Here is a 51,665-nt window from a genome sequence, read left to right on the forward strand (position 1 = left end):
GCCAGAATCAGGTAAATAGTATAAATACAATAAGTTGCCTGGAATTGATGCGGTTGGAGCTAAGTGGAATTAGGCAAGATCTTGCCCGGGGCGGGCAAGAAGTTGCCCAGCGGGCAAGATCTTGCCTAATTATTCTTAAGTTGGTGGTGATTGCAGCAGTGGTGCGAGTGTCTGTTGAGAGCGTGCGAAAGAGTACCTAACGGGCGTTGGGGTCGGGCGTCTCCTCGTCCAGCCAGGTGCCGCACTTGAGGCAGTAGCGCGCTCGCTTCTCGTGGCGGTCGTGGCCACAGCCGGGGCAGGCCTGGTCGGAGTAGCGGTCGGCGCGGATCGAGCGGATCACTTCGGCGGAGAACACCCCGGTGGGTACGGCGATGATCGAGTAGCCGATCAGCATCACCAGAGTCGAGATCGCCTGGCCCATCGGCGTTATCGGCACGATGTCGCCATAGCCCACCGTGGTCAGGGTGACGATGGCCCAGTAGACGGCAATGGGAATGCTGGTGAAGCCGGCCTCGTCGGGCTCGATCATGTAGACCAGGGCGGCGAACAGGGTCACCAGCAGGAAGACGGTGAACAGGAACAGGAAGATCTGGTGCCAGCTGCGCACCAGCGCATCCACCAGCAGGCGGCCTTCGCCGACGAACTGCATCAGGCGCAGTACGCGGAAGATACGCAGCACGCGTAGCAGGCGTACGATGACCAGGGTCTGGGCGCCGGGAATCAGCAGCATCAGCCAGGTGGGTAGGATCGCCACCAGGTCGATCATGCCGTAGAAGCTGCGCAGGTAGCGCATCGGCTTGTCGAGGATGTAGATGCGCACCAGTAGCTCGATGGTGAAGATGAGGGTGAAGCCCCACTCCAGCCAGTAGAACCACTCGCCGTAAGCGGCGCCCAGGTGATTGACCGAGTCGAGCATCACCACCAGCACGCTGGCCAGGATCATCGCGATCAGGACGATATCGAAGCCCTTGGCCAGGGGCGTGTCGGACTCGAAGATGACCTGGAACAGCCGCGTGCGCACCCCTTCGGCGGCAGGCCCGAATGGCTCGCTCATGCTGCACCTCCTTGCTGTGCTTTACTCATGGCACACGCCACCCTGGCTCGGGCTGCACTATGCCGTCAGCCGCTGCGCCAGGCGCAGCGCCGTGCGGCCGAAGCCGACATCGAGCCAGTCCGGATAGGCCAGCCTGGCGGCGAGATGGCTGGCATCGCTGTCGCCTGCTGTGGCCATCGCCTGCAGGGCCTGTTGGGCCTGCCTGTGGAATTCAGCATCGCCGGTATCCTGGTAGGCATCCAGTGCCAGCAGCGCGCGGTGCAGCTGCTCGCTGGCCGCGGTGGCCTCGGGCAGCGTCCAGCGGCCGCTGAGCAGGGCGCTGCCGCGCACGGCCTTGCTGGCATCGGCAGGGCGCAGGGGTACCGTCTCGGCGAAAGTCCGAGCCAGCTGCCACAGCACCCGCGGGTCGCCGTCCTTGAGTTCGAGTTCCAGCTCGCGGATCGGTACGTGTCGGCCAGCGGCACGGATCTCACCCTGGTCCAGCGCGATCTCGATAGTGGCCTCGGCCAGTTCCAGCCGCCACAGGCGGCGTTCGAAGTCGGTGGAGAAGCGCGGCTCGAGGCGCTCCAGAACCTCGCCGCCCAGTTCGGCGAAGGGGGGCAGTCCGGCCAAGCCGACCCGGTCGAGCGCGTCGCCCGCCACCGGCCACTCCCATTCGCCGCGGTGGCTGAGGCCGCCGCTGCCCTCGCCGCTGGTCTTGAGGGTCTGCACCCAGCTGCCGTCGCGGCGGCGCAGGCGCAGTGCCATCCGTGCTGTTTCGAGGTCGCCTTCGGGGGTGTCGTAGTAGGTATTGGCCAGATGATGGGCGCCATCGACGCCATTGCGCAGCAAGGGGTGAAGCAGCAGCCGTTCCACTCCCGACTCCCCCAGGGCCAGCTTCATCTCGATCTCGTGGCTCATCTTCTCCCTGCTCCCCTTGTGGTTCTCGCCAACCGCCCGTGCAAACGGATGAGTAAATATTTCAATGACGTGACAGGTCACCGTTCATTATACTGGCGCCGCCATTTCACAAGCGCATCCATGCCATGGTCAAACCCAATCCGTTTTCGGCGATGTTCGGACGCTCGCCATTCCAGCCCCTGCTGGCGCATATCGCCAAGGCCAACGAGTGTGCCGATCAGCTGTTGCCCTTCTTCGAGGCCTCGCTCACGGGCGACTGGGAGGAAGCTGCCAAGGTTCGCGAAACCATCACTCGGCTGGAACACGAGGCCGACAACCTCAAGACCGAGCTTCGCCTCAACCTGCCGAACACGCTGTTCCTGCCCGTCTCGCGCACCGACCTGCTCGACCTGATCACCGTTCAGGACAAGATCGCCAACAAGGTGCGCGACATCACCGGCATCATGCTGGGCCGTCGCATGCAGGTGCCCGCCGAGCTGGCCCAGCCCATGCGCGACTACATGCGTACCGCCGTGGCCTGCGTGGCCCAGGCGCGCCAAGCCCTCGAGGAGCTCCAGGACCTGCTCGAATCGGGCTTCGGCCGCCATGCCTCCGATGTGATGCTCAACATGATCCGCGAGCTGCACATCCTCGAGCAGCAGGCCGACCAGCAGCAGATCGCCATCCGGCGCGAACTCTTCGGTCTCGAGGATCGCCTCAAGCCGGTGGACGTGGTCTTCCTCTACAAGATCATCGACTGGGTCGGCGAGCTTTCCGATCGAGCCGAGCGCGTCGGAAGTCGACTGCAGATCCTCACTGCCCGGTAGGACACTGCCACCGGCGATCCCGGGGCGGTATGCCCATCACCCGACAGCTACATAGGAACCACCCCCTATGTCGATCATTGCGCAGTATGGCTTCGTCTTCATCGTCCTGGCCTGTCTCTTCGGCTTCTTCATGGCCTGGGGCGTCGGCGCCAACGATGTCGCCAATGCCATGGGGACCTCGGTAGGCTCCAAGGCCATTACCATCAAGCAGGCGATCATCATCGCCGTCATCTTCGAATTCCTTGGCGCCTGGCTGGCCGGCGGCGAGGTCACCGCGACCATTCGCGGGGGGATCGTCGACCCCGACCTGTTGCAGGCCAACCCCGAACTGCTTGTCTACGGCATGCTCTCGGCGCTGCTGGCGGCGGCACTCTGGCTGCTGATCGCCTCGGCCAAGGGCTGGCCGGTTTCCACCACCCACTCCATCGTCGGTGCCATCGTCGGCTTCGGCGCGGTGGGGCTGGGCATGGAGGCCGTGGCCTGGAATCGAGTCGGCATCATCGCATCCAGCTGGGTCATCTCACCGCTGCTGGCGGGCGCCATCTCGTTCCTGCTGTTCAAGTCGGTACAGCACCTGATCTTCGAGGCCAAGGATCCCTTCGCCGCGGCCAAGCGTACCGTGCCTTTCTATATCTTCCTGGTCGGTTTCATCATCTCCATGGTGACCCTGACCAAGGGGCTGACCCATGTCGGGCTCGACTTCACCTTTGGCCAGAGCTTCCTGCTCTCGGTGCTGCTGGGCATCGGCGTCATGGGCATCGGCATCGTGCTGGAGAACCGCGTCAAGGGCGAGCGACGCCTCGGCGACCAGTTCGGCTACGGCAGCGTCGAGCGGGTGTTCGGCGTGCTGATGATCTTCACTGCCTGTGCCATGGCCTTTGCTCATGGCTCCAACGACGTGGCCAATGCCGTCGGCCCCCTGGCGGCGGTGATCAGCGTGGTGCGCAGTGAAGGCACGATAGATGCCGCGGCGCTGGTGCCCTGGTGGGTGCTGGTACTCGGCGGCGGCGGCATCGTGGTGGGCCTGGTCACCTACGGCCACAAGGTGATCGCCACCGTGGGCACCGGCATCACCGAGCTGACCCCCAGCCGCGGCTTTGCCGCCACCCTGGCGGCGGCCTCTACCGTGGTGCTGGCCTCGGGCACCGGCCTGCCGATCTCCACGACCCACACCCTGGTGGGGGCGGTGCTCGGGGTCGGCCTGGCCCGCGGCATGGCAGCGCTGAACCTGCGCGTGATCGGCACCATCGTGATGTCGTGGCTGATCACCCTGCCGGCCGGCGCGGGACTGGCGATCGTGTTCTTCTTCATGTTCAAGGCCATCTTTGGCTGACCCCTGAGGGCAGGACCCGGAGACGGCGGCACCGCAGTGGTGCCGCCGTTTTCGTCGCTCTGGTATAGTCGAGCTATACCCCTCCTTTTTCACCTGCTGCCGGAGAGCGGCCTTGGATACTCGTTTCCCCTTTGTCGACTGGTTCCGTAATTCCTCCCCCTACATCAATGCGCATCGGGGCCGAACCTTCGTGATCCTGATCGAGGGCGAGGCCATGGCGCGAGGACGAGGCGAGCAGTTGATCCAGGACCTGGCGTTGCTGCACACCCTCGGCGTGCGGCTGGTGGTGGTGTTCGGCATTCGCCCCCAGGTGGAGCAGGCGCTGGACGTGGCCGGCATCGTGCCGCGCAGGCACGAAGGGCGCTGGGTCGCCGACGAGGCGATCATGGCCTGCGTCGAGCGGGTCGCCGCCGAACAGCGCCTGTGGCTCGAGGCGCGGCTGTCGCTGGGGCTGCCCAATACCCCGCTGCACGGGGTCGAGCTGACGGCCGTCTCGGGCAACCTGGTGATGGCCAAGCCGCTGGGCGTGCGCCAGGGCATCGACTATGACCACAGCGGCGAGGTGCGCCGGGTACGGGTCTCGGCAGTGCAGGGGCTGCTCGATCGTGGCTCGCTGGTGCTGCTGCCGCCGCTGGGCTTCTCCAGTACCGGCGAAGTGTTCGACCTTGACGCCGCCGAGGTGGCCCAGCATGCGGCCATGGCGCTGGCTGCCGACAAGCTGATTCTGATGGGCGAGGCGCCTGGGCTCTACGACGAGAACGGCGCCCTGCAGCGCCAGTTGAGCCCCGACGAAGCCGAGCCGCTGTTGAGCCACGCCGAGCCGGGCAGCGAGCAGGCGCGTCATATCGCTGCGGCATCCGCTGCCGCTCGCAACGGCGTGGCCCGTACGCACCTGCTCTCCTGGCACGATCACGATGCGCTGCTGGGCGAGCTGTTCACCCGCGATGGCGTGGGCACCATGATCACCCGGCATCGCTACGAGCAGCTACGCCCGGCCGGGCTCGAGGACATTGGCGGCCTGCTCGAACTGCTCGAGCCGCTGGAGCGGCGCGGCATGCTGGTACCGCGTTCCCGCGAGCGACTCGAGCACGAGATCGACGACTACCTGGTGATAGAGCGTGACGGCATGATCATCGGCTGTGCCGCGCTGCATCGCTTCGCCGATGCCGACATGGGCGAGCTGGCATGTCTGGCGATCCATACCGATTACCGGGGCGGAGCACGCGGCTCGCTGCTGCTCACCGGCATCGAACGCCGGGCGCGGCGACTGGGGCTGAATGCGTTGTTCGTGCTGACCACGCACACGGCCCACTGGTTCGTGGAACATGGCTTTCGTGCCTCGGACATCGAGGCTTTGCCGATGCTGAAGCGAGATACCTACAACCACGCCCGGAAGTCGAAGATCCTCACCAAGTCTCTCTCCTGACCCCTCCCGGGGCTCATCCGAAACCCTGACAGGAAGGGCCTCGGAGAGGCCTGCCGCCGCTCGGGAACAACCCTTGGAGCGGCGGCTGTCGCTCTGGGGCAACATGGGTCGAAAGCTTGTCTCCAAAAGGCAACATTGTAAGTTCCTGTTTTCATTTTTCTTTCTTTGGCCGGTATAGATCGGTGTCGCCAAAGGGTGACGAATCAGGGCTCGATAAGCCCCCCATTTCCTCGAAATTTTCTGCGGCGCGCCCCATGCCAACTTTTTTCTTTACTTAAGCTTTTGAAAAATATGATGAGTTGAAATTTTTGGCACGTAACTGGCACTACTCAAGGTGAGCAACGAAGAGGTGATTCAAACGGCTCGAATCACCTCGGATCGTCGAGAGGCTCGGGGAACACCACCCCCCCATGCCCTGTGCGACCCGAGCATCGAGACGATTGGCGTTCGCTCCGCGATGTGTAACTTAGGTTGCGATGAGACGGGTACCGCCGACAGGCATGGAATGGTACCAAGTGGGCAAGGATGCCCTTGGCTAGGATGCCTCATCCCCCTTCGGGGGATCGAATTTCGGGCCAGCGCTGACGAAGCTTCGTCGCGGTGGCGCCAAGGAACGAAGCAGAGCGGCTTGCCGCTCGCCCGAACCGACTGCTCCTGGTGGCAAACAAGGTCGGAGAGGGGCTTCGGGGCCTTAGGGCCCACGGAAAGTATGGGACATGGCTCGGCCAGGCGATCAATGCCTATATTTTCTACCCCTTCAGTTCCCTGCGTACTTGGGCCGGCACCAGCCGGCCCTCTTTTTTTCACGAGGGGTTACGCCCAAGGGGCGGTAGTCGAGCGCGGAACTCTGTTATCCTTCAGGAATGTGCCATGGTGGTTCCTTACCTTCTCCTGAATAGAACAATGGTCATGACCAAAAGGGTCTCGCGCCGCTGGCGTCCGCGCTCATTGCTGCAGCTCGTGCTTCTCGCTTTCCTGGTCGTCATGTTGCCCTTGGGTGTCCTCATGTACCAGGCGGGCCAGGCCTTGTCCGAATTGTCTCGGCTGGCTGATGTCAGCGCCCGCCAGGCGGTGGAAGAGAGCCGTCGGGCCAGGGTCATGAGCAATCTTGCCGTCGAGATGGAGCGTAGTGCCCGCCAGTATGCGGTGCTCGAGCAGGACAGTCTGCTCGACCTCTATGCCGAGCGGCACGCCGAATTCCAGGAGCTGCTGTCTCAACAGCGCCGCTTCCTGCCGGGCGATTCGGATGTCATCGCTCTCGAGGAGCAGCTGATGCTGCTTTCCCATCTGCCCAATCTCGAGCCCGAGGCGCTCGAGGTGTGGCTGGCGCTGTTCGTTCCGTTCGCCGAACACACCGAAGCGATGCGGCAGGCCACCAGCCGCCAGATCGACGCCAGTATCGAGATGATCAGCGCCAGGGCGGATGCGGTGCAGTCGCGGCTATGGCTGCAGACCACCGCGCTGGTCTCAGCAAGCCTGCTGCTGATGCTGCTGTTCAGCTGGCTGATCATTCGCCCCGTACGCCAGCTCGAGCGACGTATCCTGAGCCTGGGCAGCGGTATCGAGACCAACGACCGCGACACCATCCAGGGGCCTGCCGAACTGGTTCAGCTCGGTGACAGGCTCGACTGGCTCTCGACCCGCCTCAGCGATCTCGAGGCGCAGAAACAGCAGTTCCTGCGCCACATGTCGCATGAGCTCAAGACCCCGCTGGCCAGCGTGCGGGAAGGCTCGGCCCTGTTGGCCGATGGCGTGGCCGGGGAGATGACGCCCCGCCAGCGCGAGATTCTCACCTTGATCGACGCCAGCGGCAGCGAGCTGCAGCGCCTGATCGAGCAGCTGCTCGACTATAACCTGCTGCAACACAACCAGCGCATCATCCTCGAGCAGGTGGACCTGGCAACGCTGGTCAAGACCACCCTGGCCAAGCACCGGCTGGCACTGGAACACAAGGGCATGCGGGTCACGGCGTTTGACGGCCCGCTGGAGTGGGTGGTGGATCGCAACGCCGTCGGGCGCATCCTCGACAACCTGGTTTCCAACGCCATCGCCTATGGAGAGGATGGCGGCGACTTGACGATTCGCGCCCATGCCGGGCGCGAGCACCTGATCCTCGATGTGGCGAATACCGGTGAGCCCATCGCCGAGTACGACCGCCCGATGCTGTTCGAACCCTTCTATCAGGGCCGTTCACGGCGCAAGGGGCCGCTCAAGGGGTCGGGAATCGGCCTCTCGGTGGCTGCCGACTGTGCCCGCATCCAGCGCGGCGGCCTGGCTCTGGTCGAAGACAAGGATTTCGATGTGTGCTTCCGGCTGACGTTGCCGCGTCAGTCGGTTCCTTTGACAAAAGAAAAAACGGAGCCCGCTGGAACGGGCATATGCGCAAGGAGCGGAGAATGAAGAAGGCAAGAGTGTGCCTCTACGCAAGTGGCTTGGCGGTGGTGCTGGGCGGCTGCCAGTACCTGCCCGAACAGATGGGCATGACCGAACCGGAAGAACCGGAGCCGCCTGCGCAAGCCTGCCATGAAGTGGAGCCAAGCTTTGAGGACAACGCCTGTCTGCTGCCCAGTTGGGTGGCATTCGGCCTGGAATCCCAGCGCGGTGACAGCCAATGGCGCCGCGATACCCTGGATGAGCTCAGCAACGATTACAGCCGGAGCGAGGCCGAGCGCGAGTTGGCGCGTGCCGTGGCCTTGGCCTGGGGCAGCGAACGCCAATGGCGCGAGGCCTCCGAGCTCTACCAGACCCATGCGCCAGCAGCGCCGGCCGACCTTCAGCTACTGCTTCGCTATTGGCGCAATGAAGTCGAAGGGCGGCGTTCGCTGGCCCGCCAGAGCGCCGATGCAAGCGCTCGGGTGGCAGCCCTGCAGCAGGAAAACAGCGAACTCTCCGAAAAGCTCGAGGCGCTGTCCGCCATTGAGCAGAACATGAACTTGAGACAACAATCGCCCTGAGCGAATGGGGAGAAAAAGACGTGATGGAAGCGGCACGCCTGACCGAAACACGCAAGAACGAGGCTCGCAGGTCAGCGGGACGCACCTCGGGCGCGAAGGCAACCAATGCCCACGTTTTGCTGGTCGATGACGATGTCAGCCTGTTGCGTCTGCTGGGCATGCGCCTGGAGAGCCGAGGCTACCGGGTCACCACGGCCGAGAGTGGCTCGGAGGCGTTGCGCAAGCTGGAGGCGGAGCAGCCCGATATCGTGCTCTCCGACCTGCGCATGGACGAGATGGACGGCATGGCGCTGTTCCAGGCGATACAGCGCGAAGTGCCGGGCCTGCCGGTCATCATCCTGACTGCTCACGGCTCCATTCCGGATGCGGTCAGCGCTACCCAGCAAGGGGTGTTCAGCTTCCTCACCAAGCCCGTGGACCGCGACGAACTGTTCCGTGCCATCGACGAGGCGCTCGCCCACATGCCAACCGGCAGCAGCGGCGAGGTCGATGCCTGGCGAGCCAGCATCATCACTCGCAGCCCGGAGATGGAGCGGGTGCTGGAGCAGGCACGCATGGTGGCATCGTCCGACGTCAGCGTGCTGATCACCGGCCCTTCCGGCTCGGGCAAGGAGCTGCTGGCGCGCGCCATTCACGATGCCAGCCCGCGAGCCAGCAAGCCGTTCGTGGCGATCAACTGCGGCGCGTTGCCCGAGCAACTGCTGGAAAGCGAGCTGTTCGGTCACGCCAAGGGTGCCTTCACCGGCGCGGTCAGCGACCACAAGGGGCTGTTCCAGGCTGCCGAGGGCGGCACCCTGTTCCTCGACGAGATCGGCGACATGCCGCTGCCGCTGCAGGTCAAGCTGCTGCGCGCGCTGCAGGAGCGCCAGATCCGCCCGCTGGGCTCGACTCAGTCGATTCCGGTCAACGTGCGCATTCTTTCCGCCACCCACCGCGACCTCAGCCAGGCGATGCACCAGGGCGAGTTCCGCGAGGACTTCTTCTACCGCCTCAACGTGGTCAACCTCAAGCTGCCGGCGCTGAAGGACCGCGCCGAGGACGTGCCGCTGCTGGCGCGCCACCTGGTGGCCCAGGCGGCGGAGCGGCACAAGCCGTTCGTCAAGGGGTTCTCGCCGGAGGCGCTCAACCTGTTGGCCACCAGCGCCTGGCCGGGCAACGTGCGGCAGCTGGTCAACGTGGTGGAGCAGTGCGTGGCGCTGACCCGCTCACCGATGATCCCCGAGGCGCTGGTCGCTCAGGCGCTGGCCGCCGAGGACAGTGCGCTGCCCACCTTCAACGATGCCCGCGCCGGCTTCGAGCGCAGCTATCTGGTCAAGGTGCTCAAGATCACCGAAGGCAACGTGACCCAGGCCGCGCGCATCGCCGGGCGCAACCGCACCGATTTCTACAAGCTGCTGTCGCGCCACGAGCTTGAGCCGAGTACCTTCAAGCCCGACTGAAGCCGGCTTCGATGCCTGACTTCGATACTTGAAAGAGAGCGCCCGATGCCTGCCGCATCGGGCGCTTTCGTCAGCCTTTTTCGTCAGCTTTTTTCTTCACTTCAGGCGGCGCTTCACCTCCACCTTCAGCCGGCCTTCACCGAGCCGCGCGGTCAACGTCTGGCCGGGCTGAGTATCGCTTGCCCGGCGTATCACAGCGCCCTCGTCATTCTGCAGGATGGCATAGCCGCGCCCCAGCACGGCCAGCGGGCTCACCGCCTGCAGCTGGCGCGCCAAGCCGCCCAGGCGCTCGCGCTGCCGGGCAAGCTCACGCTGCGTCGCCTGCTCGAGCCGGGCCCGGAGACTGGCCAGGCGCTGCTCGGCGCGCTCGACCTCGCGCCGCGGGTGGCAGGCGCTGGTGCGTCGCTGCAGGTGGGTCAGCTGCTGGCGCTCGACCGCGAGCCGTGCACGCATGGCACGCTGCAGGCGGGCATCCAGCTCGCCCAGGGTACGACGGTGCTGCGCCAGCACCTCGCCGGGATGACGCAGCCGGGCGCGCAGGTGGTCGAGCCGCTGTGCCTCGCGCTCGAGGCGGGCCTGGGCGCAACGCTGGAGCTGGCTCTCGAGTCCCGTCAGGCGGCGCGCCAGGTCGCGCCTGTCCGGCACCAGCATCTCGGCGGCAGCCGAAGGCGTGGGCGCGCGCACGTCGGCGGCCAGGTCCGACAGGGTCACGTCTACCTCGTGGCCAACCGCCGACATCACCGGCAGACGCGAGTGAAAGATCGCCCGGGCCAGGTGCTCGTCGTTGAATGCCCACAGATCCTCCAGGCTACCTCCGCCACGCGTCATCAAGACCACATCCTGCTCAGGGTCCAGCGCCTGCTGGCGATTGAGCAGGCCAAGGGCGGCGATCAGCGCTGGCGCGGCCTCGCGACCCTGCACCGGCACGGCGATCAGCGTGACCCTGGCCAGCGGCCAACGCGCCTTGAGCACCGCCAATACGTCGCGGATCGCCGCGCCGCTGGGCGATGTGAGCACCAGCAGGTGGCGAGGCGGGCAGGGCAGGGGGCGCGAGTTGGCGAACACGCCTTCGGCAGAGAGGCGCTGCTTGAGCCGTTCGAGCGCCGCCAGCAGCTCGCCTTCACCGGCCAGCTGTACCGCCTCGGCAATCAGCTGGTAATCGCCTCGCGGCTCGAACAGCGACACCCGGCCGCGCACCCGCACGCGGTCGCCGTCGCGCATGGGGGCCGCCACGAAGCGGGCGCGGTTGCGAAACAGCGCACAGCGCAGCTGAGCCGAGGCGTCCTTGAGAGTGAAGTAGAGGTGCCCCGAGGCCGGACGCGACACGCCCGAGAGCTCGCCCTCGACCCATACCTCACCGATGCCCTGCTCCAGCAGCAGCCGGGCGCGGCGATTCACTTCGCTGACGGAAAGGGCGTTATCGGTGGGCGGCGGCATGGGTGGACTTCCAGGACCTGACAAGAGCCCCACAGGCTAGCACGATGGTTTCGCCCTGGCATGCCCGAGCAACCACGAAAAAGCGCCGGGGCGAGCCCGGCGCAAGGTTGCGTCATGGGAGGGTTGCTTCGTTCGAACGGCTATCAATCGAAGTCGTCGGCGATGTCCTCATCGGTGTACTCGGCATCGTCGTCGGCATCGTCACGATCAGTGCGATCCTCATCGACGCCATCGGTAGCACCCACGGTGTCGCCATCGGCCTCACCGTCGCGGAAGGCAGTGTCGCCATCGTCGCCCACGGCACCGGTGCCCGCGGTGCCGGTGGTCTGCCACACGCCATCCTCCTGGTCGCCGCGCTCCTGGTTGCGGCGGTCCTGCTCGTCGCCGAACCACTGCTCGTCATACTCGGGGAAGTTCTCGAGCTCATCCTCGGTGGCATCGACCAGAATGCGATGGGTCACCTGGTCCTGACCGAAGATGCCGTCATCGTCGCGGTCGGTTTCCATGGTGAAGTGCTCGATGCCCACGACAACGTCGTCGCCGCCCATGCCCCAGAAGCCACCGGCGCTGACGACCAGAGCGGCAACCTGACCGTCGTCATCCAGCAGGATGTTCTCGACGTTGCCGACTTCTTCATCGGTATCATCCACGTGGTAGACGTCGGCACCGATGATGTCATCGGCGGAGTAGAGGCCCTGTGCCGCTTGCGGGTCGTCCTGTGCAACGGCTTGGGTTCCGAAGGCGAGGCCACCGGCAATGGCCGCTACCGCGATAGTCAGTGCACGCTTCTGCATGATTACTCTCCTTGACCTGTCCTTAGACCTTGGATTGCTTTGGCTGCGCAAGCGTAATAGCTTGTTTCTTCAGAGCTTGTTTGCCCAGTCGTCGACCTGGCGTTCTGCTTCCTCGCGCTCCAGGCCATAGCGCTTCTGGATCTTCCCGATCAGCTCATCCTTCTTGCCGCCGACTTGATCCAGCTCATCATCGGTAAGCTCACCCCAACTGGTGCGGGCCTTACCTTTTACTTCCTTCCATTTGCCTTCGATCTGATCCCAATTCATCTTGCGTCACTCCTTTCCTTGAGTGGACCCGTCGTGCACTTCTCAACCTAGATCACGTTCTTGCCGCTGTAAGTTAAAGTCGGTGTCGGACTGTGTCGAAGAGTAATTAGGAAATGGCGATAGGGCGGAGCGATGGAGGCAGTGACAGGGATGGGCGGCAGCTCTGTCGAAGCCCGGACTCGCATTGCCCGCGCCTTGGCCCGAGCGCTATAATGGTCGATTAACTTTTCCCCTCCCCCACCAGCACTGGGTGTTGCCGACTATGCTACGTATGGCCCAAGAAGCTCTTACGTTCGACGACGTATTACTCCTACCCGGCTACTCGGAAGTCCTGCCCAAGGACGTCAGCCTGCGGACCCGCCTGACTCGCGACCTCTACCTCAACATCCCCCTCGTCTCCGCCGCCATGGATACCGTGACCGAAGCCCGCCTGGCCATCGCCATGGCCCAGGAAGGCGGCATCGGCATCATCCACAAGAACATGAGCGTGACCGCTCAGGCCTCCGAAGTGCGCAAGGTGAAGAAGCACGAGAGCGTGATCGTCAAGGACCCGGTGACCGTCGGGCCCAAGGCCAAGCTCGAAGACCTGCTCGCCATGGCGCAGGAATACGGCTTCTCCGGCTTTCCGGTGGTAGAGGGCGAAACCCTGGTGGGGATCGTGACCGAGCGCGACATGCGCTTCCAGCCCAACCACGGCGACAGCGTCTCCGACATCATGACCCCGCGTGAGCGGCTGGTGACGGTGTCCGAGGGCACCGGCCTCGACGTGATCAAGGCCAAGATGCAGGAGCACCGGGTCGAGAAGATGCTGGTAGTGGACGATGCCTTCCACCTGCGCGGCCTGGTCACCTTCCAGGACATCGAGAAGGCGCGCACCTTCCCCAACGCCGCCAAGGACGCCGACGGCCGCCTGCTGGTGGGCGCCGCCGTGGGCACCGGTCCGGAAACCCCCGATCGTGTGGCCGCGCTGGTAGAGGCCGGGGTCGACGTGGTGATCGTCGATACCGCCCACGGCCACTCCAAGGGCGTGATCGACCGCGTGGCCTGGGTCAAGGAGCACTTCCCGCAGATCCAGGTGATCGGCGGCAACATCGCCACCGCCGCCGCCGCCCGCGCCCTGGCTGAAGCCGGCGCCGATGGCGTCAAAGTGGGCATCGGCCCCGGCTCCATCTGCACCACCCGCGTGGTGGCAGGCGTGGGCGTGCCGCAGATCACCGCGGTGTCCAACGTCGCCGAAGCGCTCAAGGAGTTCGACATCCCGCTGATCGCCGACGGCGGCGTGCGCTTCTCTGGTGACCTGGCCAAGGCGATTGCCGCCGGTGCCAGCGCGATCATGGTGGGCGGCCTGCTGGCCGGCACCGAGGAAGCCCCGGGTGAAGTCGAGCTGTTCCAGGGCCGTACCTACAAGGCCTACCGCGGCATGGGCTCCATGGGCGCCATGGCCCAGAGCCAGGGCAGCGCCGACCGCTACTTCCAGGACAAGGACGCCGGCGCCGAGAAGCTGGTGCCGGAAGGCATCGAAGGCCGCGTGCCCTACAAGGGCGTGATGAGCGCCATCGTCCACCAGCTGATGGGCGGCCTGCGCGCCTCCATGGGCTACACCGGCTGCAACAACATCCAGGAGATGCGCACCAAGCCGGAGTTCGTGCAGATCACCGGCGCCGGCTTCGCCGAATCGCACGTTCACGACGTACAGATTACGAAAGAAGCGCCGAACTACCGAGCTGGATAACCGCCAGCTCGAAAGAAACAAACGCGGCGGGACTCATCCCGCCGCACGCTTTTCAGACGCCTTGCCCTTGGCCCGCCGCCATACGCTGCCAGTAGAGACGACCCGATGACCGACATTCACGCCCACAAGATCCTCATCCTCGACTTCGGCTCCCAGTACACCCAACTGATCGCCCGCCGCGTGCGCGAGATCGGCGTGTACTCCGAAGTGCGCGCCTTCGATATCACCGAGGAAGAGATCCGCGAATACGCCCCCAACGGCATCATCCTCTCCGGCGGCCCGGAATCCACCGTGACGGCGGGTTCGCCCCGTGCGCCGGAGTGCGTGTTCGAGATGGGCCTGCCGGTGCTGGGCATCTGCTACGGCATGCAAACCATGGCGGTGCAGCTCGGCGGCGCCGTGGAGGGCTCCAACAAGCAGGAATTCGGCTACGCCCAAGTCAAGGTCGACAGCGACGACGACCTGTTCCGCGACATCAAGGACCACGTGGACCACGACGGCAAGGCGCTGCTCGACGTGTGGATGAGCCACGGCGACAAGGTGGCCCGCGCGCCGGAGCCCTTCACCGTGACCGCCTCCACCCCCAGCTGCCCCATCGCCGCCATGACCTGGCCCGAGAAGCGCTTCTACGCCGTACAGTTCCACCCCGAGGTTACCCACACCCTGCAAGGCATGCGTATCCTCGAGCACTTCGTGGTCGGCATCTGTGGCGCCGAGAAACTCTGGACCCCGGCGCGCATCATCGAAGATCAGATCGCCCGCGTGCGCGACCAGGTGGGCGATCGCCACGTGCTGCTCGGCCTCTCCGGCGGCGTGGACTCCTCGGTGGTGGCGGCGCTGCTGCACAAGGCCATCGGCGACCAGCTGACCTGCGTGTTCGTCGATAACGGCCTGCTGCGCAAGAACGAAGGCGACCAGGTGATGGAAACCTTCGCCCGCCACATGGGCGTGAAGGTGATCCGCGTGGACGCCGAAGAGCTGTTCCTCGGCAAGCTCGAAGGCGAGAATGACCCGGAAACCAAGCGCAAGATCATCGGCAACACCTTCATCGACGTGTTCGATGAAGAGGCCAGCAAGATCGAGGGCGTCGACTTCCTGGCCCAGGGCACCATCTACCCCGACGTGATCGAATCCGCCGCCAGCAAGACCGGCAAGGCCCACGTGATCAAGTCGCACCACAACGTCGGCGGCCTGCCCGAGACCATGAAGCTGCAACTGGTCGAACCGCTGCGCGAACTGTTCAAGGACGAAGTGCGCAAGCTCGGCCTGGAACTCGGCCTGCCCTACGACATGGTGTACCGCCACCCCTTCCCGGGGCCGGGTCTGGGCGTGCGCATCCTCGGCGAAGTGAAGAAGGAGTATGCCGACATCCTGCGCGAAGCCGACGCCATCTTCATCGAAGAACTGCACAACGCCGACTGGTACCACAAGACCAGCCAAGCCTTCGCCGTGTTCCTGCCGGTCAAGTCAGTCGGCGTGGTCGGCGACGGCCGCCGCTACGAATGGGTCATCGCCCTGCGCGCCGTGGAAACCATCGACTTCATGACCGCACGCTGGGCGCACCTGCCGTATGAGCTGCTTGAAAAGGTCTCCAACCGCATCATCAACGAGATCCGCGGCGTCTCCCGCGTGACGTATGACGTCAGCAGCAAGCCTCCCGCAACGATCGAGTGGGAGTGAGGCAGGCCTAGGCAGAACGCCTGACGCGGCTAGGCTGACCGAGATCAAGGGCTTACCATTTGGTAAGCCCGTTTTCTTTGCATTTCGTTACAGGGTTTTGTTTACTCGGGTTAAGGTCGCCGAGACGACCGCCGATAGAACAGGTAGGTACAACGCAGACAGGGCTGTCGCAGGGAAAGGATGTCATCCCCGGGCGGTAGCGTGCTTTGTCAGATAAAGGCAGCTTTATTCGTTAATTTACCTTTGGAATTAATTGGGTGAAATCTTAGTGCAGACGACCCAAAGCGGCCATGGGCAAAGGCAGCATACGCGTTCATCCGATATCAAACCATGTAATCTAATAACAACTACACGAAAGGAAGATATGAAATTACCTATTATTCTTTCCGCTATTTTATTTGTAGTAGCAACGATGGCTATATTTTGGGTTGCAAGTCAGAGTTTTGATGCCGCGGATAAAACTACAATTATAGTCTATATTGTTACCGCTTTAGGTGGCTTGGTCTCGGCGGTGTTTGTTGTGTACGGGTATTTTGTGAATTTATCAGTATTTAAAGAATCTCAGAAACCGAAGCTCCTCTTGCAAGTACACAACGACCGACGAACCCTCGAAGGAACGAGTGTAAACGTTCACCAAACTGTCTTGCAGTATGCAAATTTGAGCCAAAACGAATGCCGCGGGCTCAATCTAGAGCTATCTTTGGTAAGCGATAGTGAGGTTATCAGAATTCCAAGTTTGTTTTCAAACAGTATGAATATTGGTCCAAATGATAGCAGAACACGGGATTTTCCTACATTGGTTTATTTTCGTGAGAACGGCATTCCAGCAGCTGTAATAAAAAATCTCGAAAAATACAAATTGAGGGCTGGTTATTCGTATGCAATCATGGGCGAAAAAGTTAGTAGTTATTATGACTACGCTTGGAATCCAAAAAAGGAATGGTGGTATATTGTATAACAAGCCGCGCCACTCGGACGCACTAATGTGCGCCGGTGCGCTCTGACGTTAACTTTTAAAGGCTGTTTGTGTGCCTTGTTCAAAATAAAAGGCGGCGATATTTTTGTATGATAGCAGAGACTATTGATAGGGAAGCTGGGGACTCTGGAAAAGGCTTTAGATTACAGCTCATAAGGGCGATAAAGCTGATGCTTAAGACAATTAGCCAGGATACAAACACTGTATTTTTTACTGCGGTTGAAAATCTTGAAGATGTCTCGCATCAGACTATCGTCGCTGGGGAAGTTAGCAATTATTTTGAAGAGGACAAGAATTATGATTTGAATGGGAATTTTACAATCTTCAGTCCGCCGGTTATCAATACCTTAGTCAGTTTTTTTGATATTTATGTGGACCAGTTTCGCACCAGTGATAAGGTTTACTTGGGCTTTTATACAACAAGAAATATTGGGAAAGAGAGAAAATCAAAACTCGATAGCGGTCAAGAAATAACTCTTCCCGATAAACCAATATTAGAAATTCTTCAGTCGTTAGGTGATGCTTCAGACGAGGTGGTTGGTTTAGTAAAAGACGTTCTTGTTGAAGAGTACGCGTCGCAATATAAAGATAAATGCAAATCAGGGAACTTGGAAACACTTCAAGGTCTAGCTATTGATAGATTTAAGGAGTTTTTGAGCAAAATATCGTGGTATTTCGGTCAGGAAGATGAGGATGCACTCAAGCAGACGGTTTTGAAAAATATTGAGACCTCACCCCTTCATAATAATGCGCACATAGGCAAAGAAAACATAATATTTTGCTTGCTAATGGATAAGTTGAGTGAAAGACAAAATAGTAAAAATTTAGTTGATAAATTGGTTCATAGCTCAGATGTGAAACTAATTTTTAAAGAAGCAGAGTCTCAAATCCCGGATGAAAGCATTGATCCTACATGGCGCTATATTGCTGAGTTAGAAAAGGATGTGACCGACAAGCGAAACCTGAAACAAAAGGTGCTTTCAGTAATAGAGGATATTTCAGATCGTCGAATCAAACTGTTGGCAAGGAAAGCAAGTGGATCTAAGTATGAAGAGCGAGAGGCAGACAAGTCTTTCTTGTCTTTGAAGTATCGTGTTTTTGAAGCTTGTGAGGAATATTTTTCAAATGATAGATATGAAGCGCCTGGAAGCGGGGATGATTTAGATGCAGTTCTTAAAGTCCTTGTATCTAAAGCTGTAGACGATATTTCTAAGTTAAAAGCTGATTATAAATATACGATTTCCAATGATAAAACAATAGAGGGAGTTATTTGGAATCTTTTTGATGAATGTTTTTTAGCTTTTGATGAGTGTAGCGATGAGTGAGCCAAGCAAAAAGAAAAGGCTAATGTACCTAAGCGGTGAAGATTTTTATCTATACTGCTACTCCGTTTTTGTTATTCTGGATAATTTAGGTTGCCGAGATGGAAAATACTTTCGAGACTATAGAAAGTTGGCATTTTTAACTGACATTATCAATGACGATAAGATAGTCTATTTGATTTCTAATTCTTCTGAAAGGGAATTGAATCCTAAAGACTATGAATGTTTGCTTGATAGCTATTCCAATGGATTAACTCGTAGAAGTGAAATACTTAAGTTATTATTTGTGCTTGAGAAGAGAGGCTATGTAAAGCTGAATAGAGGCAAGGCTCAAGAAATTGATGTGACTTTGGCTAAGCAAAACTTGCCTGATGACTTTTTGAGCAACAACGTCTTCGATTCGGAATGTAAGAATATAAAAAATGTATCAAAGAAGGTAGGGCGGTTGGCATCATTAACTCTGGATACCATGTTAAATAAAATTTATGTTGAAAACGGGGTTAGAACATGGGTCTGATGCGAGTCAATAAGGTTGTGTATGAGGGATCTAAATATTATTTTGAGTCTAAAGAGTTCGATAAAAACATCATATTAGTTGAGGGTGATAATGGGACGGGAAAAAGTACATTTTGCAATTTAATTTATTTTGCATTGGGTGGTGAGGTTCCAATATTTAGAAGAAATAACGATAAACGTCACGATGAAATAACATCAGATAGTAACAATTATGTCGATCTTTATATCTCGATCAATGATGGAAGCTATTTATTGAGACGCTACTTTGGGGATAATGAAATAACTATAATCCCCTATAGGCGGGTGACTGAAGAAATATACTCGGAAGATAAAAAGACCTTGCTTGAAGAGAAGGTAAGGTATGTACTTTCGGAAGATAAAACTGAAATATATCCTGTTAATAGAAGCAAGGATGCGTACATTTTTTCCGACTGGATTCTTGGAAAGCTGGAAATATCTGTAGTTGAACTTTTCCATGGATATAATACATTTAAGATAAATATATCAGATTTGATGCGGTTGATTTATCACGATCAACAACCGAACCCTGAAAGTATTTATAAAAAGCCAGACACGAACTCAATATATGTTTCTGATTCTGAGTTGGTTAGAAAAGCTATTTTCGAGCTCTTGGTCGGCAAGGCATATTCTGAGTACTACGACTCTATTGTCGAGGAAAAGAAGCTAACGAGAGAAAAGGGTTTAGCTAAGGAAGTGGTGAACGAGTATACGCGATTAGCCGATAAGATGCGGGAAAACGGCGAGGCAAAAAATGTTAGCTTTTTGCAGAAAGATATTTCTGACAAGGAGCAGCAGATAGACAAGCTTCATGAAGCTAGGCAAGCATTTAAACGTAATAGGCTTGGGACAAACACAATCAACCAAGATATAGAGTCATGTAAGTCTGAATTAATTGAATGTGAGCTGAAGCTAAGCCGATTAAAGGAGGTTTTAATTTCTACTCTTGATGAGAGATATAAGTTGAATGTAGTTAGAAATGAGGCTGCTTCAGAAATCAAACGAATTGAAAAAGTAATATTTTCCCACGATCAACTAAATCTTTTTACATCAGATACGTGCCCATATTGCTTAAGCCATGTGGATCGTATGGAAGGTCATTGTGTTTGCGGTGCTTCTATTGAAGAAGAGCAATATGAAAGATTTTTTTATACGTCAAAAGAGTATAAGGATATTCTAAAGACGAAGCTTAAGGCGCTATCAACAATTAAAACCGCATATGATGATTGTGATGCTGAAGTTCAAGAAGTAAAGAAAGAAATCGAATCGGTAGAGAAGAAAACTGTGGTGTTGCGTGACAAGCTGAAGGATATACTTGGGCGAGTTGATGAGATTATTGATGTTGAAAGCCTAAATGATATTGATGATAAAATATTGCAGCTTAGAGAAGAAGTGGCAAGCTTGAATCGGTTGTTAGAGATCGAGTCAAAGTTAGAGTGTTTCCAGAAGGATTTCGATCTGATTAGTTCCAAAGCAAAAGAAGCTGAGCTGGAAAGAAAAGGGCTTGAGATTAAAGCTCAGCAGGACGTAACTTCAAAAGTAAATGCATTTAGTGGCAAGTATGACGAATTAATGAAAAACACCTTGCCTGATTGCAGATCGGCGAAGATTAGGCTTGATAACTATTTGCCTTCAATCAATGACGGACTCTATCGTGAGACAAGCTCACTTGTCTCTATTCGGCTGATGTATTTTATTACTCTTATGCATTTGGCTTTGTCTGATGAAACGGTGACATTCCCCCGCTTCTTGCTTATTGATACTCCTGAAACTGCCGGAATTGAATTAGAACACCTGATTAATTGCATTAGTCAGTTAGAAAAGCTGCAGTGTTACGGGGTTGATTTTCAGGTCATTATTTCAACGGGCTTGAATAAGTATCCAGAGTCGTTAAGGGGGAATCGTGTGCTATTTATGCCAGATAAGCAAAAGGAGCACATGTTATTGAAGGAAAAGAATCTCGTTTAGTGAGTTTTCACATGTATAGTGAAGGTTATACAGTGATGGTGTTCGCCTGACAGATGCTCCCGTGGGTTCCCTACAGTTAAGCAGTATTTTCTGCCGTTTTGCCTGGGTTCCTTCTTCGTCGCTTTAGGGAGTCCTTGCTTGAAGACGGCATAGGGCGTCGCCTCGTTATTTTGCGGCCCTGATGCGGCCATTTTGTGTTGTAGGTGACAGTAGTCGTTTAGGTCCTGCTGCACTCTGTCCGACTTGGGCGCCTCCCTGGATACGGCTGCTGAGCCTAAATGGTGAATTTCGATGAGTGCGGCTACGCTGAATGGGAGAGGAGCGCTGGCACACTAAGAGCTGAGCTGCTTGATTCTATCGTATGGCAGCAGCTCCTAGTGAGACGCTGTACCGCAGCGGCACCTAAAAGAACAATGACAATACGCAGGAGATAGATCATGGAGCGTCCCGATTTCGTCAAGCGGGCTGATGTAGCCCGGCTCATACCCGTTGTTGCCGATACCAGCCGTGAGCAGCGAGCTGCTTCTGTCTTACTGGCCGCCCTGAGGGGCGTCCACGAGTTTCGTCAGCAAATGCTCGCGTCGTTGGGTGTGCGTGTGGGCAGCCGCGCGGCATTGGGGGCGTGGACGGAGATCGTTCTGGAAGCCGAGCCGGACGCTGCCAAAAATGACCGGCCGGATGGCTTGCTTGTGCTGAAATCGGGCCGTAAGACCTGGACGGCTCTGATCGAAGCCAAGATCGGCAACGCTGAAGTGGGCGAAGAGCAGCTGAAGCAGTACCTGCTGCAGGCCAAGAGACACAAGGTCGATGCCGTCATCACTATCACCAATCAGTTCGTGGCCATGCCTTCCCACCATCCGGTGAAGGTGCCCAAGTCGATGCTGAAGGGCATCGAGCTATACCACTGGTCCTGGATGTACGCCGTCACTCAGGCAACGCTGTTGCTGGAATCAGGAGAGATAGCCTCTCCAGACCAACGCTTCCTGCTGGAGGAGGTGCTGCGCTACTTGAACCACGAGTCCAGTGGCATTACACGCTTCGACAGCATGAACCGAGAATGGAAGGAGGTCGTCGGCAAGGTCAAGAGCGGTGCGGTGCTGGGCAAGAATACGGAGGAAGTGGAGAACACGGTGTCGAGTTGGCATCAGGAGCAGCGCGACCTGTGTCTGGTAATGAGCCGCCAGCTAGGCAGACCGGTGAAGCTGAAGCTACCAAGAGCACACCGTACCGATCCTGTCGCTCGCCTAAAAGAAGACTGTGAATTGTTGGCAAAAGAGAAGGTCCTCAGCTGCTGCCTAGACGTGCCAGATGCCGCAGCAGATTTGAATGTCATAGCAGATCTCACCAAACGCACGATAACCTGCTCCATGCGGCTAGCGGCACCGCAGGACAAAAAGCGTAGCTCAGCGAGGGTTAACTGGTTGGCGAAGCAACTATCTCGTGCTGAAACGGAGAGCATGTTCGTCAAAGCGGTGCGGCCAGGGCGAGCGGAAGAATCTCAAGAAACCCTGGCGCGCGTGCTGGAAGACGCAACCACCTTGGAGTCGCCCGCTACCGATGTGGTGCCTAGCGCTTTCGAAATCTTCTACATGGCGGATCTTGGGCACCGTTTCGCCGGGAACAAGATCTTCATCGAGGAACTGGAGAAGGCCGTACCGCATTTCTATCAGCAGGTTGGCCAGCGGCTCAGAGCTTGGGTAGCACCGCCGCCGAAGCTCCACCGGCGCGATCCTGCGGTGCAGAGTGAGGACGAAGCGGATGAGTCGTTGGAGCTAGCTGCCGCTGAGATGCCGCCATCTGCCTCTCCCTTGACCAAAATCGGTACAGGCCAGGCCTGAGGAATGTGAAATTGCTGACCTGGCTTTTATAGGGGCCCTTAAACGGGCCTCTTACTTTTCGGTGTGCTAGCGCATCAACACTTGGTCCACATAGCTTCCATCCTGGAAGCTCGCGATTGTCATCTCGGCAAACTCGGCTTCCATCTCGCCCTTGGCGTTTTCCTGTTCAAGATATGCTTTGGCCAGCTCAAGTGCAGCATGGCTGTCGGCAAGGACAGCCGCGCCCACCCAGTTGACGGGGATCTCTCCATCTGCTTCGTGCCGCTCGGCGTAACTTTCCTCGACTGCTGAGTAGCACTCCCTCGCGCTTTCATGACTCTCGACTTCTTCTATCAGCATGCAGCGAAAAAGTGGGAGAGAGTCGTTGCTCGGTGCGATGTCATAAGCTTGCTCCACAGTGCTTAGAGCAAGCTCGTAATTTCCCTGATAGATAGAAATTTGGGCTCTGTTGATCAGCGCGAAGTGATTCCCTGGATCGGCATCGAGTGCCTGCTCGATAAGAATTTTCGCTTTTTCTAGTCTCTCAATGTTCCCCTCTGCAATGCCGAGAGCAGTTTCTTCGTTGGCTTGCCTTTGAAGCTCGATAGAATCGCTAGCGATATCATTGCCCATACCTTCCTGGCAGGCCGTGAGGAGAAGAGTCAGCGAAGCGACTAGAAATAATTTACGGAACATGCTGTTTCTCAACTACCTGAATGGAAATCGTCTTGCTTGTGCTGGGTGGCATCGGTGCTGCTGATCCTGCGCTGGTCTGGTACTGGAAAGTCCCTTGGAGATAAAGAGAAAGCGACTTGCCAGGCTGTGGTTCGGGTAAGGAAAAGGAGGCGTGGCCTACCGGCCTATATAGAGGTTCATCTGGCCAAGCATTGATTCCGTCATTCTGAAGAACTGCCGATTCCAGTAACTGGTCGCCATCCCTGAGCTCCGCACGCATGCCTAGAATAGCTTTACCGCCCCCGGGGATCAGTGCTGCCACTGCTCCACCGCGTGCCGATAGATGAAGCGTGTTATCTCTAATCGTGACATGGACCCGAAAGATATATCCGCCATTGCTGCCGACACCTTCGACGAAGAGATAGGCAGGCTGGTTCATGATCACTTCAGATTCAGAGGCCACGTATTCGTATTTAGCTTCTGGGGAGCTTTCGGCAAACGAGGCCCTGAACGAGTCATCTTGATGACCGGTCATCCTAAGAGAAGTTGGATGAGTCATTGGGCCTGCTGCCCACATGCTCGCGCTGGTGGGCGAGCCGACTTCCGTGCTGCAACCGGTAATGACCTGGCCGCCGCAGGAAGTGGCGCTGCCATTGATGGCTGCGGCTGAGCCCTCGATGGGATACCACGCCACGCCAGCGGTGATGCTGGCGCCGCACGAAATCTTGTCACCGACCCTGGCGATGGGAATGCCATCCACCTTGGCCGTGCTTGCACCGGAAACGATCCGATGCGGTCCACCCTTGCAGGAGCAAGCCACCTTGTCGCCAACCTTCGCAAGATCCATGGTTTCTTCCCTCTATCCCATGCCCATGGTGCGGTTATCGATTATCGCTGGCTTTGTCGCCTTGGCTACCGCTGGGTGAGAATTTGAGAGATCGCTTACGGCAGAGAGCGAAATATCTTACAGAGCTAATGTACTGACGACCCAAATCCAGCCATGGCTTAACAGAACGGGCGCCTCAAGGGCGCCCGCTTTCGTTATGGGGTAGTTGCCTCAGCGTCAGAAGCGATCAACCCGGAACGGTGCCATATCCACCGCGGGCTCTTCGCCATCCATCATCTGCGCGAGCAGTTCGCCGGTGGCCGGGCCCAGGGTAAAGCCCTGGTGGCCGTGGCCGATGGCGAGCCATAGCCCATCCTTGCCGGTGGCGGGGCCGATTACCGGCTTCATGTCGGGCAGGCAGGGGCGGGCGCCTTTCCAGGGCTGGCTGTCGCGACGCTTGCCCAGCGGGAACAGCTTGCGTGCCACCTTCTCGGCGGCGGCCAGCTGCTTGTACTGGGGCGGCGATTCCAGGTCGGCCAGCTCGGCGCCGGTGGTCAGGCGAATGCCGGCGCGCATGGGTTCGAGCAGGAAGCCCTTCTCGGCGTCCATCAGCCAGTGGTTGAGCTTGGCTTCCCCTTCGGCGGAGTAGTGCATGTGGTAGCCGCGTTTGACGAACAGCGGCACTTTCACACCCAGCCTGTCCAGCAGCTCTCCGGCCCAGGGGCCCAGAGCCACCACCACTTCCTCTGCCTCCAGGGGGCCTTCGCTGGTAGCGACTCGCCAGCCGCCCTCTATCTGGAGTACATCCTCGACGCTGGCCTGTTTCACTTGGCCACCCTGTTCGGCAAAGTTGCGGGCGTAGGCCTGCACCAGGGCGCCCGGGTCCGAGACCATCCAGGGCTGTGTCCAGTGGATCGCCCCGACCAGCCCCTTGGCCAGATGCGGCTCCTTGGCGTAGAGCGCCTCGGCGTTGAGCACTTCATACTCGACCCCGTAGCGCTCGCGGTTCTCCTGGGCGACTTTCTGGCGCTCTTCGAACTCCTTGGGGGTGCGGTAAAGCTCCAGCCAGCCGCCCTTGCGCACCATTGCCTCGGCGCCGGCAGCCTCGATCATCGGCGTGTGGGTATCCTGGCAGCGCATGATCAGCGATGCCCACTCGTTAACGATGCGCTCGTAGCGCTTGCCGCCTGAGTTCAGCCAGTACTCCAGCAGCGGGCCCGCCGCGCTCAGCATGCCGGTGGGGCGGTAGCGGATGTCCACCTGGCGGTTGGGCACCACCCGCAGCAGGGTGCCGATATCGCGGGGGAAGGCGTAGGGGCGCACCGCCTCGCGCTGGATGATGCCGGCGTTGCCGAAGGAGGTCTCGAGACCCGGCTCGCGGCGGTCCACCAGCGTGACGTCATGACCGCGACGCACCAAATGCCAGGCCACCGATACGCCGACCATGCCGGCACCAAGAACGATGATTTTGCGGGCCATGAAGGTCTCCCTGCCGATGGAAAATGAAAGGCTCCGCCGCGGGCGGAGCCTGTCTTGGGCGGAGTTTATCAGTACTTCCCAGAAAATCGGCTACCTGCGAAAAATTAAGATAAAGTCGCCATAATTTCTCTTTCAGGCAGAATATTTACCCGGTGTGTAGGGCAGGAATAGATTTTTTGTTTGTGACGTGGCCCTTGAGCCTGTTCGTGCCATTACCGGGTAGTGTAGGCGCTGCAGTGAGGGCCGCCATGGTCCACTCAACCGCCCCCGACTGCCCACCGCTCTGGTAGCTTGTGGCAGTTGCTCAACAGCCGCTGCTGCAGCCTCTCCAGCAGCGTTTGCTCGGTGCCTTGCTGGGCCTCGGCGCTCAGGGTGGCGAGGGTAGCGTCGATGGCTGCCGGCATGCGTTCGGCGAGTTCGAGACCTTGCTTGACGAAGTAGCGCGGCTGGAATCGCATCGAGCGTGCCAGGGCTTCGAGGTGCGAGCGTTCGATGCTGCCGGGGCGATCCTCACCATTGATGCGAAACGCGAAGCGGCGTGCGAGGCCACTATAGAGCGTGGTGCTCATCAGGTCATAGAACGGTGCCAGGCGGGGGCCTTCCTCGGTGTAGAGGATGGCGAGGTTCTTGGCATGGCTGTCGTTGTTGCCGATCAGCAGGTTGTAGAAGAACCAGCCGATCAGGCGCTGCAAGTCCTTGGCCGGTGCTCCCACCTGCTGCATGAGCTCACGACAGCGCGCCAGGCCGGGGCCGCCGTCGCTTTCGTATTTGATCAGCGAGGGGGTACCGGCAAGCTGGCAGAAGTCGAGCTGGTGCAGGCGACGCAGCCGGCCCTGTTCGTCGGGTGCTCGGTCGTATCGGCGCACGAGGCAGGCGCAGGTGTCGGGCTGGTAGCTGGCTTCGGCGACTTCGAGCCCGAGTTCGCCGGCCAGCTGCATGCAGAAGGTCTCGTTGAGGGCGGTGGGCTTGAGGATATGGCTGGAAGGGGCCGATCCTTCCGGGATGGCGGGGCTTCCGTCTGCCTGCACCATCAGCAGCAACTTGTTCTGAGCGCCGGCCAGCGAGATCCGCGCCTCTTCGCCCTGCTGCGAGAACAGAGGCCCCCGTTCCCTGTGCCGCAGGTGTTCTGCCAGCGCTTCCCAACTGATGGGCCGATAATGCGGCGGAGCGGGTGTTTCTCCTGGCGGCAGCAGGGTGAAGCCGCTGGCCGTGTCTCCGCCGATGGCTTTAAGCAGTCCGAATACGGTAGTGGTGTGGTGGCGAAGCTCGAGGTGATGGCGCAGGTCGCCTTCCGGCAGCAGGTTCTCGAAATAGGCCAGTACCGCATCGCCGACGTGCACCTGCTGCGAGAGGGGCAGGGTGGGTGAGAGACTCACCGCTTCAGGGTGCTCCAGCCAAGCAGGGGCATACTCGAAGCGCAGTGGTTGTGCATCGTGCAGCCGGCCGACATGCGTGGCGCCGTGGTAAAGCTCCAGGGTAGCGTCACTCGCCATGGCGGTTGCCACCCTTGCGCCTCACCACTACTTCGAGCCCCATCAGGTCGAGTACATCCAGCACCTTCTGCAATTGCAGTGTCGGCTTGCCGCGTTCCAGGTCGACGATGAAGCGATTGCCGGTGCCGGCGAGGCCGGCCAGGTCGATCTGCAACAGCCCCTGCTCGGCGCGCAGCTGCCGCACCAGCTTGCCGAGATCTTCGCTATGGCGAATGCTGGCGGCCTGGGAGGGCGGGGAGTCAGTGGTCGGCATGGCGAATCCGCTTGTGATTACCGTTCGGTAATTCTAGGCATGGATTTACTGATTCGCAATGGTGAGATTACCGATCGGTAATTCTCGTGGCGATCAAAGCTCGATTTCCGCGAAAATTACCGGTCGGTAACTTTTTCAAGGTCACTCTTGCATTTATGCAGTATTTTCCGGGCTATCGCGCAATGCCGCGGATCTTCGCCTCACCTTCCGCCAATACGCTCCATGCCTGGCGCCTCAGCATCTCGTCACCGTCTTCCATCACTTCCAGCAGCCGGCGCTTTTCGGCCAGGTAGACCCGGGCGAAGCCGCGGTCCCGGGCGGCGATGCTGATGCTATTGTCGATCAGGTCGGCGTACTTGATGGTCTGCGCCTCTGGGGAGACCTGGGCCAGCCTGTTGCGCTCCAGCGCCTTGCGGTGAGCGCGGTTGCCGATTTTCGGATCGATGAATTGATCCGTCAGCTCCTGAACCAGCATGGCGACGCGTTGGCCGAAGCACGCCTCGATGTCCAGCGCCGTTACGGCGGTATCCTCGAGCACGTCATGCAGGTGGGCGGCGGCGATCATCTCCGCCGTTGCCGCCTCCACGGCTGCCACCATCTCTGCGACTGTCGCCGGGTGCTGCCAGTAGGGCTCGCCGGTGTACTTGCGTCGCTGCCCCACGGCCTGATGGGCGGCCCTGCTGAACAGCGCCGCCCGTTCGATCATGTCGTCCATCCTGGCAGTTCTCTCCGCTCCACCTTCTTCCGCTCCACCTGCATCAATCACGCGGGAGCTTCTTCAAGCGCTCAGCGGCGCGCTTCACCGTTTTCATCTTTTCCGGGCGCTTCATGGCTCTCCACAGGCGTATCTCGTCAACGGTGCGGCCGCAGCCAATGCACAGCTCTCCCTTCAGTCGGCATATCGAGGCGCAGGGGCTTTCGATTTCCTTGGCCATTCAATGCCTCGTTGAGTTGCTACGCAGCCTGCGCTGCCAGTTGCCGCCGTGCTCTCGTTCACAGGCTTCTTCACTGTCGAAATCGAGATGCCGCGAGGCGTCGCCGACATCGAGGCCGGCCGCGGCCAGTGCCTCGGCGGTCAGGTCGGCGACCTGGCGCCGGCCATCGCCCTTGAGGGCATTCGCCAGGTTGGGGTGGGTGTCGAACACCCAGGTCACCACCAGGCTTTCGGGAAAGCGCTGGTAATCGACCTCGTGGGTCAGCCAGCAGAAGCCGGGCAGCAGGAGTTTGGCCTGCTCGCAGGCGTGGGTCAGCGCAGCGCTCAGCCGTCGCTCCATCTTGCCGCGCTCTTTCTTGGCAATCATTGCATCTCCAAAACGTTGGCCGGCCAGCCAGGACTCATTGGCGACCATGATGCCCACTTTATCGGGCTCAGTCGCATAGTTCACTGCCCGACATTCTTTGGCTCGGGCAGGGTTGGAGGTGTTGGCCATCCGTGGCCCCATGGTGACCGGCCCTTCGGTGATCTCGATTTCCTCGCGTTCCAGCCATGCCACCAGCTCGTCGTAGAAGGCTTCGGCGATGGCGAGGTCGGTGACGCGGATGCCGATGTGGTCGAGACTAGGATGGTTCAGGCTTCGAGTCCGGCACGGGTGCGTTGGAAGGGGACGAAGCCGGGTCGTCATGGGCGACAGCCGGAAGTCCATTACTATGAGGACGAGGATCACCTGCCGGGAAGCGAGGGTGAGAATCGCCACTATGAGTTGCTAGTCGATTTCTTTGAGCGACACCTCAGCCAACGAGGCTATCTCGTTTTTCGCCGTGGCTGACCGTATTGCTTTTCCCTTGGGCGGCAGTGATCCTTGAACTCTTGCTTATTGGCGGGCCGTGACGGATATGGCCCATTGAACGTCGTGCGAGGAGCGCGTTATGCCGCTGGAGCTCTGGCTCTCATTCTGTCTGGCCTCCCTGTTGATCATTGCCTCTCCCGGTCCTGCGGTGGCCCTGCTGGTGACCACCGGCGTCAACCGCGGGCGCCGCGCCGCCCTGGCCATGCTTCCCGGCTTCTTCCTGGGCGATCTGCTGGCGATGACGCTGTCGTTCGCCGGGGTGGGCGCGCTGCTGATGGCCTCCGCCGAACTGTTCCAGCTCTTCAAATGGCTTGGGGCCGCCTATCTGCTCTACCTGGGCATCAAGATGTGGCGCGAATCGGGCCAACTGGGCGAGCTGGCGCCTACCGATACGGATATCCGGCTCGGTACTGCCAAGGCATTCCTGGTCACGGCGCTGAACCCCAAGAGCCTGGCCTTCTTCATGGCTTTCATGCCCCAGTTCGTTGCACCCAGCCAGCCGCTGTTGCCACAGTTGGCCATTCTGTTCTCGACCTTTCTGGTCCTTGGCGTGCTCAGCGATCTCGCTTTCACCTTTTTGGCCACCAGTGGTGGCCGCATGCTGAGCGCGCGGCTGCGGCGTATCCTGCACCGCACCGGCGCCGGCAGCCTGATCGGGGCAAGCGCCTTGGTCGCCGCCATGCGGCGGCCTTGAGGGGGAGAGCAGGATGAAAACGGCGGGTGAGGTGGTGCGCGAGTTCTGGCAGCTGATGGCGTCCAACGACTTCTACTCGGTGGTAGCGGTACTCGCGCCAGATTTCGTTCTCGAGTGGCCGCAGTCCGGTGAGCGTATTCGCGGTGGCGAGCGTTTCGCACAGATGAATGCCGAATATCCTGCGCACGGCCGCTGGCAGTTCACACTCAAGCGGTTCGTCGAGAGTGATAATGAGGTGGTGACGGAGGTCGCCATTACCGATGGCGTTCAGTCGGCAACGGCCATTTCGTTCTTTACGGTGGAGAAGGGCAGAGTTAGCCGTCTGGTCGAATATTGGCCGGAGCCTTATGTGGCCCCATCGGGGAGGGCGCATCTCGTCGAGTCCTGATCCGAGTGCACCAGCACTTTATCTATGGGACCTCAGTGCCAAACGACTGGAGTGATTTTATAACCGATTGATTAATCGCAAGGGATCTGATGCTTGGCATCGGAAAAGTACGCCTTGCCTGCCCATATATCGGTACTGCCCACTATGTACACGCGTTTTTTTGCCCGTGTGACGGCTACATTCAGCAAGTTGGGTTTGCTGGAAGCCCAGCCGGCGGCACCGGATGACTCTTTTGATAGGCCAAGGACAAAAATGACGTTGTCCTCTTCCTTGCCCTGGAACGTATGTACTGTTCCGACTCGCTCACGCAGCCAATCAACCAGTCTGCCATGTCCGCCAAAGATATCTGCGGGAAGCTCTTGTTCGAGGTGACGCTTGACGCCATTTGCCACGGCCTTGAAAGGCGAAATTACGTAGACGTTCGGCGGTTTGCGGGTCTTTTGGATATGCGGATTGAGCATACGTGCAACCTGTTTCGCCTGTTCAGGGACGTAGTGTTTACCCTGAACACTGCCTTCCACATTGAACCAGCGGCTGTCTCCTGGGCCAGGCGATAATTCGTCGTTCCCATGGATCATCTTGTCGTTATAGGCGATGCGATTCGCTATGCTGAACATTGGCTCATCGCAGCGTCGGTGAACGCGGAGTGGGCTGCCGACCCAGAACTCATGGGATATCTCGTTCGTGCCATATGGGTTGGCGCGATCCGCCACGACCTGAACGGATGATACCGTGGGTGACCATTTATACCAGTCACGGTCGAATTCGCCTTTGGCCATGGCCTCGACCAGGCCGGCAGGAACGGTGAAGACTGGTTCAATCTGCAGCGGGTCACCCACTATAACGGCTCGCTTGGCACGCCACAGCGCCCCTACTGCCTGTTGTGGTGATGCCTGACCCGCTTCATCCACGAACAGCCAGCCGATCTCGCCTTCGTGCAGGGCGCGAAACTGGTTGGATATCGACGCAAACGTCGATGACACCACTGGCACGATCATGAACAGTATCTGCCAAAGGGCTTTTGCCGCATCACGGTCATCGATGCTGCCATTCAGCGCGGGCATCAGGGAGCTTAGCGTCGGCCAAAGTGGGTTCTTCTTATCGGCATAAGCGGCAGCGAGCCACGCCTGATGCAGTTCGAAGGCACACGCCGTCAGATTTCCACGAGCCTGGTTCAGTACTTCGCCATGACCAAAGGACGTGCGCTGCACCGCCGGTGCCTCCAGGTCCAGCGTGTCGTCGGGCAGCAGAGCATCAGCGTACTTTTCTTTCAGGGGGGCGCATTCGCGACGCATCGCTTCCAGCCGTCGTTCCATTGAGACAAGGCGCCCCTTGCTCACGTCGGCTTGCCGCACGGCACGTTGCTCTCGCTCTGCTATCTGCCGCAATGCCGCTCGGTTCCTGCAGTATTGCCCCAATGGCCAGAAAGGCACCTTCATCGCCTGCCGTTTGCTTTTCCAGAGCGCAACACGAGCAGCGAAGCCCTGATGAGCTTCCGCCTGGCGCCGAACCTCATCGGTTTTGATTTCCAGGCGCTGAAGATCCTGCAGCTGCTTGAGTTCTTTTTGAACTGTTTCGACCTGACGTTCGGCTTCCTTGAAGGCTCGCTGCGCCGATTGGAAATCACGCGCTGTATCGCGGCCTTCCGCCAATGCCTTGAGTGCGGGAATCAGCGTTGAGTAATGCTCGGCATCGTCGTGAGCTGCGCACTGATGGATGGGCTTGAAAAAGACCCGCTCGCCAAAGGTATTGCGATTGCCCTTCTTGCCCAAAGACGTGGCAATCAGCCCCCAGCACTCCTTGTCTGGCGTGAGCGCGTCGACATGCAGTCTGCCATCGCTCTTTTTGTCATGACTGGCAGCGAGTTTCTGAGCCACCGGCTTCAGATAGGCAAGATCCTGGTAGGCTGCGCCCAGCGCTTTGGATTGCGGCAATTCCTGGGTAACGTTTTCGACCGCCGCATTGTTGCTGGACGCGACCACCATCTCGAAACCCATCAGCTCGGGAATGAGCGTCTTGATGGGTTTCAACTGATCATCGATATTGGCGTATATGTCTTCGCCGAACGCTGCCTCTGGTGATGAGAGCGAGGCTAGTACCTTCGCCCGCTTGACCACATTACGTGCTACCAGATCGCGCAGCATCGTCGTCTTGCCGGTACCGGGTGGGCCGTTGACGGAGTAGAGGCCCGTTTCGGCCAACTCTTCGTCGATGGTGTTGATCGCGAACTGCTGCATCAAACTCATCGAATGCGCATCTTCGCCCGGCCAGCGCCCGGCAGGCATGCGTTCAGTCGCCAGGTTGCGCATTAGCAGCGAGCGGCCTTCAGGTAGCAGCAGGTCAGGATGGCGGTCACATTCACCTTGAAGATATCGCGCCAATGGTGAGCCGGGCGCTAACCCTTTCGTTTTGGCTTGCGTGATGACCGTTTCCAAATCACGGATAAAGAAGCTGTTGAGAATGGCGATCTCGTTGATCGAGGGCAGCTCATCGTCTGATGGGGCGGGAGATTCCTGACCCGTCGTTGAGTCTTGGCACGCCGACTCCAGACGAGTGTCCAGCGTGCTCATCGCTGACCACGCCTGCGCGCTGCCTGCTGCTGACTCGACCTCAGCGCCTGTCTTGCCTGTAAACAGCTGGACGACCAGCGCAGGTGACTCGTCCTGTGGAGAAAATGCTGTCCAGCCCTGCATTGCCTTGAGCATCTCGAGCAGCTCGAAGGTAGTGAGCTTGGGTGGCAGCCCATGCTCCCGCTTGAGGTTATCGGCGACTGTCAGGATGGTGTTCAAGCGTTCCTGGAATAGGCCTGTCGCTTCATCGAACGCCTTGATCGTGACGTCATCCAGCGTTCCCTGCTGTAACGCACCCAGCACCCACGGGGCCGTAGAGATGGCGAAGCTCTCGCGGTCGACGACTCCGGTCGCATCGACTTCCACCGTCATCGAACAGGTCAGGCCCTCATCGCGGCTGCGCTCTACCCAGGCCTCGCTCTCTTCCTCGGTCCTTGCCGGGTACGCGTCACGGGCAACACGAAAAATTTCACTGCGTGCGAACAGGCCCAGGTAGAGCTTGAAACGATAAGACTTATCGGGTCGGTAATCCTTACCGGCGCGCCTGACCATCTCAGCGTTCAGCCACGGCAGACAGTTCGGCGCTTTCAGCAGCTCGTCGCTGCGGTAATGAATGGCGCCCTTGCCATTATCGATATCCTTGAGCTCGGCGGATTCGAAAAACTCGACCTTGTGCCAGAACGACAGAATGCGCTCAGCCTGAGAGGGTGAGGACAGAGAGGTTGACGTCATGCCGTTGCTTTCTTCCTTGTGCGTTTAGCTGCCACTTTCGCCGCCTGCTCTGCTTGGCATGGGGCAGTGGCGTCCCAGCGCTGCCTTTGCTGCCGATCAGCTTGCCGTCTATGTTCGGTCAAGTCGCTGTGGCACGTATTGGTGAGGGGTAAAGGCCAAGTATAACCTGGGTATTGTGCCCGGATGATCAAACCGCCTTTTGGAGTTATCCTCTGCTAGATTCAGGGAATTTTACGTTATGAACAGAGAGCGCATCCACTGGGTGCTGATCGTGGCCGAGATGCTGCTGCTGGCACTACCGGTCAGTGCGTTCTGCTTCGTGTTCGGCCTGGGTCTGCTGCTCACGGTGGGTTTTCCCTGGGGCATGCAGGAGGTGGCGATCATCCTCTTCGTTTTCGTCGGTACTCTGGGCATCGCTGGCTTGTGGTGCGTGGCGGTCGCATTCCTGCTGCGGCGGGAGCGCTCTCTCTGGTGGTGGCGGGTGGCCTGCGCCGGGGCGGGGTTGACGCTCGTCTCGCTGGTGCTGAGCGGGCTGCTGTCGCTGGGTTGGGAGCCGGCGGAGTGGGTGATCATCGTTGCCTTGGGCATCTTCGCCAGCCCGTTGCTGATACCGTTCCTGCACCTTGGCTATCTTTGCCGCTCTCGTCTGGGCCGTCCACAGCGGCCAGTACGCTGAGGCTACTGACACGACAAGGCCCGCCTAGGCGGGCCTCGATATGCGAACCTTGCGGTTCTCTCGCGTGATGCTGGATCAGGCGAGTTGCTTGATCTGCGAGGCCTGAAGGCCCTTCTTGCCCTGGGTTACCTCGAACTCGACGTTCTGGCCTTCCTGCAGGGTCTTGAAGCCGTCAGCCTGAATCTCGGAGAAGTGGGCAAAGAGATCATCGCCACCATCGGTGGGGGAAATGAAGCCGTAGCCCTTGGAGTCGTTAAACCACTTGACGGTACCCGTCGCCATAATTTCTTCCTTCGCGCCGTAGCGCCTTGCAACAAAATGCCTGGCCTTGGCCAGATGGGCGCGGCTGGGGCAAGAACCCGTGGGTGTCGTCGACTTCGTGGCGACAATGACCCTGTTGCTTGCTTTACCGCTGACCTCACCGTGGCACGCCTACGCAGTTGGGTCAAAGTCTTTCGCGATGAATTTTCTGCTACTTCGCTCCGAAATCGCCCCCGGCCGCGGCATGGCGGCGTCGGCTTGGCTGCACCTGGCCCATGGCTGAGGCGATGCGTTTGCGGGAAACTGGCCTGGCAAAGGGGGCGGACGGCGTCGTACGCTTTTGGTGTTATAATGTAACGATTGAAGATGCCGAGCGTTACCGCCTCGGCAGGCAACTTCCGAAACCGTTACGGTGCCCTGCATGAGCCTCGAGAACTGCGATCTGATCCCCGTCACCGTGCTGACCGGTTTTCTCGGCAGCGGCAAGACCACGCTGCTCAACCACCTGGTCCGCCAGCCCGAGATGAAGGATGCCCTGGTGGTGATCAACGAGTTCGGCGATATCGGCCTGGATCATCGATTGGTGGCCGAGAGCGACGAGCACACCGTGGTGGAGATGAGCAGCGGTTGCCTGTGCTGCACCATTCGCGGCGATCTGAGTCGCACCGTGCAGCAGGCCCTCGAGCAGATCGAACAGCAGGGCGGCAGTCCGTTCACCCGGGTGGTAATCGAGACGACGGGATTGGCCGACCCGGCGCCGATCCTGCACACCTTGATGACCGACCACTGGCTGGCCCACCGTTTCTCGCTGGATGCGGTGATCTGCCTGGTGGACGCCGCCAGCGGCGTCTCGACCCTCAATGCGCACCGCGAGTCCCAGCGCCAGGCGGCCATCGCCGACCGGCTGCTGATCACCAAGACCGACCTGGTGGACGAGGCACGTGTGTCCAGGCTTGCCGGCAGCCTGAGTGCGATCAACCCGGCCGCCGAGCAGCTGCATGTGCGCCATGGCCAGGTCGATGTGGCTCGGCTGATCGGGGGCGGGCTGCCGGCCAGGCAGTCGCGAGCCGACGAGTGGCTGCGTGCGGCCTCCTATGCTCAGGTCACCCCGGCCAGCGGCCAGGCACCCACCGCGGCCGACACTCTGGTGTCGATGGTGGCACCGACGGCGAGCCCGGTGCTTAGTCGCCACGGCGAGCAGATCCGCTCGTTCTGCTTTACCGTCGAGGCGCCCATCAGGCCCGAGGTGCTCGAAGACTGGCTCGACCTGTTGATGTCGCTGCTGGGGGAGAAGATCCTGCGAGTGAAGGCCATCGTCAACGTGGCCGGACGCGATGAGCCGCTGGCCCTGCATGGCGTGCAGCACATCTTCCACCCGCCGGAGCCGCTTCCGGTGGAAGCCTGCGCCGACGGCGTCTCACGCTTCGTTTTCATCACCAACGGCGTGGCGCCGGAGGCAGTCACCCGGCTGTTCGACTACTTCCAGCCCGGCCGGGAGACCTGACAGCAGCGCCCGTTGCCGGAAGGCCAGGCAGCGGGCGGCTTGCCGATCATGAGAACAGCACCGGTCCTGCGGCCGGCAGCGTGACGGCATGCCAGGCCAGCGACAGACCCAGCCATACCAGCGCTACGCCGCCGGTCAGTGCCAGCCAGCCGCCAAGGCGGCTCAGCTGTGCCAAGCGGCCGTTGCCGTGCTTGAGATCGTACTTGAGATCGTACTTGAGATAGAGCCGGGTGACCCAGTCGCGCGCCAGTACGCTGAGCAGGGCCAGGGCGGAAACGGTCAACGCCGTGCCCAGCGCCATGGTCATGACCGCAGCAGCCCCCAGAGCCATGTGGCCGAGCAGGCTCGCTGCCCCCATGAGTAGCACGGCGCCGCTGCAGGGCCGCATGCCGATGGCGACCACAGTGGCAGTGGCCGTGCGCCAGTCGCCGGTCTCCTCCGGTGCCACGTGATGACGGGCACCGCAGTCGCAACCGTGACCCGAGTGGGTGTGGAGGAGAGCCTGGCGTGAGCCCGCCGCGTGAGCATGAAACTGAAAGTTGGGCTGCTCCTCTGCCGCCTGGTCGTGGGCGGCCCCCGTCGGCACTGCCTGCAGGCTGAGTGCAGCCGGGGCAGGCGTGTGGGCATGGGGCCGTGAATCGCTGGCGCGATTCCCGGCGCGCAGTATCCTTCTGGCGCGCAGACACAGCCAGACGCCGAGCATGGCCACCATCAGGAAACTGGCCAGCTCCAACCCCGCCACGCTGCCCATGGCCTGACGGGTCAGCCAACCGAGTCCCTTCACCAGCACCAGTACCAGGGCGATCGCCATCAGCCCCTGCAGCATGGCGGCGCTGAACGAGAGCCCCAGGGCGCGCTTGATGCCGCCGCCCTGGGAGACCAGGTAGGTGGAGAGCACGGCTTTGCCGTGGCCCGGGCCGGCGGCGTGGAACACGCCGTAGCCGAAGCTTAGCGCCATCAGCCACCAGCCGCTCGACCAGGAGGGCGCGTCCGACCAGCCGCTGATAGCCAGGGTCAGGCTGCGGTGCAGCTCGCGCTGCCAGGCCAGCAGCTGCAGGCTCATGCCTTGCCATGCGTTTAGCTGGAGTAGCAGCAGGATGCCTCCAGCGGCTACCAGCAGTGCCGCCGTTGCCCAGCGGCGTCGGTAGAGGGTGTGTTGCGGCTTGGTTACCGCTACGGAGGGAGTGGGAGCAGGGGTGTCAAGGGTGTGTGGCGGCGTGTCGAAGCGCTGTGTCATGCCGGCTCCTGCGGGTCGGAAAGCTGAAAATGTTATGTTATAACATATGCGCACCGATAAGCGTAAAGGTCTCGACTCGATGAACAGGTTACCGCTGGAAGATATCGCCGCTGCTCCCGCCACCCGGCTTGGCACCCTGAGCTGGGTCGGCATGGAGGGGATCGCCCTGCCGTTCGAGGTCGCAGGGCAAGGGGTGACGGGCCAGGCCTCGGCTGGTGTCAGCCTGGACGATCCCATGGCACGTGGCATTCATATGTCGCGTCTTTACCTGCTGCTGGCCGAACTCGAACAGCGGGAACTCTCGCTTGCGCGTGTGGCGGCCGTGCTGGAAGGTTTTCTCGACACTCACCGGGGGCTCTCGCATTCCGCCTACCTCGATCTCAGCGGCGAGGCGATGCTCAAGCGCCCGGCATTGATCAGCCCACTGGCGGGGTGGAAGCGCTATCCCTTCGCGCTGCGCTGTCGGCGCGACAGCCAGGGCTTTCACGCCACCCTTGAGCTCACGGTGGGCTACTCCTCCACCTGCCCCTGTTCCGCGGCTTTGGCGCGCCAGTTGATCCAGCAGGCCTTTGACGAGGACTTCACCGACATGCCGGTTAGCCGCGAGGCAGTGCGGGCCTGGCTGGGCAGCGAGCAGGGCATCTTGGCCACGCCCCACAGCCAGCGCAGCCAGGCGCATCTTTCGCTGCGTCTGGCCCGCGACCTGGATGAACTGCCGCTGGTCAGGCTGGTGGATCGCACTGAGCGTGCACTGGGCACCGCGCTGCAAACGGCGGTGAAACGGATCGACGAGCAGGCTTTCGCCCTGGCTAACGGCCAGAACCTGATGTTCTGCGAGGATGCCGCGCGCCGCCTGCATCATGCCCTGCGCGAGCAGCCCGGTATCGAAGGTTTTCAGCTGCGTGTAGTGCATGCCGAAAGCCTGCACGCACATGACGCCGTGGCGCGCAGCGAGTGGAACTGGACTACCCCACTTCTCGACGATATCGAATAGCCGAAGGAGCGAGATGCAACTCTTCAATACCTTGACCCGCCAGAAGGAACCGCTGCGTACCGAAAGGGCTGACCGGGTCACGCTATATGTCTGCGGCCCCACGGTCTATAACTTCGCCCATATCGGCAACGCCCGGCCGGCGGTGGTGTTCGACGTGCTGGCACGCCTGCTGCGTCAGCGTTACCCGCAAGTTGTCTATGCGCGCAACTTCACCGACGTCGACGACAAGATCAACGCCGCGGCGGCAGCGGCAGGCGTGCCGATCGGCACCATCACCGAGCGCTACATCAGGGCCTACCATGAGGACATGCAGGCGCTGGGGGTGCTGGCGCCCGACCTGGAACCGCGGGTGACCGATCATATATCGGCCATCATCGAGCTGATCGAAACGCTGCTGGCGCGCGGGCATGCCTATGAGGCCGAGGGGCACGTGCTGTTTCATGTTGCTTCCTACCCCGACTACGGCAAGCTCTCCCGCCGCCGGCCGGAAGACATGCTGGCCGGGGCCCGAGTGGAGGTGGCCCCTTACAAGCGCGATCCGCTGGATTTCGTACTGTGGAAGCCCTCAACCGAGGATCAGCCGGGCTGGGACAGCCCCTGGGGCCGCGGCCGGCCCGGCTGGCACGTGGAGTGCTCGGCGATGATCGGCCGCCACCTGGGCCACACCATCGATATCCACGGCGGCGGGCAGGACCTGATCTTCCCGCACCACGAGAACGAGATCGCCCAGGGCACCTGCGCCCACGGCGCGCGCTACTGCAACACCTGGGTGCACAACAGTTTCGTCACCGTCGATGGGCAGAAGATGTCGAAGTCGCTCGGCAACGTGCTGCTGGTGCGCGACCTGCTCGACCAGGCCCCCGGCGAGGCGGTACGCCTGGCGCTGCTGTCGACTCATTACCGGCGGCCGCTGGATTGGAATGCCGAACGCCTCGACAGTGCTCGGCGCACCTTGCGGCGGGCCTATGTGGCGCTGGCAAAGGTGGAGGCGCTAGAGGCTGAGTCGGCTGAACCTGACCCGGCGGTGCTCGAGGCGCTGGAGAGCGATCTTAACGTCTCCGTGGCGCTGAGCCGCCTGCAGCAGCTGGTGGCCGAGCTGGAACGGGCCGAGCGCGAGGGTGAGCGTGCCGAGCAGGCCGAGCTCAAGGGGCGCCTACTGGCCTCCGCCGAGCTGCTGGGCCTGCTGCAGCACCCACCTTCCCTCGCGCTGCAGGCGTTGGCAGACGAGGTGCGCCCCGCTGCGCTGCCGGTGGCCCGAATCGAAGCGCTGATCGATGAGCGCAACCGCGCCCGTGAGCAGCGCGATTTCGCCCGGGCCGATGCGCTGCGCGGCGAGCTGGAGGCACTCGGCGTGACGATTCGCGACACGCCGCAAGGAACCGACTGGCAGGCGGCCAAGGAGGTCGCCGTGCAATGAGCGGCTGATGTGAATGGCCATAGCATCGGTGACGGTCGGCGGGTTCCCTCTGTTATCATGGGCAGTTTGGCAAACCTGATCGAACACCAAGGACTGACCATGCCCCTGCTTGATAGCTTCACCGTCGACCACACGATCATGAACGCCCCGGCCGTGCGCGTGGCCAAGACCATGCAGTCGCCTTCAGGCGATACCATCACGGTTTACGATCTGCGTTTCAACAAGCCCAACGAAGACATGATGGGCGAGAAGGGTATCCACACCCTGGAGCACCTGTTCGCCGGCTTCATGCGCAACCACCTGAACGGCAAGGGCGTCGAGATCATCGATATCTCGCCGATGGGTTGCCGTACTGGCTTCTACATGAGCCTGCTGGGCAGCCCCAGCGAGGAGCGCGTCAGCGAGGCGTGGCGGGCGGCCATGCAGGACGTGCTGAACGTCAAGCGCATGGAAGACATCCCCGAGCTCAACGAGTACCAGTGCGGCACCTTCGTCATGCACTCCCTGGAGGAGGCGCAGGAGATCGCGCGCAGCATCCTCGAGCGCGGCGTCGGCATCAACCGCAACGAAGAGATCACCCTGAGCGAGGATAAGCTGAGGTCGCTGGGCAATCCTGGCGCCTGATTCAGACCGCTGTATTGTCGTCAGGGACTGGACGAAGCACCTGCCGGTGAGCTGTACTGCGAGCAGCCACCGGGCCTGCTGGCCTCCGGCCCGATTGGCATGAACTTGCCATCAAAGAAGAGGCAGCGTACCCGCTTCGATCAGGAACACGCGTATGAAAGGATTCAGCGCATGGCGGCTGTCGCCACTACTCGCCGTATTGGCGATGGTGCTACTCATCTCTACGCCCGTTGCGGCGGAACTGCCGGAGGGCGTGGGCGAGAACGGCACTGAGAGAGAGGATGACGAGAGCGAGGAGCGAGAGTGGTTCCCTCTCGACTCCCTCAACGCCGGGCTCGATGAAGCCCCCGACGAGGTCGAGCGGCTGACGCCCCGGGATTCGGCCCGTAGCTTCGAAAGGCTCACCGAAAACGAAGAGTACGCGACGGCGGCTCATCTGCTCAATCTTTCCGAGCTGGACGAAGCGGAGCAGCAACAGAAGGGCCCCGAGCTGGCACGGCAGCTGGCCTCCGTGCTCAGGCGCGGCGAATGGTTCAGCGTCTCCAACCTTCCCAGCCGTGAGGATGCCGCCATTGAGGACCCCTCCGGCCAGCATCCACTGGTGGGTGAGCCGCGTCGCAGCCTCGAGCTGGCCTCGATGACGGTCGATGGTGAAACCTACGAGATTCGCCTTAGCCGCTACGGGGTAGACGACGAGCAGCCGGTGTGGCTGATCTCCGCTGACAGCGTCACCTCGATCCCGCTGCTGTATGAAGAGTTTGGCCCCTCGCCGCTGGAGGCCTACATTCCGGAGCGCTTCCAGACGTCGCTGGGCATGCTCCAGGTCTGGGAATGGATCGCCATACCGTTGTTCCTGCTGCTGATCGGATTGGTGGGTTGGGGCGTGCACGCCCTGGTCGGCCTGCTGGCGTACTGGTTTCCCCACGGCGCGCCCAGCATCTTCGCCGGTCGCATCGGCGTGCCCATGGCGCTGCTGGTCATGGCCTTCGTGGCCCAGGTGCTGCTTGACTACGTGGTCTCCTTCACCGCCGTGGCCACCACCTTCATTCACACTCTGCTGATCATCCTGATTGCCTGGGGAGTGGGCACGATTGCGCTGCGTCTGGTCGATACCGTGCTGCTCAAGGTGACGCGGCGCTTCGTGGGCGAGATCGACGACACCAAGCCGAAGGACGAGCGCCAGCTGCTCACGACGCTATACGCGGTGCGCCGGGTCATCATTCTGGTCACGGTCATCGCCGTCTCCGTCTACGTGCTGAGCCAGATCGAACTGTTCGAGACGCTGGGTCTGTCGCTATTGGCCTCGGCCAGCGTGCTGGCGGTGCTGGTGGGTATCGCCGGTCAGGCGGTACTCGGCAACATTCTCTCCTCCTTCCAGGTCTCGCTGGCCAAGCCCATCCGCATCGGCGATCTGGTGATGTTCGAAGGGCAGTGGTGCTATGTGGAAGGCATCTTCTATACCTTCATTCGCCTGCGGGTGTGGGACGAGCGGCGTCTGATCGTGCCGGTGACCTACTTTGTTTCCCAGCCGTTTCATAACCTCTCGGTCAAGAATGCCAAGATGTATCGAAAGCTGGAGCTGATATTGCATCTGAGCGCAGATATCGAGCTAATCCGTCATAAATTCTTCGAGTTCGCCGAGGAGGAGGATAACGTCGTCGAGCATCACAAACTGTGCTGCTATGTGACGGGACAAACCGAAAAGACCCAGACCGTGACCTGCTACCTGATGGCCTCCGATCCTTTCGCCGGTTGGATAGCGGAGATGCAGATCCGCGAACGTCTGATGAACTTCATCCGCACTTATCACCCCGAATGGTGGCCGCGGGATATCGTGGTGCTCAATCAGGACGATATCGCAACGGAAGAAAAGCATGAGAAGCCGCGCGTTCGGGCACCGGTGGGGGGTAAGAGTGATGGTGAAAACACCGAATGAAGCGGCTTGACCAACAGGGCGGGCGGTAGATGATATATCGCATTTGCACGATGCTGTTCGTGGGGGGAGTGGTTCTGGCCGGTTGCCAGGCACAGCAGGAGTCGGACGATAGAGCCGGGATGACGCATGAACCCGTTGAGGTGCACTTCGTGGAGTCCGACTGCCCGGAGGAGCAGTGCGCCGAGATGGAGGTGAGGGCGCTGCACTTCCCCGACTCGCCGGAGCTGAGTGAGGCGCTGCGCACACGGCTGTTGGCGATGGGGCAGGGCATAACCGATGGCGAGACCGAGTGGCCGCGGGACTCGTGGGAAGCCTATGCCGAGGCGTTTTTCGCGCTGGCCCGGGAGGATCGCCGCTACGCCCCACCACATGCCGCCAGCCAGGCCTCGCTCGAAGCGAAGGTGGTGGCCCGGCATCACGATCTGCTGGTCATCGAACTCGGCAGCTATGTCTACCACGCCGGGCAGGCCCACGGCATGCCGCTAACCGAGTTCATGGTCATCGATGAGCGCTTGGGGAGCGAGGTGACGCTCGAGGACATGTTACTCGACGGTCAGGCTCCGGCCTTCCAGGAGGCCCTGGCCCGGGCCCATCAGCGTTGGCTGAGAGATCAGGAACTGGACGAGGCGTTCGCCGCCAGCTGGCCATTTCATCCAAGCCAGAACGTAGCGCCGCTCGAAACCGCCTGGGTGGTGAAGTACAACGTCTATGCGATCACCCCCTACGCCCTTGGTCAGCCGGAACTGAGCATTCCCATGGCGGAGCTGGAAGGTATCGCCAAGCCGCGCTATCTGGGGCAAGAATAACGTACTTTCAAGAATAGGCCGCGGATCGCTGAGTTCTGCAGTGGGTGCGAGGGGGGGGAGGGTATGGATAAGGTACTGGTAAGTGCCTGCCTACTTGGCAAGCAGGTTCGCTATGACGGTGGCGCCAAGAGCTCTGGGTCGAAAATCCTTGCCCAATGGCAGGCCGAGGGCAGAGTGGTTGCGGTGTGTCCCGAGGTCGATGCCGGCCTACCCATACCCAGGGCGACCGCGGAAATCATCGCCGGTGATGGGGACGACGTACTGGCCGGCTCGGCGCGGGTCGTAGATCGTCACGGTGAAAATCTCACCGCGGCTTTCCTGAGCGGGGCCTCACTGGCACTACAGCTATGCCAGCGGCATGACATCAAGGTGGCAGTCCTGACTGAACACAGCCCTTCTTGCGGCAGCACGGAAATTTACGATGGTAGCTTCTCGGGTACCAAGCGACTCGGTACCGGCGTTACTTCGGCGTTGCTACTTAGCCATGGTGTGCAGGTTTTCAGTCAATATGAGATTGTAGAAGCGCAGCGGGCTATTCAGGTGCTGTGATATACAACAAGACTCAGTGCTCAGGAGTTGTTAGAACAAGATTGGCCATTTCGCGGCTAGGCATGGTCTGGCAACTGATGCGAGCAGTAATTGGACACTGAAGCCGGATGCCCTGGCCGAGTTACAGGACGTTGCCTATGTATAAGATCGACTCTGCACAAAATCGAATTGTGCCGCTGGACGCTAGGCGTTTTGGCGAGCTGGGCTTTTCCAAGCGTAAGCACTTGCAGGAGTGGCTGGAGAACTGCCCACAGGCGCTTGCCCAAGGGGACGGTGAGGAACTCCTGATCATTCAGAAGGAGTTCGACGGCTTCAGTGATACACGTGAACGGCTTGACTTACTGGCCATCGATGGTTACGACAAAGCCAACTGGCCGGAGATGATTCGCTGGCTGGTCGACCATATGACCCGATTGAAAAATGCATTGCGCGAGCCATTGAGAACGATCAGCCAGCAGTTGAAACAGGAGGCGCTGCCAGCGGTTGAGGTGCCCGGTGCTTGAAATCGATTCCTTGGAGGACATCGCCGCCCTGCGCGAGAGCGTGGACGTGGAGTGCAAGCTGGCACAGGGGCGAGACGGCAAGGGGGCACTGCCCAAGGAGTTCTGGCCGACTTACAGTGCCTTCGCCAATACCCAAGGTGGCGATATTTTCCTGGGTGTACGCGAGAAGTCGGGTGGCCGTTTCGAGCTGGAAGGCGTTGCCGATCCGCAGAAGGTGCTCGATGAACTTTGGACCGGGCTTAATAACACCCAGAAGGTCAGCGCCAACTTGCTGAGGGACCGCTGGGTGCGTGTCCTGGAGATCGAAGGCAAGACCGTCGTACATATCCATGTACCGGCCGCGACTCGCAAGCAGCGGCCGGTATTTCTGCGTGGCAATCCCCTGACCGGAACCTACCGGCGCTTCAACAGTACCGACCATTTGCTGGATGAGGAGCCGGTGCGGCGAATGCTGGCCGAACAGGTCGAGGACAGCCGCGACAACGAGATCCTGCGGGGCTTCGGGCTGGACGATCTTAACTTCGACAGCTTCAATCAGTATCGCCAGCTCTATGCCAACCTGCAGCCCGATCACCCTTGGAACCAACTGGATGCCCAGGCGTTTCTGTATCAGATCGGTGGATGGCGCAAGGACCGGGAAACCGAGCGCTCGGGACTGACCCGAGCCGGGCTGCTTATGTTCGGCCAGCAGGTTGCTATCATCGAAGCGTTCCCCAACTACATGCTGGATTATCAGGAGCGTCCCGAGCCCAAGGCAGAATTGCGCTGGGTCGACCGGCTGACCCTGGATGGTAGCTGGTCGGGTAACGTATTCGATTTTTATCGCCGGGTGATTCGCAAGCTGACTGCCGATCTCAAGGTGCCCTTCACTCTGGAGGGAGACCAGCGCCAGGACGATACCTTGGTGCACAAGTCGTTGCGTGAGGCTCTGGTCAATACCCTGGTGCACGCGGACTACACTGGGCGAGCCTCGGTCCTGGTCGTCAAACGACCGGATATGTTCGGCTTTCGCAATCCTGGCCTGATGCGTGTACCGGTGGATCAGGCCATGGCCGGGGGACACAGCGATTGTCGCAACCGGTTGCTGCAAAACATGTTCCGCTACATCGGTCTGGGTGAGAATGCAGGCTCGGGGTTGCCCAAGATCTTCCAGGGCTGGTCGAGCCAGCACTGGCGCAAGCCGGTACTTCGCGAGGCTCACTCGCCTTCCGACCAGACCTTGCTGGAGCTACATATGCTCAGCCTGGTGCCGGAGTCGGTGCTAGCTGAGCTGCGCGACTCTCTAGGGGAGCAGGTTTTCTCCAGACTGACCGATAAGGAGCGCTTGATCCTGGTGACGGCCGCTATCGAGAAGACGGTGGACCATGGCCGCATGATGTCCATTCTGGATATCCACCCTCGCGACCTTAGCCAGCTATTTGCGGGTCTGGTGGATAAGAGGCTGATGCTGAGGAATGGCGCCGGGCGGGGCACGGTGTACTTCCTTCCCAATGCGCACCTGGAGGATATCTTCACGGAACTGGAGATGGCGGAAGGGGAGGCGGATGCCAACTCTGAACCTTTCGAGGGCAGCTCTGAACCTTTGGACGTAAGCTCCGGACCTTTGGCGCCGAGCTCTGGACCTTTGGGTGCCAGCTCCGGACCTTTGGGTGCTAGCTCCGGACCTTGGGAGGAGCTGCGGGTACTGGCAGAGCCAGTTGCCACGAAGGGCAAGGCACCGAAAGCCAAGGTGGAAGGGGTGATTCTGGCACTCTGCTCGCGGCGTCCATTACGACTGGATGAGCTGACGCGCTTGTTGAATCGCTCGGCGGAATCGTTGCGCAAGCACTATCTGCAACCCTTGGTCAGGGCGCGGCGGCTCAAGTTGCTCTATCCCACCAAGCCCAATCACCCCAGCCAGGCCTATGTGGCCGAGGAGCCAGGCGATGATCAGTGAGAGCCAACTGGAACAGCTTTGCCTGGGGTGGTTCGCCGATAATGGCTGGGAGATCTCCCATGGCCCGGATATCGCTCCTGATGGCGATACGCCGGAGCGCCAGGATTACCGCCAAGTGATGCTGCTGGGCGATCTCGATGCGGCGGTCCGGCGCCTGAATCCACAGCTACCGGAGGATGCCGTGGAGCAGGTGCTGGCCCAGGTGGCGCATCCTGGGAGTCTTGATCTGGTGGTGAATAACCGCGCTTTCCAGCGTCTTCTGGTGGAAGGTGTGCCGGTCACCTATAAGTGTGAAGATCGACAAGTACATGACCACGCCTTCCTGATCGACTTTGCCCAGGTCGATGCCAACCGCTTTCGTGTCATCAATCAGTTCACCATCGCTGGAGGCAAGCAACTTCGCCGGCCTGATTTGCTCGCCTTCATCAATGGGCTGCCGTTGGCAGTGCTGGAGCTGAAAAGTCCCACCGACGAGAAGGTCGATATCTGGGACGCCTTCCACCAGGTGCAGACATACAAGGAAGAAGTGCCCGAGCTGTTCGTTACCAACGAAGCCCTTGTGGTCAGTGATGGCTACAACGCGCGGCTGGGTTCGCTGACAGCGAGTCAAGAGCGCTTCATGCCCTGGCGCACCATCAAGCACGAGGACGACAAGCCGCTGCTGGAGTGGCAGCTCGAGATCCTGGTAAGGGGATTCTTCAACCGTGAGCTGCTACTCGACTACATCCGCTACTTCGTGCTGTTCGAGAGCGACGCCGAGAAGCTGGTAAAGAAAATCGCTGGTTATCATCAATTTCATGCGGTCCGCGAAGCGGTGAGGGCCACGGTGATCGCCGCCAGACCGGACGATTCCCGGCAAGTGGCGGAGCGCCGTGCCAATTATGGCGACAGGGTAGTGCCAGGCAGCAAAAAGGCCGGCGTGGTGTGGCACACCCAGGGTTCAGGAAAGAGCATCTCCATGTGCTGCTATGCGGGTATGCTGCTCCAGCAGCCGGAGATGAATAACCCGACGCTGATTGTGGTGACCGATCGCAACGACCTGGATGGCCAGCTCTTCGCTACCTTCAGCGCTGCTCGCGAGCTACTGCGTCAGGAGCCGATGCAGGCCGACGACCGCGATACCCTGCGCGGCTTGCTTGCCGAACGCGAGGCGGGCGGGATCATCTTTACCACGGTTCAGAAGTTCACCCTGCTGGAAGGGGAGTCAAAACACCCGGTACTCAATGATCGCCATAATCTTGTGGTGATCTCAGACGAAGCCCACCGTAGCCAATATGGCTTGAAGGCCAACCTCAAGCAAAGTGGCCGCTACACCTTCGGCTACGCCAAGCATATGCGCGATGCGCTCCCCAACGCGTGTTTCATTGGCTTCACCGGCACGCCGATTGATAGTGAAGATAAGAATACCCGCGCTGTCTTCGGCGATTACGTTTCCATCTACGACATTCAGGATGCGGTGGAAGACGGCGCCACGGTGCCGATCTACTATGAATCGCGGCTGGCCAAGCTCGAGATCAACCAGGCCGAGATCGAACAGTTATCCGATCAGGTTGAGGAGGTCATCGAGGACGAGGAAGACATTGGCCACCGCGAGCGCACCAAGGGGGAGTGGAGCCGCCTGGAAAAGCTGGTTGGCTCCAAGCCACGTCTCAAGCAGGTGGCCGCCGATTTGATAGAGCATTTCGAGACGCGCAATGCCACCATCACTGGAAAGGCAATGATCGTAGCGATGAGCCGCGAGATTTGCGCTCACCTCTACAATGAGATTACCGCTCTGCGACCGGAGTGGCATGATCCCGATCCGGAAAAGGGCGTGATCAAGATCGTGATGACTGGCTCCGCTGCCGACAAGGCACTATTACAGCCGCATATCTATAACAAGAAGACCAAGAAACGCCTGGAGGCACGTTTCAAGAATCCCGACGATCCTCTCAAGCTGGTGATAGTGCGAGACATGTGGCTGACCGGCTTCGATGCACCCTGTTGTCATACCATGTATGTCGATAAGCCGATGAAGGGCCATAACCTGATGCAGGCCATCGCGCGGGTGAACCGAGTATTCAAGGACAAGCCGGGCGGCCTGGTGGTGGATTACATCGGGATCGCCAACGAGCTGAAGCAGGCGCTGAAGACCTATGCCGAGGCTCAGGGCCGGGGGGCACCAACCCACAGTGCCGAGGAGGCCTACGCGGTATTGCTGGAGCGGCTCGATGTGATCCATGGCATGTTCGCCAAGGGGCCCGGGGGCGAAGGCTTCGATTACAGTGGTTTTCAGGAAGCCCCGCAGAAACTGCTGGTACCTGCCGCCAACTACATTCTCGGTCTAGAGGATGGCAAGAAGCGCTTCCTGAATACAGTGTTGGCGATGAACAAGGCCTACTCCTTATGCGGTACCCTGGATGAGGCCCGTGCCTTGCACAAGGAGATTGCCTTCCTTTCCGCGATAAAGGCGGCCATCACCAAAGTGACCAGCGTAGACAGCAAGCTGAGTCAGGAAGAGAAGAACTCGGCGCTCAAGCAGATCCTGGACAACGCCTTGGTGGCGGAGGGTGTGACCGACGTGTTCGGCCTGTGTGGGCTCGACAAACCTAACATTGGGCTGCTCTCCGACGAGTTTCTCGAGGATGTGCGCCAGATGCCCTATCGCAACCTGGCGGTGGAGCTACTGGAAAAGCTGCTCAAGGACGATATCAAGGCCAAGACCCGCAGCAATGTGGTGCAGGAGAAGAAGTATTCCGATCGTCTCCAAGAGACGCTCCGTAAATACCACAACCGGGGCATCGAAACCGCTCAGGTAATCGAAGAGCTGATTGCGATGGCCAAGCAATTCAAGGTCGAGATGTCACGCGAGCAGGATCTTGGGCTAAGTCCTGATGAGGTCGCTTTCTACGACGCTTTGGCCACTAATGAGAGTGCCGTTCGCGAGCTAGGGGATGAAACACTGAAAAAGCTGGCGGTCGAGGTCACCGAGAAGTTGCGTAAGTCCACTACTGTTGACTGGCAGGTGCGCGAGAGTGTGCGAGCCCGATTGCGCATTCTGGTGCGGCGTACTCTGCAGCGATACAAGTACCCGCCCGACAAGGCGCCGGAAGCCGTTGAGCTGGTATTGAAGCAAGCTGAGACATTATCGAGCTACTGGTTGGCAGCATAGGGAAAACCATATGGTCTCCATTCGCCGTGAGCTGGTGGCGTTGATCGAGCGCGGCGCGATACCGCGTGAGCAGGTGGCGCGGGCGGTCGCGCTTTCCGGACTGCACCCTTCGGGGCGGGCCTGGGGGGTGTTCCTGGACCGGCTGCTGCTGTGGCTGGGTGCGCTGGCGCTGGTCTTCGGCGTGCTGTTTTTGGTCGCCTACAACTGGGCCGAGATGGGGCGAGGGTTGCGCTTTGGCCTGGTGCAAGCGGCACTGGTGGCGGCCATCGCGGTGTACGTATGGGCCGAGGTGCGCGGTGCCGCCAGCGACCTGGTGCCTCGGGTCGCGTTGATGGCGGCTTCTCTGCTGCTGGGCGTGCTGCTGGCGCTGGTCGGCCAGGTGTACCAGACCGGTGCCGACCCGTGGGAGCTGTTCTTCTTCTGGGCGCTGCTGATGCTGCCCTGGGCGCTGGTGGCGCGCTTCGATGCGCTGTGGATCCTGTGGCTGGGGTTGCTCAACCTCTCTCTTGCGCTCTATTTCCGCACCTGGGGCGGGCTCTTCGGTCTGTTCAGCGGCGATACGGGCGCCCTGTGGGGACTCTTCATTCTCAATACGCTGGCGCTCGCGGTGTGGGAGCTGGGTGCACGGCGCTGGCGTTGGCTGTCGCGAAGATGGCCCGTGCAACTGCTGGCGCTGGGCGGCGGTGTACCGCTCACGCTACTGATGATGAGCTGGGTCGTCGCTGAGCGTTTGGCATTTTCCCCAGTGCTGCCGGTGTATCTGCTGTGGCTGGTGGCGCTCTACGTCGTCTATCGCCACTGGCGGCCTGATTTGTTCATGTTGGCGGGCGGCTGCCTGTCGGTCATCGTCGTGGTCACGCTGCTGCTGGGTCGGCATCTGCTGTGGCAGGGCGGCGCGGAGAGCTTTCTGGTGCTCTCCATGGCGGTACTGGCGATGGGAGCCGCGGCAGTGTTCTGGCTCAAGCGGCTGCACCGGGAGATGTCGTCATGAGCCGTTCGCTGGAGAATAAGCTCATCGAAAGTGGGATTGCCGTATCCCAGCCCGACGTCGCAGCGCCAATCGAAACGCCCTGGTTCGTGCGTGCCATTCAGGCGTTCTCGGGTTGGCTGGCCGCACTGTTCCTGCTCGGCTTCATCGGCATGGGCGCGGTGTTCCTGCTCGACAGCAGCGTCGCCTCGGCCATCTTGGGCCTGATGCTGATTGGCGGCGCTTATGCGCTGCTGCGACAAACGCACAGCGATTTCCTCGAGCATCTGGCCCTGGCCGCGAGCCTGGCGGGGCAGATGCTGGTGGCCTGGGCGCTGGCCTCAGTGCTGGGCTCTACGCTGGGGTGGGACAACGCTGGGCTGTGGTGGGCGCTGCTGGTGCTACAGGCCGTGCTCGCCCTGGTCATGCCGAGTCTGACCCACCGTACCTTTTCCGCCTTCGCCGCGTGCCTGGCGTTCTATCTGGCCATGGTCGAAACCGCTTCCGCTCCTACGATGGCCGGCGGGCTGATGCTGCTGGGGCTGACCGTCCTGTGGCTGAACGAGTTTCGTTGGCCGGCCCATGTTCGCCAGTTGGAGGCGCTGGGCTATGGCCTGCTGTTGGGGCTGTTGGCGATACAGTCGGTCGGCTACTTCGGCCAGTCGTTGCTGCTGGGGCGCTACTTCGTGGGCAGCGGGCTCGACTGGCTGGAGCCCTGGGCTGGAGATGCCCTGGGCCTGCTGGCGCTATTGCTGCTGCTTCGGCATCTCTTTCAGCGTCATGCCCATGCGGTCGAACCGGGCATGCGGGTCGCCACTTATACCGCCGTGCTGCTGCTGGCGCTGCTCTCGCTGGAGGCGCATGGCCTGAGTCATGGTGCCGTGGTGGTCGCGCTGGGCTTTGCCATCGGTCATCGCGGGGTCATGGGGTTCGGCGGGCTGCTGCTGTTGCTCTCCATCGGCAGCTATTACTACTGGCTTGATGTCACCTTGCTGGCCAAGGCCATGACGCTGTTCGCGCTCGGCCTGCTGCTGCTGGCGATACGCTGGGTGCTGCTGTGCCGCTGGCACACCGGGGCAAGCGTCGCAGTAGAGGAGGGGGCGGACGCATGAAGTCGGCTACCAGACGGAACCTGGTCGTGGTGATTGCCGCCACGGCGCTGAGCCTGACCGTGGTCAACCTGGCCATCTGGAGCAAAGAGCGCCATCTGGCTCAGGGCGAGGCGGTATTTCTCGAACTGGCACCGGTGGATCCGCGCTCGCTGATGCAGGGCGACTACATGGCGCTGAACTTCGACATCGCCAATCGTATTCGCGACACGCTGTACCAACGGCGCCTCGCGGATGACGAGCCGCATGCTGCTGACGGCTACGTCATCGTGCGTCTCGACGACCGTGGCGTGGCCCACTTCCAGCGCTTGGGGTCTGCGGAGGAGTCGCTGGATGCCGACGAGAGGCGCCTGCGCTATCGACTGCGCAACGGCCGGGTACGCTTCGCCACCGATGCCTTCTTCTTTCAGGAAGGCCATGCCGAACGCTACGAGCCCGCCCGCTACGGCCAGTTCCGCGTGAACGAGCGCGGCGAACCGCTGCTGGTTTCACTGCACGGAGTTATCGTCAAATCTGGTGGATGGCAGTCAGGCCGCATTCCTGTCTGATTGATCGGCTACTTGCTCCCCGTCGTGGAACTTGACGTTGCTCACGACGAGTTCCAGCTTCTGGAAGTGTTTAATCCTCCTCCATCGCTTTTGGGCGCTCTGGAGCAGCTT

45 protein-coding genes and 1 pseudogene are annotated in these 51,665 nt (G+C 60.2%); 29 read left to right on the forward strand and 17 right to left on the reverse strand.

All coding sequences use genetic code 11. The features are described from left to right. Positions 1 to 196: 196 nt before the first annotated feature. A complete protein-coding gene (locus tag H1D44_RS17300; RefSeq protein WP_181516307.1) occupies positions 197 to 1,054 on the reverse strand; it encodes an ion transporter in 858 nt (285 codons plus the stop codon). Positions 1,055 to 1,111: 57 nt separating this feature from the next. Further along, positions 1,112 to 1,954 carry a CYTH domain-containing protein gene (locus H1D44_RS17305; RefSeq protein ID WP_181516309.1) on the reverse strand — a complete coding sequence of 281 codons (843 nt, stop codon included), beginning with the start codon at positions 1,952 to 1,954 and terminating at the stop codon, positions 1,112 to 1,114. A gap of 125 nt (positions 1,955 to 2,079) precedes the next feature. Between H1D44_RS17305 and H1D44_RS17310 the strand changes: the two genes are divergently transcribed. From H1D44_RS17310 to glrR, 6 genes are all read left to right on the forward strand, one after another. After that, positions 2,080 to 2,760: a TIGR00153 family protein gene (locus tag H1D44_RS17310; RefSeq protein ID WP_181516311.1), complete on the forward strand. Its 681-nt coding sequence runs from the start codon at positions 2,080 to 2,082 to the stop codon at positions 2,758 to 2,760. 67 nt (positions 2,761 to 2,827) lie between these two features. Beyond that, positions 2,828 to 4,093 (forward strand): inorganic phosphate transporter, encoded by a 1,266-nt coding sequence (locus H1D44_RS17315; protein ID WP_181516313.1) that lies wholly within the window; start codon positions 2,828 to 2,830, stop codon positions 4,091 to 4,093. Between the two features lie 112 nt (positions 4,094 to 4,205). Next, positions 4,206 to 5,519, forward strand: coding sequence for an amino-acid N-acetyltransferase (argA, locus tag H1D44_RS17320; protein WP_181516315.1), 1,314 nt, complete (start codon positions 4,206 to 4,208; stop codon positions 5,517 to 5,519). Between the two features lie 909 nt (positions 5,520 to 6,428). Next, positions 6,429 to 7,919 (forward strand): sensor histidine kinase, encoded by a 1,491-nt coding sequence (locus H1D44_RS17325; protein WP_181516317.1) that lies wholly within the window; start codon positions 6,429 to 6,431, stop codon positions 7,917 to 7,919. After that, complete coding sequence (locus tag H1D44_RS17330; RefSeq protein ID WP_181516319.1) at positions 7,916 to 8,473, forward strand: hypothetical protein; 558 nt, start codon at positions 7,916 to 7,918, stop codon at positions 8,471 to 8,473. Before H1D44_RS17325 ends, H1D44_RS17330 begins: the two co-directional genes overlap by 4 nt. Positions 8,474 to 8,496: 23 nt before the next feature. Beyond that, a complete protein-coding gene (glrR, locus tag H1D44_RS17335) occupies positions 8,497 to 9,912 on the forward strand; it encodes a two-component system response regulator GlrR (protein WP_275299070.1) in 1,416 nt (471 codons plus the stop codon). A gap of 96 nt (positions 9,913 to 10,008) precedes the next feature. On the opposite strand, the gene xseA is transcribed toward glrR, so the two are convergent. From xseA to H1D44_RS17350, 3 genes are all read right to left on the reverse strand, one after another. After that, on the reverse strand, positions 10,009 to 11,349 hold the full coding sequence (xseA, locus tag H1D44_RS17340; protein ID WP_181516321.1) for an exodeoxyribonuclease VII large subunit: 1,341 nt from the start codon (positions 11,347 to 11,349) through the stop codon (positions 10,009 to 10,011). 143 nt (positions 11,350 to 11,492) lie between these two features. Next, the gene (locus H1D44_RS17345) at positions 11,493 to 12,143 is read right to left on the reverse strand and encodes a PRC-barrel domain-containing protein (protein WP_181516323.1); all 651 of its coding nucleotides are present in this window, start codon (positions 12,141 to 12,143) and stop codon (positions 11,493 to 11,495) included. 69 nt (positions 12,144 to 12,212) lie between these two features. Next, positions 12,213 to 12,410 (reverse strand): CsbD family protein, encoded by a 198-nt coding sequence (locus H1D44_RS17350; RefSeq protein ID WP_181516325.1) that lies wholly within the window; start codon positions 12,408 to 12,410, stop codon positions 12,213 to 12,215. Between the two features lie 262 nt (positions 12,411 to 12,672). On the opposite strand from H1D44_RS17350, the gene guaB reads away from it, so the two are divergent. From guaB to H1D44_RS17385, 7 genes are all read left to right on the forward strand, one after another. After that, a complete protein-coding gene (guaB, locus tag H1D44_RS17355) occupies positions 12,673 to 14,142 on the forward strand; it encodes an IMP dehydrogenase (protein WP_181516327.1) in 1,470 nt (489 codons plus the stop codon). 105 nt (positions 14,143 to 14,247) lie between these two features. Continuing rightward, positions 14,248 to 15,822, forward strand: a complete 1,575-nt coding sequence (gene guaA / locus H1D44_RS17360; RefSeq protein ID WP_181516329.1) for a glutamine-hydrolyzing GMP synthase — start codon at positions 14,248 to 14,250, stop codon at positions 15,820 to 15,822. A gap of 364 nt (positions 15,823 to 16,186) precedes the next feature. After that, positions 16,187 to 16,780, forward strand: coding sequence for a hypothetical protein (locus tag H1D44_RS17365; protein ID WP_181516331.1), 594 nt, complete (start codon positions 16,187 to 16,189; stop codon positions 16,778 to 16,780). A 107-nt stretch (positions 16,781 to 16,887) separates the two neighbouring features. Further along, positions 16,888 to 18,123 carry a hypothetical protein gene (locus H1D44_RS17370; RefSeq protein ID WP_181516332.1) on the forward strand — a complete coding sequence of 412 codons (1,236 nt, stop codon included), beginning with the start codon at positions 16,888 to 16,890 and terminating at the stop codon, positions 18,121 to 18,123. Then, positions 18,116 to 18,637: a helix-turn-helix domain-containing protein gene (locus tag H1D44_RS17375; protein ID WP_220128151.1), complete on the forward strand. Its 522-nt coding sequence runs from the start codon at positions 18,116 to 18,118 to the stop codon at positions 18,635 to 18,637. Before H1D44_RS17370 ends, H1D44_RS17375 begins: the two co-directional genes overlap by 8 nt. After that, positions 18,628 to 20,622, forward strand: a complete 1,995-nt coding sequence (locus H1D44_RS17380) for an AAA family ATPase (protein WP_181516334.1) — start codon at positions 18,628 to 18,630, stop codon at positions 20,620 to 20,622. Before H1D44_RS17375 ends, H1D44_RS17380 begins: the two co-directional genes overlap by 10 nt. Positions 20,623 to 21,059: 437 nt before the next feature. Then, the gene (locus H1D44_RS17385; protein ID WP_220128152.1) at positions 21,060 to 22,460 is read left to right on the forward strand and encodes a hypothetical protein; all 1,401 of its coding nucleotides are present in this window, start codon (positions 21,060 to 21,062) and stop codon (positions 22,458 to 22,460) included. Between the two features lie 66 nt (positions 22,461 to 22,526). Here H1D44_RS17385 and H1D44_RS17390 read toward each other — a convergent pair whose 3' ends face one another. The 8 genes from H1D44_RS17390 to H1D44_RS21070 form a co-directional block, all read right to left on the reverse strand. After that, positions 22,527 to 23,135: a tetratricopeptide repeat protein gene (locus H1D44_RS17390; RefSeq protein ID WP_181516336.1), complete on the reverse strand. Its 609-nt coding sequence runs from the start codon at positions 23,133 to 23,135 to the stop codon at positions 22,527 to 22,529. Continuing rightward, positions 23,125 to 23,961: a PAAR domain-containing protein gene (locus H1D44_RS17395; protein ID WP_181516338.1), complete on the reverse strand. Its 837-nt coding sequence runs from the start codon at positions 23,959 to 23,961 to the stop codon at positions 23,125 to 23,127. The genes H1D44_RS17390 and H1D44_RS17395 overlap by 11 nt, the downstream gene beginning before the upstream one ends. A 216-nt stretch (positions 23,962 to 24,177) precedes the next feature. Then, positions 24,178 to 25,419, reverse strand: coding sequence for an NAD(P)/FAD-dependent oxidoreductase (locus tag H1D44_RS17400; RefSeq protein ID WP_181516340.1), 1,242 nt, complete (start codon positions 25,417 to 25,419; stop codon positions 24,178 to 24,180). A gap of 257 nt (positions 25,420 to 25,676) precedes the next feature. Next, positions 25,677 to 26,912 carry a type II toxin-antitoxin system HipA family toxin gene (locus H1D44_RS17405; protein WP_181516342.1) on the reverse strand — a complete coding sequence of 412 codons (1,236 nt, stop codon included), beginning with the start codon at positions 26,910 to 26,912 and terminating at the stop codon, positions 25,677 to 25,679. After that, on the reverse strand, positions 26,902 to 27,165 hold the full coding sequence (locus H1D44_RS17410; RefSeq protein ID WP_181516344.1) for a helix-turn-helix transcriptional regulator: 264 nt from the start codon (positions 27,163 to 27,165) through the stop codon (positions 26,902 to 26,904). Before H1D44_RS17410 ends, H1D44_RS17405 begins: the two co-directional genes overlap by 11 nt. A gap of 172 nt (positions 27,166 to 27,337) precedes the next feature. Then, entirely contained in the window at positions 27,338 to 27,871 is a 534-nt protein-coding gene (locus H1D44_RS17415) for an HD domain-containing protein (protein WP_244964835.1), read from the reverse strand. A gap of 52 nt (positions 27,872 to 27,923) precedes the next feature. Next, a complete protein-coding gene (locus H1D44_RS17420; protein ID WP_181516348.1) occupies positions 27,924 to 28,100 on the reverse strand; it encodes a DUF1289 domain-containing protein in 177 nt (58 codons plus the stop codon). After that, entirely contained in the window at positions 28,101 to 28,787 is a 687-nt protein-coding gene (locus tag H1D44_RS21070; protein WP_238984393.1) for a VOC family protein, read from the reverse strand. 244 nt (positions 28,788 to 29,031) lie between these two features. On the opposite strand from H1D44_RS21070, the gene H1D44_RS17430 reads away from it, so the two are divergent. Together H1D44_RS17430 and H1D44_RS17435 are read left to right on the forward strand one after the other, a co-directional pair. Beyond that, positions 29,032 to 29,646, forward strand: coding sequence for a LysE family translocator (locus H1D44_RS17430; RefSeq protein ID WP_181516350.1), 615 nt, complete (start codon positions 29,032 to 29,034; stop codon positions 29,644 to 29,646). Positions 29,647 to 29,659: 13 nt separating this feature from the next. Then, positions 29,660 to 30,034: a nuclear transport factor 2 family protein gene (locus H1D44_RS17435; RefSeq protein WP_181516352.1), complete on the forward strand. Its 375-nt coding sequence runs from the start codon at positions 29,660 to 29,662 to the stop codon at positions 30,032 to 30,034. 71 nt (positions 30,035 to 30,105) lie between these two features. On the opposite strand, the gene H1D44_RS17440 is transcribed toward H1D44_RS17435, so the two are convergent. After that, complete coding sequence (locus H1D44_RS17440) at positions 30,106 to 33,336, reverse strand: DEAD/DEAH box helicase (protein WP_181516354.1); 3,231 nt, start codon at positions 33,334 to 33,336, stop codon at positions 30,106 to 30,108. A gap of 238 nt (positions 33,337 to 33,574) precedes the next feature. Here H1D44_RS17440 and H1D44_RS17445 point away from each other — a divergent pair, with 238 nt between their 5' ends. After that, positions 33,575 to 34,012 (forward strand): hypothetical protein, encoded by a 438-nt coding sequence (locus H1D44_RS17445; RefSeq protein WP_181516356.1) that lies wholly within the window; start codon positions 33,575 to 33,577, stop codon positions 34,010 to 34,012. A gap of 75 nt (positions 34,013 to 34,087) precedes the next feature. Here H1D44_RS17445 and H1D44_RS17450 read toward each other — a convergent pair whose 3' ends face one another. After that, the gene (locus H1D44_RS17450; RefSeq protein ID WP_181516358.1) at positions 34,088 to 34,294 is read right to left on the reverse strand and encodes a cold-shock protein; all 207 of its coding nucleotides are present in this window, start codon (positions 34,292 to 34,294) and stop codon (positions 34,088 to 34,090) included. 400 nt (positions 34,295 to 34,694) lie between these two features. Here H1D44_RS17450 and H1D44_RS17455 point away from each other — a divergent pair, with 400 nt between their 5' ends. Then, a complete protein-coding gene (locus H1D44_RS17455) occupies positions 34,695 to 35,777 on the forward strand; it encodes a CobW family GTP-binding protein (protein WP_181516360.1) in 1,083 nt (360 codons plus the stop codon). Positions 35,778 to 35,823: 46 nt separating this feature from the next. Here the strand turns inward: H1D44_RS17455 and H1D44_RS17460 are convergent, their stop codons facing one another. Continuing rightward, positions 35,824 to 37,014, reverse strand: a complete 1,191-nt coding sequence (locus tag H1D44_RS17460; protein ID WP_181516362.1) for a nickel/cobalt transporter — start codon at positions 37,012 to 37,014, stop codon at positions 35,824 to 35,826. A 79-nt stretch (positions 37,015 to 37,093) separates the two neighbouring features. Here H1D44_RS17460 and folE2 point away from each other — a divergent pair, with 79 nt between their 5' ends. The 12 genes from folE2 to H1D44_RS17520 all read left to right on the forward strand — a co-directional run bounded on the left by folE2 (position 37,094) and on the right by H1D44_RS17520 (position 51,554). Continuing rightward, the gene (gene folE2, locus H1D44_RS17465; RefSeq protein ID WP_181516364.1) at positions 37,094 to 38,008 is read left to right on the forward strand and encodes a GTP cyclohydrolase FolE2; all 915 of its coding nucleotides are present in this window, start codon (positions 37,094 to 37,096) and stop codon (positions 38,006 to 38,008) included. 13 nt (positions 38,009 to 38,021) lie between these two features. Next, the gene (gene cysS, locus H1D44_RS17470) at positions 38,022 to 39,425 is read left to right on the forward strand and encodes a cysteine--tRNA ligase (protein WP_181516366.1); all 1,404 of its coding nucleotides are present in this window, start codon (positions 38,022 to 38,024) and stop codon (positions 39,423 to 39,425) included. Between the two features lie 99 nt (positions 39,426 to 39,524). Further along, positions 39,525 to 40,049 carry an S-ribosylhomocysteine lyase gene (gene luxS, locus H1D44_RS17475; RefSeq protein WP_181516368.1) on the forward strand — a complete coding sequence of 175 codons (525 nt, stop codon included), beginning with the start codon at positions 39,525 to 39,527 and terminating at the stop codon, positions 40,047 to 40,049. A 154-nt stretch (positions 40,050 to 40,203) separates the two neighbouring features. After that, positions 40,204 to 41,985 carry a mechanosensitive ion channel family protein gene (locus H1D44_RS17480; RefSeq protein ID WP_181516369.1) on the forward strand — a complete coding sequence of 594 codons (1,782 nt, stop codon included), beginning with the start codon at positions 40,204 to 40,206 and terminating at the stop codon, positions 41,983 to 41,985. Positions 41,986 to 42,104: 119 nt separating this feature from the next. Further along, the gene (locus tag H1D44_RS17485) at positions 42,105 to 42,791 is read left to right on the forward strand and encodes an RsiV family protein (protein ID WP_238984394.1); all 687 of its coding nucleotides are present in this window, start codon (positions 42,105 to 42,107) and stop codon (positions 42,789 to 42,791) included. A gap of 63 nt (positions 42,792 to 42,854) precedes the next feature. After that, positions 42,855 to 43,340 (forward strand): 2-thiouracil desulfurase family protein, encoded by a 486-nt coding sequence (locus H1D44_RS17490; RefSeq protein WP_181516373.1) that lies wholly within the window; start codon positions 42,855 to 42,857, stop codon positions 43,338 to 43,340. 137 nt (positions 43,341 to 43,477) lie between these two features. After that, positions 43,478 to 43,843, forward strand: a complete 366-nt coding sequence (locus tag H1D44_RS20865) for a DUF4268 domain-containing protein (protein ID WP_220128153.1) — start codon at positions 43,478 to 43,480, stop codon at positions 43,841 to 43,843. Then, positions 43,836 to 45,779: an ATP-binding protein gene (locus H1D44_RS17500; RefSeq protein WP_181516375.1), complete on the forward strand. Its 1,944-nt coding sequence runs from the start codon at positions 43,836 to 43,838 to the stop codon at positions 45,777 to 45,779. Before H1D44_RS20865 ends, H1D44_RS17500 begins: the two co-directional genes overlap by 8 nt. Then, on the forward strand, positions 45,772 to 48,930 hold the full coding sequence (locus H1D44_RS17505) for a type I restriction endonuclease subunit R (RefSeq protein WP_181516390.1): 3,159 nt from the start codon (positions 45,772 to 45,774) through the stop codon (positions 48,928 to 48,930). Before H1D44_RS17500 ends, H1D44_RS17505 begins: the two co-directional genes overlap by 8 nt. Positions 48,931 to 48,940: 10 nt before the next feature. Further along, positions 48,941 to 49,921, forward strand: coding sequence for a DUF2157 domain-containing protein (locus H1D44_RS17510; RefSeq protein WP_181516377.1), 981 nt, complete (start codon positions 48,941 to 48,943; stop codon positions 49,919 to 49,921). Next, complete coding sequence (locus tag H1D44_RS17515) at positions 49,918 to 51,009, forward strand: DUF4401 domain-containing protein (protein WP_181516379.1); 1,092 nt, start codon at positions 49,918 to 49,920, stop codon at positions 51,007 to 51,009. Before H1D44_RS17510 ends, H1D44_RS17515 begins: the two co-directional genes overlap by 4 nt. Beyond that, positions 51,006 to 51,554: a GDYXXLXY domain-containing protein gene (locus H1D44_RS17520; RefSeq protein ID WP_181516380.1), complete on the forward strand. Its 549-nt coding sequence runs from the start codon at positions 51,006 to 51,008 to the stop codon at positions 51,552 to 51,554. The genes H1D44_RS17515 and H1D44_RS17520 overlap by 4 nt, the downstream gene beginning before the upstream one ends. Here H1D44_RS17520 and H1D44_RS17525 read toward each other — a convergent pair. After that, a pseudogene (locus H1D44_RS17525) lies at positions 51,534 to 51,665 on the reverse strand (IS256 family transposase); the annotation flags it as partial. The gene H1D44_RS17520 and the pseudogene H1D44_RS17525 overlap by 21 nt on opposite strands.

Source organism: Billgrantia kenyensis (assembly GCF_013697085.1).
Taxonomy (GTDB): Bacteria; Pseudomonadota; Gammaproteobacteria; order Pseudomonadales; family Halomonadaceae; genus Halomonas; species Halomonas kenyensis.

Coding starts and splice junctions, on each gene's coding strand:
- H1D44_RS17430 (WP_181516350.1), top strand. CDS start 29,032: ATGCCGCTGGAGCTCTGGCTCTCATTCTGTCTGGCCTCCCTGTTGATC.
- H1D44_RS17380 (WP_181516334.1), top strand. CDS start 18,628: ATGGGTCTGATGCGAGTCAATAAGGTTGTGTATGAGGGATCTAAATAT.
- H1D44_RS17350 (WP_181516325.1), bottom strand. CDS start 12,410: ATGAATTGGGATCAGATCGAAGGCAAATGGAAGGAAGTAAAAGGTAAG.
- luxS (WP_181516368.1), top strand. CDS start 39,525: ATGCCCCTGCTTGATAGCTTCACCGTCGACCACACGATCATGAACGCC.
- H1D44_RS17510 (WP_181516377.1), top strand. CDS start 48,941: ATGGTCTCCATTCGCCGTGAGCTGGTGGCGTTGATCGAGCGCGGCGCG.
- H1D44_RS17415 (WP_244964835.1), bottom strand. CDS start 27,871: ATGATCGAACGGGCGGCGCTGTTCAGCAGGGCCGCCCATCAGGCCGTG.
- H1D44_RS17455 (WP_181516360.1), top strand. CDS start 34,695: ATGAGCCTCGAGAACTGCGATCTGATCCCCGTCACCGTGCTGACCGGT.
- H1D44_RS17300 (WP_181516307.1), bottom strand. CDS start 1,054: ATGAGCGAGCCATTCGGGCCTGCCGCCGAAGGGGTGCGCACGCGGCTG.
- xseA (WP_181516321.1), bottom strand. CDS start 11,349: ATGCCGCCGCCCACCGATAACGCCCTTTCCGTCAGCGAAGTGAATCGC.
- glrR (WP_275299070.1), top strand. CDS start 8,497: ATGGAAGCGGCACGCCTGACCGAAACACGCAAGAACGAGGCTCGCAGG.
- H1D44_RS17520 (WP_181516380.1), top strand. CDS start 51,006: ATGAAGTCGGCTACCAGACGGAACCTGGTCGTGGTGATTGCCGCCACG.
- H1D44_RS17315 (WP_181516313.1), top strand. CDS start 2,828: ATGTCGATCATTGCGCAGTATGGCTTCGTCTTCATCGTCCTGGCCTGT.
- folE2 (WP_181516364.1), top strand. CDS start 37,094: ATGAACAGGTTACCGCTGGAAGATATCGCCGCTGCTCCCGCCACCCGG.
- H1D44_RS17445 (WP_181516356.1), top strand. CDS start 33,575: ATGAACAGAGAGCGCATCCACTGGGTGCTGATCGTGGCCGAGATGCTG.
- guaA (WP_181516329.1), top strand. CDS start 14,248: ATGACCGACATTCACGCCCACAAGATCCTCATCCTCGACTTCGGCTCC.
- H1D44_RS17420 (WP_181516348.1), bottom strand. CDS start 28,100: ATGGCCAAGGAAATCGAAAGCCCCTGCGCCTCGATATGCCGACTGAAG.
- H1D44_RS17385 (WP_220128152.1), top strand. CDS start 21,060: ATGGAGCGTCCCGATTTCGTCAAGCGGGCTGATGTAGCCCGGCTCATA.
- H1D44_RS17485 (WP_238984394.1), top strand. CDS start 42,105: ATGACGCATGAACCCGTTGAGGTGCACTTCGTGGAGTCCGACTGCCCG.
- H1D44_RS17345 (WP_181516323.1), bottom strand. CDS start 12,143: ATGCAGAAGCGTGCACTGACTATCGCGGTAGCGGCCATTGCCGGTGGC.
- H1D44_RS17435 (WP_181516352.1), top strand. CDS start 29,660: ATGAAAACGGCGGGTGAGGTGGTGCGCGAGTTCTGGCAGCTGATGGCG.
- H1D44_RS17440 (WP_181516354.1), bottom strand. CDS start 33,336: ATGACGTCAACCTCTCTGTCCTCACCCTCTCAGGCTGAGCGCATTCTG.
- H1D44_RS17305 (WP_181516309.1), bottom strand. CDS start 1,954: ATGAGCCACGAGATCGAGATGAAGCTGGCCCTGGGGGAGTCGGGAGTG.
- H1D44_RS17450 (WP_181516358.1), bottom strand. CDS start 34,294: ATGGCGACGGGTACCGTCAAGTGGTTTAACGACTCCAAGGGCTACGGC.
- H1D44_RS17325 (WP_181516317.1), top strand. CDS start 6,429: ATGACCAAAAGGGTCTCGCGCCGCTGGCGTCCGCGCTCATTGCTGCAG.
- cysS (WP_181516366.1), top strand. CDS start 38,022: ATGCAACTCTTCAATACCTTGACCCGCCAGAAGGAACCGCTGCGTACC.
- H1D44_RS17390 (WP_181516336.1), bottom strand. CDS start 23,135: ATGTTCCGTAAATTATTTCTAGTCGCTTCGCTGACTCTTCTCCTCACG.
- H1D44_RS17375 (WP_220128151.1), top strand. CDS start 18,116: ATGAGTGAGCCAAGCAAAAAGAAAAGGCTAATGTACCTAAGCGGTGAA.
- H1D44_RS17330 (WP_181516319.1), top strand. CDS start 7,916: ATGAAGAAGGCAAGAGTGTGCCTCTACGCAAGTGGCTTGGCGGTGGTG.
- H1D44_RS17405 (WP_181516342.1), bottom strand. CDS start 26,912: ATGGCGAGTGACGCTACCCTGGAGCTTTACCACGGCGCCACGCATGTC.
- guaB (WP_181516327.1), top strand. CDS start 12,673: ATGCTACGTATGGCCCAAGAAGCTCTTACGTTCGACGACGTATTACTC.
- H1D44_RS17460 (WP_181516362.1), bottom strand. CDS start 37,014: ATGACACAGCGCTTCGACACGCCGCCACACACCCTTGACACCCCTGCT.
- H1D44_RS21070 (WP_238984393.1), bottom strand. CDS start 28,787: ATGACGACCCGGCTTCGTCCCCTTCCAACGCACCCGTGCCGGACTCGA.
- H1D44_RS17400 (WP_181516340.1), bottom strand. CDS start 25,419: ATGGCCCGCAAAATCATCGTTCTTGGTGCCGGCATGGTCGGCGTATCG.
- H1D44_RS17365 (WP_181516331.1), top strand. CDS start 16,187: ATGAAATTACCTATTATTCTTTCCGCTATTTTATTTGTAGTAGCAACG.
- H1D44_RS17310 (WP_181516311.1), top strand. CDS start 2,080: ATGGTCAAACCCAATCCGTTTTCGGCGATGTTCGGACGCTCGCCATTC.
- H1D44_RS17370 (WP_181516332.1), top strand. CDS start 16,888: ATGATAGCAGAGACTATTGATAGGGAAGCTGGGGACTCTGGAAAAGGC.
- H1D44_RS17515 (WP_181516379.1), top strand. CDS start 49,918: ATGAGCCGTTCGCTGGAGAATAAGCTCATCGAAAGTGGGATTGCCGTA.
- H1D44_RS17480 (WP_181516369.1), top strand. CDS start 40,204: ATGAAAGGATTCAGCGCATGGCGGCTGTCGCCACTACTCGCCGTATTG.
- H1D44_RS17490 (WP_181516373.1), top strand. CDS start 42,855: ATGGATAAGGTACTGGTAAGTGCCTGCCTACTTGGCAAGCAGGTTCGC.
- H1D44_RS17410 (WP_181516344.1), bottom strand. CDS start 27,165: ATGCCGACCACTGACTCCCCGCCCTCCCAGGCCGCCAGCATTCGCCAT.
- H1D44_RS20865 (WP_220128153.1), top strand. CDS start 43,478: ATGTATAAGATCGACTCTGCACAAAATCGAATTGTGCCGCTGGACGCT.
- H1D44_RS17395 (WP_181516338.1), bottom strand. CDS start 23,961: ATGGATCTTGCGAAGGTTGGCGACAAGGTGGCTTGCTCCTGCAAGGGT.